Origin of the sequence: Acinetobacter sp. Gutcm_16 (assembly GCF_028649355.1) — a bacterium.
GTDB lineage: Bacteria > Pseudomonadota > Gammaproteobacteria > Pseudomonadales > Moraxellaceae > Acinetobacter > Acinetobacter johnsonii.
Genome location: NZ_JAQSUV010000036.1, coordinates 372,655 through 430,325, shown reverse-complemented (window position 1 = coordinate 430,325; position 57,671 = coordinate 372,655). Strand labels below are relative to the sequence as shown.

Annotated in this window: 54 protein-coding genes (2 of these 54 only partly in view); 26 read left to right on the top strand and 28 right to left on the bottom strand. The window is 44.0% G+C overall.

The features are described 5' to 3' along the window. Together PTT44_RS15595 and PTT44_RS15590 are read left to right on the top strand one after the other, a co-directional pair. A protein-coding gene (locus PTT44_RS15595; RefSeq protein ID WP_273795696.1) for an SdrD B-like domain-containing protein crosses the window boundary here: on the top strand, positions 1-1,538 show its 3' portion. It extends 4,477 nt beyond the left edge of the window; the window shows 1,538 of its 6,015 coding nt (coding positions 4,478-6,015); its start codon lies beyond the left edge, outside the window; the stop codon is at positions 1,536-1,538. After that, complete coding sequence (locus tag PTT44_RS15590) at positions 1,538-2,089, top strand: hypothetical protein (RefSeq protein ID WP_168158779.1); 552 nt, start codon at positions 1,538-1,540, stop codon at positions 2,087-2,089. Before PTT44_RS15595 ends, PTT44_RS15590 begins: the two co-directional genes overlap by 1 nt. An 86-nt stretch (positions 2,090-2,175) precedes the next feature. On the opposite strand, the gene rsmB is transcribed toward PTT44_RS15590, so the two are convergent. Continuing rightward, positions 2,176-3,480 carry a 16S rRNA (cytosine(967)-C(5))-methyltransferase RsmB gene (gene rsmB / locus PTT44_RS15585; RefSeq protein WP_078425151.1) on the bottom strand — a complete coding sequence of 435 codons (1,305 nt, stop codon included), beginning with the start codon at positions 3,478-3,480 and terminating at the stop codon, positions 2,176-2,178. Continuing rightward, positions 3,480-4,439 carry a methionyl-tRNA formyltransferase gene (gene fmt / locus PTT44_RS15580; RefSeq protein ID WP_168158778.1) on the bottom strand — a complete coding sequence of 320 codons (960 nt, stop codon included), beginning with the start codon at positions 4,437-4,439 and terminating at the stop codon, positions 3,480-3,482. Before fmt ends, rsmB begins: the two co-directional genes overlap by 1 nt. A gap of 470 nt (positions 4,440-4,909) precedes the next feature. On the opposite strand from fmt, the gene ilvD (PTT44_RS15575) reads away from it, so the two are divergent. From ilvD (PTT44_RS15575) to PTT44_RS15555, 5 genes are all read left to right on the top strand, one after another. Then, entirely contained in the window at positions 4,910-6,739 is a 1,830-nt protein-coding gene (gene ilvD / locus PTT44_RS15575) for a dihydroxy-acid dehydratase (RefSeq protein ID WP_168158777.1), read from the top strand. 437 nt (positions 6,740-7,176) lie between these two features. Continuing rightward, entirely contained in the window at positions 7,177-8,862 is a 1,686-nt protein-coding gene (ilvD, locus tag PTT44_RS15570; protein WP_168158776.1) for a dihydroxy-acid dehydratase, read from the top strand. A 71-nt stretch (positions 8,863-8,933) separates the two neighbouring features. Continuing rightward, positions 8,934-10,232 carry a hypothetical protein gene (locus PTT44_RS15565; protein WP_168158775.1) on the top strand — a complete coding sequence of 433 codons (1,299 nt, stop codon included), beginning with the start codon at positions 8,934-8,936 and terminating at the stop codon, positions 10,230-10,232. Positions 10,233-10,362: 130 nt separating this feature from the next. Next, entirely contained in the window at positions 10,363-12,465 is a 2,103-nt protein-coding gene (locus tag PTT44_RS15560) for a TonB-dependent siderophore receptor (RefSeq protein WP_273795695.1), read from the top strand. Positions 12,466-12,625: 160 nt separating this feature from the next. Then, complete coding sequence (locus PTT44_RS15555; protein WP_062031789.1) at positions 12,626-13,363, top strand: sulfite exporter TauE/SafE family protein; 738 nt, start codon at positions 12,626-12,628, stop codon at positions 13,361-13,363. On the opposite strand, the gene PTT44_RS15550 is transcribed toward PTT44_RS15555, so the two are convergent. The 4 genes from PTT44_RS15550 to PTT44_RS15535 all read right to left on the bottom strand — a co-directional run bounded on the left by PTT44_RS15550 (position 13,360) and on the right by PTT44_RS15535 (position 19,533). Then, positions 13,360-14,265, bottom strand: coding sequence for a LysR family transcriptional regulator (locus tag PTT44_RS15550; protein ID WP_168158773.1), 906 nt, complete (start codon positions 14,263-14,265; stop codon positions 13,360-13,362). The genes PTT44_RS15555 and PTT44_RS15550 overlap by 4 nt on opposite strands. A 149-nt stretch (positions 14,266-14,414) precedes the next feature. Next, a complete protein-coding gene (locus PTT44_RS15545; RefSeq protein WP_058951473.1) occupies positions 14,415-15,716 on the bottom strand; it encodes a solute carrier family 23 protein in 1,302 nt (433 codons plus the stop codon). Positions 15,717-16,017: 301 nt separating this feature from the next. Next, entirely contained in the window at positions 16,018-18,702 is a 2,685-nt protein-coding gene (gene ppc, locus PTT44_RS15540) for a phosphoenolpyruvate carboxylase (RefSeq protein ID WP_087011987.1), read from the bottom strand. A gap of 204 nt (positions 18,703-18,906) precedes the next feature. Further along, the gene (locus PTT44_RS15535; RefSeq protein WP_168158798.1) at positions 18,907-19,533 is read right to left on the bottom strand and encodes a TetR/AcrR family transcriptional regulator; all 627 of its coding nucleotides are present in this window, start codon (positions 19,531-19,533) and stop codon (positions 18,907-18,909) included. A 150-nt stretch (positions 19,534-19,683) separates the two neighbouring features. Here PTT44_RS15535 and PTT44_RS15530 point away from each other — a divergent pair, with 150 nt between their 5' ends. From PTT44_RS15530 to dnaJ, 4 genes are all read left to right on the top strand, one after another. Next, a complete protein-coding gene (locus PTT44_RS15530) occupies positions 19,684-20,784 on the top strand; it encodes an efflux RND transporter periplasmic adaptor subunit (RefSeq protein ID WP_168158772.1) in 1,101 nt (366 codons plus the stop codon). 2 nt (positions 20,785-20,786) lie between these two features. Next, positions 20,787-23,924: an efflux RND transporter permease subunit gene (locus tag PTT44_RS15525; RefSeq protein WP_168158771.1), complete on the top strand. Its 3,138-nt coding sequence runs from the start codon at positions 20,787-20,789 to the stop codon at positions 23,922-23,924. Positions 23,925-24,055: 131 nt separating this feature from the next. After that, complete coding sequence (locus PTT44_RS15520; protein WP_004691852.1) at positions 24,056-24,433, top strand: hypothetical protein; 378 nt, start codon at positions 24,056-24,058, stop codon at positions 24,431-24,433. 104 nt (positions 24,434-24,537) lie between these two features. After that, positions 24,538-25,656 (top strand): molecular chaperone DnaJ, encoded by a 1,119-nt coding sequence (dnaJ, locus tag PTT44_RS15515; RefSeq protein WP_004978425.1) that lies wholly within the window; start codon positions 24,538-24,540, stop codon positions 25,654-25,656. Between the two features lie 64 nt (positions 25,657-25,720). Here dnaJ and PTT44_RS15510 read toward each other — a convergent pair whose 3' ends face one another. Further along, positions 25,721-25,960, bottom strand: a complete 240-nt coding sequence (locus PTT44_RS15510; protein WP_168158770.1) for a hypothetical protein — start codon at positions 25,958-25,960, stop codon at positions 25,721-25,723. A 197-nt stretch (positions 25,961-26,157) separates the two neighbouring features. Between PTT44_RS15510 and dapB the strand changes: the two genes are divergently transcribed. Both dapB and PTT44_RS15500 read left to right on the top strand, forming a co-directional pair. Further along, the gene (dapB, locus tag PTT44_RS15505; RefSeq protein WP_062031806.1) at positions 26,158-26,979 is read left to right on the top strand and encodes a 4-hydroxy-tetrahydrodipicolinate reductase; all 822 of its coding nucleotides are present in this window, start codon (positions 26,158-26,160) and stop codon (positions 26,977-26,979) included. A gap of 59 nt (positions 26,980-27,038) precedes the next feature. Next, positions 27,039-27,686, top strand: coding sequence for an START domain-containing protein (locus PTT44_RS15500; protein ID WP_078425141.1), 648 nt, complete (start codon positions 27,039-27,041; stop codon positions 27,684-27,686). Between the two features lie 49 nt (positions 27,687-27,735). Here PTT44_RS15500 and PTT44_RS15495 read toward each other — a convergent pair whose 3' ends face one another. Beyond that, positions 27,736-28,137 (bottom strand): hypothetical protein, encoded by a 402-nt coding sequence (locus PTT44_RS15495; protein ID WP_168158769.1) that lies wholly within the window; start codon positions 28,135-28,137, stop codon positions 27,736-27,738. A 99-nt stretch (positions 28,138-28,236) separates the two neighbouring features. Here PTT44_RS15495 and PTT44_RS15490 point away from each other — a divergent pair, with 99 nt between their 5' ends. Further along, on the top strand, positions 28,237-29,688 hold the full coding sequence (locus PTT44_RS15490; RefSeq protein ID WP_159128678.1) for an aminotransferase-like domain-containing protein: 1,452 nt from the start codon (positions 28,237-28,239) through the stop codon (positions 29,686-29,688). 28 nt (positions 29,689-29,716) lie between these two features. On the opposite strand, the gene ahr is transcribed toward PTT44_RS15490, so the two are convergent. From ahr to PTT44_RS15450, 8 genes are all read right to left on the bottom strand, one after another. Further along, a complete protein-coding gene (gene ahr, locus PTT44_RS15485) occupies positions 29,717-30,739 on the bottom strand; it encodes an NADPH-dependent aldehyde reductase Ahr (protein ID WP_168158768.1) in 1,023 nt (340 codons plus the stop codon). A 36-nt stretch (positions 30,740-30,775) separates the two neighbouring features. Then, positions 30,776-31,330: a DNA-3-methyladenine glycosylase I gene (locus tag PTT44_RS15480; protein WP_168158767.1), complete on the bottom strand. Its 555-nt coding sequence runs from the start codon at positions 31,328-31,330 to the stop codon at positions 30,776-30,778. A gap of 19 nt (positions 31,331-31,349) precedes the next feature. Beyond that, positions 31,350-31,595 (bottom strand): hypothetical protein, encoded by a 246-nt coding sequence (locus PTT44_RS15475; RefSeq protein WP_004691836.1) that lies wholly within the window; start codon positions 31,593-31,595, stop codon positions 31,350-31,352. A 15-nt stretch (positions 31,596-31,610) separates the two neighbouring features. Next, a complete protein-coding gene (locus PTT44_RS15470) occupies positions 31,611-32,153 on the bottom strand; it encodes a M23 family metallopeptidase (protein ID WP_171527528.1) in 543 nt (180 codons plus the stop codon). Positions 32,154-32,237: 84 nt separating this feature from the next. Beyond that, on the bottom strand, positions 32,238-33,272 hold the full coding sequence (gene mutY, locus PTT44_RS15465; protein ID WP_168158765.1) for an A/G-specific adenine glycosylase: 1,035 nt from the start codon (positions 33,270-33,272) through the stop codon (positions 32,238-32,240). Between the two features lie 108 nt (positions 33,273-33,380). Next, positions 33,381-33,743, bottom strand: coding sequence for an HIT family protein (locus PTT44_RS15460; protein ID WP_004691832.1), 363 nt, complete (start codon positions 33,741-33,743; stop codon positions 33,381-33,383). Positions 33,744-33,817: 74 nt separating this feature from the next. After that, complete coding sequence (locus PTT44_RS15455) at positions 33,818-34,558, bottom strand: dienelactone hydrolase family protein (RefSeq protein WP_168158764.1); 741 nt, start codon at positions 34,556-34,558, stop codon at positions 33,818-33,820. Positions 34,559-34,724: 166 nt separating this feature from the next. After that, a complete protein-coding gene (locus PTT44_RS15450; RefSeq protein ID WP_004647174.1) occupies positions 34,725-34,883 on the bottom strand; it encodes a DUF1328 domain-containing protein in 159 nt (52 codons plus the stop codon). 202 nt (positions 34,884-35,085) lie between these two features. Between PTT44_RS15450 and PTT44_RS15445 the strand changes: the two genes are divergently transcribed. Further along, entirely contained in the window at positions 35,086-35,538 is a 453-nt protein-coding gene (locus PTT44_RS15445) for a YcgN family cysteine cluster protein (protein ID WP_039890724.1), read from the top strand. A gap of 99 nt (positions 35,539-35,637) precedes the next feature. Continuing rightward, positions 35,638-36,915 carry a replication-associated recombination protein A gene (locus PTT44_RS15440; protein ID WP_168158763.1) on the top strand — a complete coding sequence of 426 codons (1,278 nt, stop codon included), beginning with the start codon at positions 35,638-35,640 and terminating at the stop codon, positions 36,913-36,915. Positions 36,916-37,013: 98 nt separating this feature from the next. On the opposite strand, the gene PTT44_RS15435 is transcribed toward PTT44_RS15440, so the two are convergent. Beyond that, complete coding sequence (locus tag PTT44_RS15435) at positions 37,014-37,634, bottom strand: LysE family translocator (protein WP_171527521.1); 621 nt, start codon at positions 37,632-37,634, stop codon at positions 37,014-37,016. Positions 37,635-37,720: 86 nt separating this feature from the next. Between PTT44_RS15435 and PTT44_RS15430 the strand changes: the two genes are divergently transcribed. Beyond that, on the top strand, positions 37,721-38,188 hold the full coding sequence (locus tag PTT44_RS15430) for an Lrp/AsnC family transcriptional regulator (RefSeq protein ID WP_252726122.1): 468 nt from the start codon (positions 37,721-37,723) through the stop codon (positions 38,186-38,188). 159 nt (positions 38,189-38,347) lie between these two features. On the opposite strand, the gene PTT44_RS15425 is transcribed toward PTT44_RS15430, so the two are convergent. From PTT44_RS15425 to dapA, 8 genes are all read right to left on the bottom strand, one after another. Then, a complete protein-coding gene (locus PTT44_RS15425; protein ID WP_125273780.1) occupies positions 38,348-39,124 on the bottom strand; it encodes an ABC transporter ATP-binding protein in 777 nt (258 codons plus the stop codon). An 8-nt stretch (positions 39,125-39,132) separates the two neighbouring features. Continuing rightward, a complete protein-coding gene (locus tag PTT44_RS15420; RefSeq protein ID WP_168158762.1) occupies positions 39,133-39,846 on the bottom strand; it encodes an ABC transporter permease in 714 nt (237 codons plus the stop codon). After that, positions 39,843-40,532, bottom strand: coding sequence for an ABC transporter permease (locus tag PTT44_RS15415; protein WP_234950965.1), 690 nt, complete (start codon positions 40,530-40,532; stop codon positions 39,843-39,845). The genes PTT44_RS15420 and PTT44_RS15415 overlap by 4 nt, the downstream gene beginning before the upstream one ends. A gap of 84 nt (positions 40,533-40,616) precedes the next feature. Further along, positions 40,617-41,402 carry an ABC transporter substrate-binding protein gene (locus PTT44_RS15410; RefSeq protein WP_004691819.1) on the bottom strand — a complete coding sequence of 262 codons (786 nt, stop codon included), beginning with the start codon at positions 41,400-41,402 and terminating at the stop codon, positions 40,617-40,619. Between the two features lie 444 nt (positions 41,403-41,846). After that, complete coding sequence (locus tag PTT44_RS15405; protein ID WP_168158760.1) at positions 41,847-42,503, bottom strand: YrbL family protein; 657 nt, start codon at positions 42,501-42,503, stop codon at positions 41,847-41,849. Positions 42,504-42,744: 241 nt separating this feature from the next. Further along, positions 42,745-43,464, bottom strand: a complete 720-nt coding sequence (gene purC, locus PTT44_RS15400) for a phosphoribosylaminoimidazolesuccinocarboxamide synthase (protein WP_004691818.1) — start codon at positions 43,462-43,464, stop codon at positions 42,745-42,747. 36 nt (positions 43,465-43,500) lie between these two features. Further along, positions 43,501-44,109: a lipoprotein-34 precursor (NlpB) gene (locus PTT44_RS15395; RefSeq protein ID WP_168158759.1), complete on the bottom strand. Its 609-nt coding sequence runs from the start codon at positions 44,107-44,109 to the stop codon at positions 43,501-43,503. Positions 44,110-44,122: 13 nt separating this feature from the next. Continuing rightward, positions 44,123-45,022 carry a 4-hydroxy-tetrahydrodipicolinate synthase gene (gene dapA / locus PTT44_RS15390; protein WP_039890664.1) on the bottom strand — a complete coding sequence of 300 codons (900 nt, stop codon included), beginning with the start codon at positions 45,020-45,022 and terminating at the stop codon, positions 44,123-44,125. A 594-nt stretch (positions 45,023-45,616) separates the two neighbouring features. Between dapA and pncA the strand changes: the two genes are divergently transcribed. The 3 genes from pncA (at position 45,617) to ppk1 (ending at position 49,509) form a co-directional block, all read left to right on the top strand. Next, positions 45,617-46,255, top strand: a complete 639-nt coding sequence (pncA, locus tag PTT44_RS15385; RefSeq protein ID WP_131230872.1) for a bifunctional nicotinamidase/pyrazinamidase — start codon at positions 45,617-45,619, stop codon at positions 46,253-46,255. Between the two features lie 70 nt (positions 46,256-46,325). Beyond that, positions 46,326-47,300, top strand: a complete 975-nt coding sequence (locus PTT44_RS15380) for a bile acid:sodium symporter family protein (protein ID WP_168158758.1) — start codon at positions 46,326-46,328, stop codon at positions 47,298-47,300. Positions 47,301-47,445: 145 nt separating this feature from the next. Next, entirely contained in the window at positions 47,446-49,509 is a 2,064-nt protein-coding gene (gene ppk1, locus PTT44_RS15375) for a polyphosphate kinase 1 (protein WP_168158757.1), read from the top strand. A gap of 54 nt (positions 49,510-49,563) precedes the next feature. On the opposite strand, the gene PTT44_RS15370 is transcribed toward ppk1, so the two are convergent. Then, positions 49,564-50,817 (bottom strand): hypothetical protein, encoded by a 1,254-nt coding sequence (locus PTT44_RS15370; protein WP_078425126.1) that lies wholly within the window; start codon positions 50,815-50,817, stop codon positions 49,564-49,566. 77 nt (positions 50,818-50,894) lie between these two features. Here PTT44_RS15370 and serB point away from each other — a divergent pair, with 77 nt between their 5' ends. The 3 genes from serB (at position 50,895) to PTT44_RS15355 (ending at position 53,491) form a co-directional block, all read left to right on the top strand. Next, a complete protein-coding gene (serB, locus tag PTT44_RS15365) occupies positions 50,895-52,115 on the top strand; it encodes a phosphoserine phosphatase SerB (protein ID WP_131230867.1) in 1,221 nt (406 codons plus the stop codon). Positions 52,116-52,525: 410 nt separating this feature from the next. Continuing rightward, entirely contained in the window at positions 52,526-52,861 is a 336-nt protein-coding gene (aciT, locus tag PTT44_RS15360; protein ID WP_004691806.1) for a ciprofloxacin tolerance protein AciT, read from the top strand. A gap of 150 nt (positions 52,862-53,011) precedes the next feature. Beyond that, positions 53,012-53,491, top strand: a complete 480-nt coding sequence (locus PTT44_RS15355) for an SCP2 sterol-binding domain-containing protein (RefSeq protein WP_004691804.1) — start codon at positions 53,012-53,014, stop codon at positions 53,489-53,491. Between the two features lie 105 nt (positions 53,492-53,596). Here the strand turns inward: PTT44_RS15355 and dtd are convergent, their stop codons facing one another. Next, the gene (gene dtd, locus PTT44_RS15350; protein WP_168158756.1) at positions 53,597-54,037 is read right to left on the bottom strand and encodes a D-aminoacyl-tRNA deacylase; all 441 of its coding nucleotides are present in this window, start codon (positions 54,035-54,037) and stop codon (positions 53,597-53,599) included. Between the two features lie 300 nt (positions 54,038-54,337). On the opposite strand from dtd, the gene pncB reads away from it, so the two are divergent. From pncB to asd, 3 genes are all read left to right on the top strand, one after another. After that, the gene (gene pncB / locus PTT44_RS15345; protein WP_159128665.1) at positions 54,338-55,549 is read left to right on the top strand and encodes a nicotinate phosphoribosyltransferase; all 1,212 of its coding nucleotides are present in this window, start codon (positions 54,338-54,340) and stop codon (positions 55,547-55,549) included. Between the two features lie 163 nt (positions 55,550-55,712). Further along, positions 55,713-56,561, top strand: coding sequence for a sulfurtransferase (locus tag PTT44_RS15340; protein WP_168158755.1), 849 nt, complete (start codon positions 55,713-55,715; stop codon positions 56,559-56,561). Further along, complete coding sequence (gene asd, locus PTT44_RS15335) at positions 56,558-57,409, top strand: archaetidylserine decarboxylase (protein ID WP_168158754.1); 852 nt, start codon at positions 56,558-56,560, stop codon at positions 57,407-57,409. Before PTT44_RS15340 ends, asd begins: the two co-directional genes overlap by 4 nt. A gap of 96 nt (positions 57,410-57,505) precedes the next feature. On the opposite strand, the gene phoR is transcribed toward asd, so the two are convergent. Beyond that, positions 57,506-57,671, bottom strand: partial view of a phosphate regulon sensor histidine kinase PhoR gene (phoR, locus tag PTT44_RS15330; protein WP_004691795.1) — the 3' portion only. The gene runs 1,193 nt beyond the window's last position; 166 of the gene's 1,359 nt are visible here — the last part of the coding sequence; its start codon lies beyond the right edge, outside the window; the stop codon is at positions 57,506-57,508.

Sequence of the window (57,671 nt, the reverse complement as noted above, 5' to 3'; positions counted from 1 at the left end):
ACACATCTGGTGATGGCACAGCGGCACGCGTTGAATTGGAATACAAAAATGACAAGGTCGATTTACGTGCTTACCATCAACAAGCAGATGAAGGTTTCCGTAATGCGGCGTCTTCAATCAGTTCAGGGCGCAAAGAAAGTGCAGTCAAACTCAATGCACGTTTAGATCAGTTTGGTATTTTACGTGTTGAAGCGGTAAGAACTGAAGATAGCGTGAATGAAGGTGTTCGCCATGGCGTGAGCGCTTCGATTGAGAAAGCGATTAACCGTATTGTAAGTTTAGAGCTGGGTGCACGTTATTATAATGAGTCAGCCAATGCAGCCAGTGCTTCAACCCAAAGTGTTGAAACGCCATATGACGGCACCACTGTGCGCGCCAAATTAAAAACAGCACTCCCTTTTGATGGTTCAAGTGCTTTCCTAGAATATGAGCAAGACATCGCGGATAGTGACCGCCGTGTATTTGCTGTGGGCGGTGATGCACAAGTTTATAAAAATATTCATGCCTATGCGCGCCATGAGTTCATTTCAAGTATAGGCGGATTATACGAACTCAATGACACGCAAAAACGTAATACCACCGTTTTTGGTTTAGACAGTGAATATATGCGTGATGGCTCTGTGTTTAGTGAATATCGTGTACGTGATGGTATGAGCGCACGTGAAGCTGAAGCCGCGATGGGTGTGCGTAATCGTTGGCAGCTTAAAGAAGGTCTATTCTTTAATACCAGTTTTGAAAAAGTAAAAGTCTTTGAAGGTGAAAATAAAGATTCACTAGAGTCCACTGCGGCGACTTTGGGCTTTGAACACCTTTCCAATCCACGCTGGAAAAATGTGGCACGTATAGAAGGGCGCTGGTCTAATCAAAGTGATAGCTATTTAAATACTTTAGGTACAGCATACAAGTATTCAGACGAAGTGACTTTATTGGCTAAAAATGTTTTGAATATTACCGACAATAAGTCTGCAGATTCTGGCGATCGCGTGATTGACCGTGTTCAGGTCGGTGCTGCATATCGTGATTTGGCAACCAATCGTTTTGACTCATTGAGCAAAATTGAATATCGCTACGAGAAAAATGAAACAACGCTGAATGATCCATATGAGCGCAATGTTTATATCATGTCTCATCATATGAATTATCATCCAACACGTTCGGTGCATGTATCTGGGCAATATGCGGTTAAATATTTGGATGAAACTTATGATCTACTGCAAACCAGTGGTATGACTCAAATGCTCAACAGTCGTTTTATGTACGACATTAATGAGCGTTGGGATGCAGGAGTGAATGCTGGCGTGATGTGGAACAGTGTTTCGGATGGAACCAAGTTGATGGCAGGGGTTGAAGTGGGTTATCTACTAGCGTCGAACCTTTGGGTTTCAGGTGGATATAACTTTGTGGGCTATCAAGATAAAGATCTGATCGATAGTGATACAACGATGGATGGTGCATATTTCCGTTTCCGCTTTAAATTTGACGAAAACCTATTTAACAAAAATAAGCCTTCAGTCAATAAAGCCTTGGAGCCTAAATAATGTTGAAACACTATGCTAAACATGTATTGTGGCTTCTGGCTTTGGGTACGGTGGTGGCGCATGCTGCAGAGGTCCCTGTCAGCTCAAGTTATCCAGTTTCGCAGCAACATGTGCATGAGCAATTGCACACTGCATTTGGGCAAGCGACGGACGTACGAGACAAGTACCAGTTAGAAAAAGCACGAACATGGCTGAGTTATGCTGACCATGAATATAGTGAAAAAGCGAAGCGTCAAAATATTGATCTGATCTATCAGCAGGTTTTAGAGATTGTATATGCAGATCAGCGTGCAACGTTAAGTGTAGAAACAGCAATGCTAGCGTTTTCCCAACTGATGCGCCGTGATTTATGGACGCGTGCCGCAACCCTAAAAACACAGACTGGGTTTCAATGTGCCTATAAAGAACTTGCACAAGCTGAAGTGAATTTGGTTTGGGCAGCTGCTGAGTACCGTGAATTAGGTTGGCATCATTCGCGTGAGATTTTTGCTTCAGCAGAACGTTTGATGGATCAAGCCACTTATTTATCTGAAAACTGTGGCACACTTTAACTTAACGCAGTTCGCTTTTTAGAAAAATTGCAGCAACTGCAATCAGTACACACATGAAAAAAGGAGCCTTTCAGCTCCTTTTATTTTTAAATCTTTTCAATGCGACAATAATAAAAACCATCGCCACGCCCTACTTGTGGGAGTAGTTGGCGACCATAAATCTGCTCAATACCCCAATCGGCATCAATTTTAATTTCTTTCGCATCCGTATGTTCAGCAAAGAAGTCGACCATTTGCTGTTCATTTTCGGCTTTCAAAATCGAGCAGGTGATGTATAACAATGTGCCGCCCACTTTGAGCTGTTGCCACATATTTTCAAGAATCTGCTTTTGCAGCTGTACCGTTTTGGCAATATCCCCTGACTGACGCAGTAAACGGATATCGGGATGGCGACGGATCACCCCAATGGCAGAGCAAGGTGCATCCAGTACGATACAATCTGCAAGCTCAGGCGATGTCCATTTCACCGCATCTGCCGAGATAATGTCGACATACTTTTCATTTAAAGCCAAACGCTCTAAGTTTTCAGAGACACGTTTTAAGCGCTTTTCATCTTGGTCGAGTGCAATCAGTTTTTTCGGCTGATACATCTCTAAAATATGCGCTGTCTTGCCGCCAGGTGCTGCACAAGCATCAATTACAAATTTGCCATTCAAGTCGGGTAACAAAGTTGCACAGAGTTGGGCATGTTCATCTTGGACTGAAAAGCCACCCACCTCAAAACCCGGCAGGCTTGGGATATGAAGACTGTCATCCAGCACAATGCCAACATTTGAAAGTTCACAGGCATGGGCTTCAATGCCTTCATCTTCTAAAATTTCAAGATATTCGTCGCGGCTGACTTGTAAGGTGTTTACGCGCAAGGTTAAGGGTGCAACTTGTTTCAGCTCATAGCTAATTTCAGCCAGTTGCTCGCCCCAGTCTTTTTTCAAACGTTTTGATAACCAACTTGGCAGATTCGAGGCTTGTTCCAAAACATCGTAGAATTGTTCTGTTTCACGTGTTGCACGGCGTAAAATGGCATTCACCACACCACTTAAGCTTTCCATCCCCAATTGTTTGGCTGCTTCTACCGTTTCAGAAATCGCGGCATGCGCTGCAACGCGGGTACATAGCAATTGGTATAAACCTACATATAAACAGGTTTCAACGACTTGGTTTTCCAGTGGCTTAGTCAACAACGGTAAAGTCACTTGTTTAAGTGCATGCCATTGACGTAAGCAGCCAAGAACTAATTCATGGTACAAGGCACGGTCTTTGTCAGACACAATCGCCATGTGTTGCTGAAGCACCGATGCCAGTGATTGACCATTTTGGACAGCCAATAACGTTTTAACAACCTGAGCACGTAAGTTTAGAGTCTTACCTGAGGCGTGGGGAGATTGTTTCATTATAAAATTTGTCCAATATTCAGTTTTTGGGTTTGTAAAATTTGTACGGCATTTAGGGGTTTACCACCCGGCCATTGCAGAGAGCTTAAACACACCGCGTGTTCATCGCCACAAGCCACATGAACACCGTGTTTATCAATGGCTAAAATGGTGCCTGCAGCTTGAGCTTGGGCATTTTCTTGAGACAACATCGAACCCCAAACGCGCAGATTATTGCTTTCATCCAGTGCGATAAATGCGACAGGCCATGGGTTAAATGCACGAATATTACGGTCGATTTGTACCGCTGTTGAAGTCCAATCAATTTTCGCTTCAGCCTTAGAGAGTTTGTGTGCATAGACTGTCAAAGCTTCATCTTGCACTTCGCGGTTGTCTAAATAGTGCTGCAATGTGCTTTCAGAGGCTAACACTTTGACCGTCGCTTCGGCCCCTTGTTGTGCCAATTTGTCATGCAAGCTTGCAGAGGTATCTGTAGCTTCAATCGGGCAGTAGGTTTTATACATCATATCGCCCGTATCCAAACCTGCGGCCATTTTCATAATGGTGACCCCAGTTTCGGTATCTCCAGTAGAAATTGCGCGTTGAATAGGCGCTGCACCCCGCCAGCGCGGCAACAGTGAACCGTGAATGTTTAAACAGCCATATTTAGGCGTATCCAAAACCACTTGCGGCAAAATCAGGCCATAAGCAGCCACCACCATCACATCTGCATTTAAGGCCTTGAGTTCAGCTTGAGCAGCCAGACCTTCTTCGGTTGAAGACTTAAAATGCAGTGGTTGATAGACAGGAATATCATGTGCTAAAGCCAACTGCTTCACGGCTGAAGCGGTAAGTTTCTGCCCACGACCTGCTTTACGGTCAGGTTGCGTATAGACGGCTACAATTTCATGTTCTGTTTTTAGGAGAGCGTCTAATGCCACAGCCGCAAATTCGGGCGTGCCTGCAAAGATGATTTTCAAGAAATACTCGGAAAAAAGGAGAAGATTAAAACAATTATAGCAAAACTCGAGCAGCTACAGATTTATCCTGCATAAAAAGCCGATAGAGTAGTTCTAACTGAATGATGTACGAGAGTTTTATTCAAAAAATAGCACAAGGATCCTTGATAGCATATCGCTCAAAATTTGTATTTCATATAAATAAAACTCATGCAAAATTTAAAAATTATTCATAGAAGTTTTGTATTGCAAGGCGATTGAACGGGTTATAGTAGTTTCCATATGCAATTGAATGTCAGCTCATCGGTTAAAATGTAGCGCGCAAACATACTGCCTTCGATAATTTAGGTCGAGATGCCTAAAAACGAGATTTACGCAGAATGCGAATATGCTATGTTTAAATTTTTGACAGTTTGACACTCTCAGAACTCAGATTTAGCCAGAGTGAATGTGGACATTCATCTCAAGCACAACTATGTTGGAAAAGTACAATGCCTGACTATCGTTCAAAAACATCAACACACGGAAGAAACATGGCGGGTGCGCGTGGCTTATGGCGCGCAACGGGGATGAAAGACGAAGACTTTGGTAAGCCGATTATTGCGGTAGTCAACTCATTCACTCAATTTGTACCGGGTCACGTTCATTTAAAAGACTTAGGTCAACTTGTGGCACGTCAAATTGAGAAAGCAGGTGGCGTAGCTAAAGAATTTAATACCATTGCGGTCGATGATGGGATCGCGATGGGCCACGATGGCATGCTGTATTCATTGCCTTCACGTGACTTGATTGCGGACTCGGTGGAATACATGGTCAATGCGCACTGTGCTGATGCGATGGTCTGTATTTCAAACTGTGACAAAATTACCCCGGGCATGTTGATGGCGTCTATGCGTCTAAACATTCCTGTAGTTTTTGTCTCTGGTGGGCCGATGGAAGCGGGTAAAGTGAAAATCCGTGGCAATGAACACGCGATTGACTTGGTTGATGCCATGATCGTCGCAGCAGATGACAGCTTCACTGATGAAGAAGTGGCGGAATACGAACGTTCAGCTTGTCCAACCTGTGGTTCATGTTCAGGCATGTTTACTGCAAACTCAATGAACTGTTTAACCGAAGCTTTGGGACTATCGCTTCCGGGCAATGGTTCAACCTTAGCGACCCATGCGAATCGTAAAAAATTATTCGAAAAAGCAGGTCAGTTGATCGTTGAAATTACCAAACGCCATTACGAACAAAACGATTACAGCTTGTTGCCACGTTCAATTGCCACCAAAGCAGCATTTGAAAATGCCATGACGCTTGATATTTCAATGGGCGGTTCAACCAATACCGTTTTACACTTGTTGGCAGCGGCGCATGAAGCGGAAGTTGACTTTACCATGACCGACATTGACCGTTTGTCACGTAAAGTGCCTGTGCTGTGTAAAGTTGCACCTGCAAAGCAAGATGTGCACATGGAAGATGTACACCGTGCGGGTGGTATCATGTCGATCTTGGGTGAATTGGATCGTGCAGGTTTATTGGATACGTCTGTACCCACTGTGCATGAAAAAACCTTAAAAGACGCTTTAGATAAATGGGACATCATCCGTACTGAAGATGAAGAAGTGTATCAATTCTTCCGCTCAGCACCGGGCGGTGTACCGACGCAAACTGCATTTTCACAAGACCGTTACTACTCTCGTTTAGATGGTGACCGTGACAATGGCGTGATTCGTAATGCTGCGCATGCCTTCTCTCAAGATGGTGGTTTGGCTGTCCTGTACGGTAACATTGCACTTGAAGGTTGTATTGTGAAAACTGCGGGTGTGGATGATTCCATCTTGAAATTCAACGGCACGGCACGTGTGTTTGAAAGCCAAGATGCTGCGGTAGAAGCGATTCTAGGTGGCAAAATCACTGCTGGTGATGTAGTCGTCATTCGTTACGAAGGTCCGCGTGGTGGTCCGGGTATGCAAGAAATGTTGTATCCAACCAGTTATTTAAAATCGAAAGGCCTTGGTAAAGACTGTGCTTTACTCACCGATGGTCGTTTCTCGGGCGGTTCATCAGGTCTGTCTATTGGTCACGTGTCTCCTGAAGCGGCTGAAGGCGGTGCGATTGGTTTGGTTGAAGATGGTGACCGTATCGAAATCGATATTCCAAACCGTAGCATTCACTTAGCCGTGGATGAAGCAACCATGGCTGCGCGCCGTGAAGTGCAAGAAGCCAAAGGCTGGCAACCTGCTGAACAGCGTCCACGTAAAGTCTCTAAAGCTTTAAAAGCCTATGCGATGCATACCACCAGTGCATCTAAAGGTGCGGTACGTGAAATTTAAGCTGTAGTCTTTGACTGATTAAAAAAAGCACTCCATTTGGGGTGCTTTTTATTTAAAAGTCATTGGTTCAGCACAATGGAGTCTTAAATAGGTTTCTCAAATTGCAGTTGATAACCTTCGGTTAGACCTACTTTTGTTTCGGCAAAAGTAGGCAAAACCATTGGTCGTCCGCAAAACCTATTTATTTTCTGCATCTAAAAGAATGCCTTGAAAAAAACCGCCCATTGAATCGGCTACGCAGGTTGCGGACGACATTTCCGTGTATCAGACAACCTGATGGATTCAAGATCAATATGTTAAGACCGTGAAGAGCTTGATGGGGATTGACTCAAAAGTGTCATTGTACTTTTATGTGTAGTCTGCTTTCTATACAATAAAAACAGAAAAAATTGCCAAGACTGTAGAGCAATACGCAGCCATCGCTAAGGACAAATACAATGAGTAAAGACAATATCCGCGAACATTCAGCTCCTGTTTATGAAGGCATTGAAAATGCACCCGCACGTTCCATGATGCGTGCCACAGGCTTTAAAGATTCAGACTTTACTCGTCCCTTTGTCGGTATTGCTTCGACGTGGGCCAATGTTACGCCGTGTAATATGCATATTAATGAACTGGCACGTGAGGCCGAAAAAGGGGTCAATCAAGCAGGTGGTAAAGGTATTATTTTTAATACCATCACCATTTCAGATGGTATTTCTAACGGCACTGAAGGCATGAAGTATTCATTGCTGAGCCGTGAAATTATTGCAGACTCGATAGAAGCCGTAGTGGGCTGTCAGGCCTATGATGGGGTGATTGCGATTGGTGGCTGTGACAAAAACATGCCGGGTTGCATCATGGGCTTAGCCCGTTTAAACCGTCCGGGTTTGTTTGTTTATGGCGGTACCATTAAGCCGGGCGCAGGGCATACCGACATGATTTCAGTCTTTGAAGCTGTGGGGCAGCACGCCAAAGGTGAAATCAGTGCCATTCAAGTCAAACAGATTGAAGAAGTGGCGCTGCCAGGGCCGGGTTCATGTGGCGGCATGTACACTGCAAACTCGATGGCTTCTGCGATTGAAGCCTTGGGCATGAGTTTGCCGGGCTCCTCTGCACAAGAAGCGGTTTCGGATGACAAGCGGATCGACTGTCAAAATGCAGGTGAAGCGGTGATGAATTTGCTGCGCTTAGACCTGAAACCACGCGATATTATGACCAAAGCCGCATTTGAAAACTCAATTAAAGTGCTGATTGCTTTGGGTGGTTCGACCAATGGGGTGCTGCACTTACTGGCGATGGCACATACCGCTGGGGTTGAACTGAGTTTGGATGATTTCGTCCGTATCGGGCAAGATATTCCCGTGGTGGCAGATGTGCGTCCATCTGGCAAATATTTGATGTCTGAGCTGATTGCGATTGGGGGCATTCAACCGCTGATGAAGCGAATGCTCAATGCTGGCATGCTGGATGGTTCATGTTTAACGGTCACTGGAAAGACCTTGGCGGAAAATTTGGCTGAGGTTGAAGACTATCCAGAAGGTCAGCAGATTATTTTACCGTTCGACGCGCCAATTAAAAAAGACTCTCACTTGGTGGTGCTCAAGGGTAATCTTTCTCCAACAGGTGCTGTGGCTAAAATTACTGGCAAAGAAGGTTTGTATTTCGAAGGGCCTGCGCGTGTCTTTGAAGGTGAAATTGGCGCAATGCGTGGCATTTTGGATGGTGAAGTTCAAGCGGGTGAGGTGGTGGTGATTCGTGGTGAAGGACCTAAAGGTGGTCCGGGCATGCCAGAAATGTTGAAACCGACCTCAGCGATTATTGGTAAAGGTCTCGGTAAATCTGTGGCACTGATCACCGATGGTCGTTTCTCAGGAGGCAGTCATGGTTTTGTCATTGGTCATGTCACCCCAGAAGCCTATGAAGGGGGGCCAATTGGTTTAGTGCAAAATGGCGATAAAATCTCGATTAATGCAGAAACTCGCGAAATGACGTGGCATGTTTCGGCAGAAGAGATCGCAGCACGTCAAGCCGCGTGGGTGAAACCACAGCCGAATTATCGTTATGGGGCTTTGGCCAAGTTTGCAAAACTGACCACAGGTGCGGAAAAAGGCGCGGTAACTGATCTAAATTTAGATGTCTAATTGATCATTTTGCTGTGAATTGATATAAACCCTTGTAGTACTTTCAAGGGTTTAATTTAGAGGCTTTGCTCATGTCACTGTTGCGTCGATGGTTCGATCCGATTCGATCGCGTTGGTTTTATCAAAAACCGATTCGTCAAACGGTCGTATCTACAGAACAAGGCTTGAGTATTCATTTACGCCTCGACGATGTATATAGCTATTTAGCGGTTCAGCAGTTACCACAAATTGAAGAAATTTTAGCGGACGAACTGAAACCATTGAAGGTGGTCATTTCAAGTCAGGCTGCTGCCCCCCCGAATCAAATGTCGGCTTTGGAGTGGCAAACTTATTGTTTAAATGATGCCAAAATTCTGTCGCGTCAGCACCGTTTTAGCTTTCATGAAACGCCAGAACAACCCAGTCCTGAGGCGTTGAGCCAAGCAGAAACCATCTTGCGGCATACGCCGCTGCGTGGGCAGGACTTTTTGTATTTGCTTGAAGATGTGTTTCACATGCTGTGGCAAAAACAAGAGGGTAAGCTGCGCACCTTATATGCGATGGCCAGCCGTCACCATCAAGAGCAACACTTTCCAGAACGTATTTTTAATGATGATGCGGTACTGGCCAGTTACTTCCAGCTCGGTGACCGTCAGTATCATGCCGTCGATGATCTGCTGCGTTTAACGCGCCGTTTAAAACAACAAAAATTATTTACCGATAACCCAATTTTCTTGATCAATCATATTGATTGGCGTGAGCATTTGATTAGTGATGCTGAAGAGTTAAATGAAATTCAGGCACTCGATCCAGAGTTAGACCTATACGTTGCGTTAGAAGATCCAATTTCATGGTTGTTATTGGCTTATATTAAAGAAGAACTGGCCGATTATTATAATATTCAGCTCAATGTCTACCCCCTCAGCTATCACGGTCGAGACGGGTTTGATTGGAGTTTGGCAACGCGTTTATCCAAACGGACAGAAATCAAATTCACACCGTTTTGCCGTCCGACGCAAGCAGCCACTTTGGCGATGGCACAGTTATTTTATAGCGTGCCTGAAGAGCAGCGCGTTGATGCCATGTATCGGATTTTGAAAGCCGTTTGGACCCAAGGCAAAGATTTATCCTTTAAATCGCATTTTGATCAACTGATGCAAGAATTGGAAATCACAGCATTGATCACCGAAGATGTGGAAGCTAAGCTTCAAGAAAATGACATGCTCTGTGAAATGAAGTCCCAGCCTGATTTCCCCGTGATTGAACTGCGTGTGGATGGGCAGAGCTATGTCTTTAATAGTCTGTATCGCGTCTGGATGATTGAAAGTATTTTTAGTAATGTGCTAGAAGATCAATATAAAACCGACCCTATGGATGAAAGCGAAGGCTGAGTCATTGAAGTGCTTATTCATAATGTTAATGAGGTTTAACAATTAAATTCATTATTAAATTTTATTAATAAATAGGCTTCCAAATGAAAATGATTATAATTGGCATTCTTTCTGTCTGTTGATTGATGTTATGCGTTTTCATATTTCTTCTTTGAGCTTATCCATTCTGGCCGTGATGACTACAGCAGCATTTGCTCAGGGCGAGACACAGGAAACAGCATCATCCCAAGTTTTACCGACTTTGCAATTTGAAGCCCAAGATGCAGATGAAAAAGCGGCATATGCAGCAAAAACTGCATCAGCTGTTTTGCGTTCAGATGCACCGCTGTTTGAAACTGCGCAATCGATCAGCGTGATTAGTGAAAAACAACTGGAACAGAAACAAGCGAAAACACTGTCTGAAGCCTTGCAGGGTGTGGCGGGGGTCACCGCAGGACAGTATGGTCGCCGTGGTTGGGATGACTTTATTATTCGTGGGCAGGTTTCCAGTGCACAGACCTATGTCGATGGCTTGCGTATTCAAACTTCTGATAATGCCCTACGTTCAGAGGACATCAGTGGTTTACAGTCGATTGAAGTGGTGAAAGGGCCGACATCGACTGGTTTTGGCTTTGCCTTACCGGGCGGCTTAGTTAACTTAACCACCAAACGTCCTCAAGCTGAAACTTTTTCTCGGGGCAGTGTGAGCTATGGCAGCAATGCCTTTGTGGATGGCACATTTGATATCAACTATGCGCCAAATGATAGCGAAAAAGGAGCGTTTCGTGTGGTGGGTCACGCCTCTGACCAAGATGATCCAACTGATTATGTTTATTATAAAAATTATTATCTTGCACCGTCTTATAATTTTGACTTAGGTGAAAAAGACGAACTGTCTGTGATTGCCAGCTATCAGTATCGGGATTTTATTCGCCAGCAGGGGATTCCCTATAGCAATGGCGCTTATAAAAACTATTCACAGACCTTATTTTTTGGTGCGCCGAATCTAAGTAATACGGTCGATGTTTTGCGCTTAGGGTCGAACTATGCGCATTATTTTGATAATGGCTGGACCTTTAAACAAAATTTTGCGGTCACCAAAACCGATGCAGATAACAATCCGGTATTGGCAGGAAGTAATAACACATTACCGACCATCAAACGGACGGTGGAAAGACAGATTAAAGATGATGTGAATTTTGCGCTGGATCATAATTTGTCGCGTCATTTTGATTGGGGCAAAACCCAATATGATTTGATGGTTGGTTTGGACATGATGCATGAGCGCAGTGACTATGAGCGCCGTCGTCGCAATTTGTCGCCATTTGATGCGGATAATCCGATCTACACCCCGATAGAAAAAGCGACAGCAACGATTGCTCACCAAATTACAGATACCCAATATATGGGTGTGTATCTACGTAATAATTTTAAAATTGATGATCATTGGATCTTGGGCTTATCGGGTCGTCATGACTGGACACAGGTCGAAGTCGATGACCTTTTCAATGATACGACGCTGAAAAACTCGGACAATGCTTTCACGGGTAATGCGTCCTTGATGTATCAAATCAATGATAAGTTTGCTCCCTATGTGAGTTATGCAACCTCATTCTTTCCTGTGAGCGACACTGGCGCTGGCGGAAAACTATTGGATCCTGAAGAGGGAGAGCAGTTTGAGGTTGGGGTTAAGTTTCAGGGGTTGAATCAACGGTTGCAAGGCTATGTGGCTTATTATGATTTAACCCGTCAGAACGTGACTGAGTCGGATTCTACCCTCGGTTATTCTGTGCAAATCGGTGAGCAAAAAACCAAAGGTTTTGAAACGGAATTATCCGCTGCATTGACGGATCAATGGAACCTGACTGCAACCTATAGTTATATTCCTACCGCGGAAACGACAGAAAGTACGACCACAAGTGATATTGGTAAGCGGATTAACCATGTGCCTAAAAATGCAGCCTCTTTATCAACCCAATACTTCTTTGCTGATGAGCAACTGGGCTGGAATATTGGTGCCAGTGCGAATTATCAAGGCGAGCGTACAGCACAACGTGGGACTTCTTATGTACCGCTATCGAGCTATACGTTGTACGACGTCAGTGCTGGCTATGAAGCTAAAAATTGGGGCGCAAAGTTCAGTGTAAAAAACCTGTTTGATAAAGAGTATTTAGTCGGCACCACGCCAAATGCGCAATTGGTCAATTGGGGCGATCCACGTACTTTCCGCTTCAGCTTAAATTTTAAATACTAAGCGAAACCACGCTACATCATACCTGATTCAATAAAAGTTGAGTCCAGACCATTCTTTCCAGTAAGCCTCAATCAAAGATTGAGGCTTACTTCTAAAAACAGTGATATGAGCCCAGATTTAAATTTTATAGCATGGCGCTAAGTGTTTAGAGAGAAGCGTCATGCTTGCTTTTGTTATTTTTGTTTTTGCTGTCGCAGGCATGATTAAGGGTACCATTGGTCTGGGTTTGCCCGCTGTGTCGATGGGACTTTTATCTTTGGTAATTAGCCCATTTCAAGCGGCAACTTTGCTGATTATCCCTTCCATGGTCACAAACTTCTGGCAATTGTTTGCAGAAGGGCGTGTACTGCGACTGGTACAACGCTTTTGGCCGTTGCTGGTGGGCATGATCATTGGTTCAGTTTGGAGTGTTTTTCCTACGCTCGGACATGGCGAATTTCAAAGTGAAGCGCTGTTGGGCGGGATGCTGGCCATTTACGGTCTATATGGTTTGTTTGCCAAAAACATGCCCAACTTAGCCCCGTATGAAAAATATTTATCACCGATCATGGGCTATTTAGGCGGTGCTTTGACGGTGGCGACAGGGGTGGTGGTGATTCCCGTGGTGCCATATTTGCAGTCCTTGCATTTGAAACGGGATGATTTGGTACAGTCGCTCGGCCTTGCCTTTACCGTTTCAACTTTGTGTTTGGCCGTGTATTTACATCTAAATCCTGTTGAAGACACTCCAATTGACTATCAACTGTCGTTGATCGCTCTACTGCCTGCATTGCTCGGAATGTGGTTGGGCACCAAAATTCGCTATCGCATCCCTGAGCAAGCCTTTCGTAAGGTGTTCTTTGTGGGCCTAGTCTTATTTGGCAGTTATATGGTTTTACATCAATTGGGCTGGCTTTAATGCGCAATGGGTTGGTCATGTTGGCTCAAGAGGAATTGACTAAAGCGTTGATAATCTGTGGGGAGCTGATCAAAACACCGTGCTGCTAATAGCAACTTGCGGTTGGCCCATTTGCCTAAGAGTTCAATTTGCTGAAAATCATACTGTGCTTTTAAACGCAGGGCTGCCCGTTTGGGAATAATCGCAATGCCGACGCCATTGGCAACGACTTGGGCAATCGCGGCAAAGTTCGGCACCCGTAGACGATAGTGGATGTCACAGCCTAAGCGTTTGGCTTGCGCTTCTATTGACTGTTGTAAGGAGTGATATTGCATGAGGCCCACAAACGGATGTTGCAGTAATTCTCCCAGTTCTAGTTGTGCCGCAGTGGCAAGTGGATGCTGGCTTGGGCAGATCAGTACCAACGGGTCTTCAGCAAACTCTTGAGTTTCAAGCTGTCCCGCATCAAAAAAACCAGAGATCAGTCCTAACTGCGCCGTGCCTGTACTGAGGGCCTGAATGATGTCATTGGTTTCGGCTTCTTTTAATTCAATATGGAGCTTCGGATTTTCCATTAAATACTGCGGCAATAAATGCGGTAAGTACTCACTCTGTGCCGATGAGTTGCACCACAATATAATGTTACTCGTTGTACTGTGGGCAAAGGGCAGCATAGCCTGTTGTAATTGTTGCTGTTGTTGCAGCAAGTGCTGTGCATGTTCCGCAAAGGTTTGTCCAGCAAGGGTCGCTTTTACCCCAGTTGCATGGCGGGTAAATAAACTGACTTCAAAATGGTGTTCTAATTTTTTAATTCGCTCACTGGCGGCCTGTAAAGAAATGGCGGAGCGTTCTGCACCCTTGGTCAGACTGCCTGTACTCAGGATATTGATAAACAATTGCAGATCAAAAAAATCAAGGCGCATGGCAGGGTCAAAGCGGAAAATGTTGCTTTATCTTAGTCCTTTTTGCGTTTTGAGACATCCCTTTAGGTGTAATAGGAGTCAGAGCATTAGACCAAAAAAAGCAGCCCGAAGGCTGCGATCAACAATGGATAATCAAAATATCAGATAGATTAATCTTTTTGCCCTAAGCTGAAGAACCAGTTTAAGAACAATGCTGCAAACGTAGCAGTACCAATACCACCCAAGTTAAAGTTGCCAATTTGTAAGGCAAAATCACCTGTACCTAAAATGATGGTGACTGCAGCGACCATCAGGTTTTTGTTCTGTGAAAAATCGACTTTGTTTTCAATCCAGATTTTTGCACCTGCGATGGTAATCAAACCAAACACCACAATCGACGCACCAGTTAAAATCGCGGTCGGAATGGTATGGATGATGGCACCAAACTTCGGAGATAGACCTAAGAAAATGGCAAACACACCTGCAATGGCAAAAATGATAGTCGAGTAAACTCGTGTGACTGCCATGACCCCAATGTTTTCACCATAGGTGGTCATGCCTGGAGCGCCGACACCACCGGCTAACGTCGTTGCGACACCATCGGCAACAAATGCTTTACCAATGTGTGGATCTAGGTTTTCACCAGTCATCGCACTCACGGCTTTGATGTGACCGAGGTTCTCTGCCACCAAAATTAATGCGATCGGTGCAATGATCATCATGGCATTGGCATTAAATTCAGGTGCATGAAAAGTCGGTAAACCAAACCAAGCGGCTTGTTGAATCGGGGCAAAATTAATCGCTGTGCCATAGCCCATAACATTGGTCACGATGAAATAGACCAAGTAAGACAGTAACAAACCAATTAATAATAAGAGACGCTGCAATAAACCACGGGTAAAGACTGCAATCGAGCCCATACATAATACGGTAACCAGTGCCATCCACATATTAAAGGAATTGCCTGCAACGCCTTTGACCGTCACTGGCGCAAGGTTGAGACCAATAATCATCACCACAGCACCTGTCACCACAGGCGGCATCAGTTTTTCAATCCACTTGGTGCCCGTTGCCATGACCATAAAACCAAACAAGGTATAGAGCACGCCGCAGGCAATAATACCGCCGCCCGCCATAGCTAAATTTGGATTGAGTGCGCCTGTGCCCGATGCGGTATAGCCCGTTGCTGCAATCACGACCCCAATAAAGGCAAAACTTGAACCTAAATAGCTCGGAACACGTCCACCCGTCATAATAAAGAACAAGATGGTACAAATCCCGGACATTAAAATAGCAAGGTTGGGATCGAAGCCCATCAAGAAAGGTGCAAGAACCGTTGCTCCAAACATGGCAAAGGCATGCTGCACACCTAAAATTGCACTTTGTGAAGCAGGGAGGTATTCACTTGTACCAACAGGACGTGCATCGATATTGCCTTCGTACGGGCGCCATTTGGGAAACCAATTGGACATTTTTTGAGCACTCTAAAGATAAATTGTGCACATCATACTCTTGTTTTTTAGAAGATTTAATCAGTGATACAAAAAATTGTTCAAACTAATCTTATGACTTTTCAGAACTTTTTACCGCATGGTAAAACTTTATATTTTTAAAAATAATGATAAATCAAGGTTTAATTGGTAAATTTAGCCAATCGCACATTCATAAATATTTATGATTGGATTGATAAAAAAAATTATAAAAGGTTTGACCATGCGTTCAATAAAAAAGCACATCATGCTGATGTGCTTTAAATGGAGCGGGCTTAAAACTTTACCCCGTGTTACGAAGACCCGCTGCAATGCCTGCGATACTTACCATAAGTGCATGATCTACAGGTGTATTTGTTTCCTGACGCTCTTCTAGGTAACGGCGGCGACGTTTCATTAACTCTGCTTGGAGTAAATGCAGGGGCAATAAATACGGTTTGCGCACTCTCATCGACTGATCTAAAACTTCGTTACTGCTGAGGAGTTTAGACTCACCTTTAAGCGCTAACAGGGTTTGCACCGCATACTTTAAGCGCTGACGCAGATGTTCACCGAGCACTTTCAAGTCTTCATCATCGGTCAGATGCGACTCATAATACAGCGCCACATGAGCATCAGATTTCGAAAGCACCATTTCCAACATATCAATCAGGGTTTGGAAATACGGCCATGCCACCAGCATTTCATCTAAGGTAGCCTTATGTCCTTGATCAATCACTTGGTTAATTGCCGCACCAGTACCCAACCAAGCGGGTAGCATCAAACGAATCTGTGTCCACGCAAATACCCAAGGAATAGCACGTAAGGATTCAATGCCGCCAGTGACTTTACGTTTTGCTGGACGTGAGCCAAGCGGTAACATTTGCAGTTCAAGCTCTGGCGTGACGGTACGTAAATATTTGACGAAGTGCGGGTTTTCTCGCACAGTCTGACGATACACTTGTACCGACAAATCGGTCATGCTGTGCATCAACTCGCGCCACTCAGGTTTTGGGACGGGCGGTGGAAGTAAAGTGGCTTCTAAAGTGGCAGCGGTATAAATCTCTAAGTTTTGCAGCGCAATGCCTTCTAAGCCAAACTTGAAGCGAATCATTTCACCTTGTTCAGTAACTCGAATTGCACCTGAAATCGAACCGGGTGGCTGTGAAAACAGGGCTTGTTGCGTTGGCGCACCGCCACGGCTGATGGAACCGCCACGACCATGAAATAGTGTGAGTTGTATGCCATGCGTTTTTGCAATCGCGGTTAATTCTTCTTGCGCACGGTACTGTGCCCAATTGGCTGACATAAAGCCTGCGTCTTTTGCCGAGTCCGAATAGCCAATCATGACTTCATGTTTGCCCTGAATATGCTGTTTATACCAATGCATATTGAATAGGGTATTCATGGTGGCTGCGGCGCCATCTAAGTCTTTCAATGTTTCAAACAATGGCACCACACGTAGTGGATGTTGGATGCCTGCTTCTTTTTGCAAAAGCAGTACCGCCAGCACATCACTAGGATATTCAGCCATCGAAATAATGTAGGCACCTAAACTTTCTTGAGGCTGCGCTGCCAAAGTACGCATGGTGGCAAACACTTCTTGCACTTCAGGTTGTTCAATTAAACTTTGCGCAGGTTCATTTAAATGCTTGGGCAACAGCGGACGTTTGCTTTGTAGCTCTTGCAATAAGAAGTTTTGACGCGCTTGTTCGGTCCACGTTTCAAAATTACCCAGACCCAAATATTCAGTAATCGCGGAAATCGCTTGGCGATGACGGCCCGATTCTTGACGAATATCCAGTTTCAGCAGCTCAATCCCGAAACAGTTCACCCGATGGATAAAGTCCAGCAATTTGCCATTGGCAATTTCAGGCAGATTGCTGGCAATCAAAGAGCGATAACACAGCAGTAAAGGCTGTAACAGTTCCTCTTTGGCTTTAATCACCAAGCTGTCATCGGCATCGGCACCGCGCAGTTTTTCTGCGAGCCAATGGCGCGTAGCTTTTAGCCGTTCGCGGGTATCGCGTAAATATTCGCGGTAGGGTTCAGGATGGTCTTGACCCAAGGCTTGACGCAGTTCATCGCTACAGCTTTGAATCGACAGTTCCCAACGCAAATCTTCAATGTCACGTAAGTAAAGATCAGCCGCTTTCCAACGCGATAGCCACAGGACTTCTTGAGTGATGTTGTGTGTCACATTCGGGTTGCCGTCACGGTCACCACCCATCCATGAAGCGAAACGTACAGGTGCCACATGTAAAGGCAGACGTTGGCCACAGTGTTCAATCACCATGTCATCTAGTTCACGCATGAATTTCGGAACGGCATTCCATAAGGTTTGCTCAATGGTGGTGAAGCCCCATTTTGCTTCATCGACTGGGGTTGGGCGGTGTTGACGAATTTCATCGGTCTGCCACGCCGAACAGATCAGTTGTTTTAAGTCTTCAAGGACTGTTTGGCGTTCACGAGGGGTCAGTTTTTGCTGATCCATTTTAAATAAGGCATCGTTGATACCATCATATTTTTGGATCAGGGTACGGCGGCTAACTTCAGTGGGATGAGCGGTCAGAACCAGTTCAATATTTAAATCACAGATTTGCTGGAACAGCGTATCGGTTGAAATGTCGTTATTTTTAAATTTAGCAAAGAGGTGGTCGAGCGGATTTGGAGAGGGTGCGGTCTCATCAAATTCACTTTGACGACGGCTACGGACCACATGGTATTGCTCTGCAATATTGGCAAAGTTCAAAAAGTGGGTAAAAGCACGCGTCAGCGGCAGAATTTCATCATCTTCAAGGCTGAAAAATAGTTGTTCCAGCTGCTTTTCGGCTTCAACTTGACCATCCCGCGCCCCTTTGGATAAGGCCCGAATTTGCTCGACCTGATTAAACAAATCTTGTCCTGCATGCTCCTTGAGGGTTTCACCCAATAGGTTGCCGAGTAATCGGACATCTTCACGTAGTGGAGCATCAATTTGTTGAATCATGATTATTATTCCCTCGTTGTTCTTAATTTGACTATACCCCGATTCGATGACAATCCAAGTAGGGGCAGACAAAAGTAGGGGATTAATTGCTGAATTTAGAATCAAATGAGCAACTTAGGGCAAGCGATTGTTTTAAAATAAAATGGGTTTTAATTCCAAGTATTTGAATTAATTGTCAAAAATATAAATTTAATTAACCGAATTTTAAGGTTTGTGTAAGGGGTATTTTAATAAAAAAATCGCAATAGCCTCTTGAATCAATTGCTCGCGTTGTTCGGCATTTGGCACTTCATTCATTCCCAACAACATTTCTTGGTGACGATATCCAAACAGCAGAGACATTAATAAGGTGATGACCTCGTTGACCTGTTCAAACTGAAGCACGCCTAAGGTTTGGGCTTGGTCAAAGAACTGTTCCCAAATCGCCCGCATTTTGAGGTGAGAGGCTTTATAGAAGTTCTCTAGCAATGGGTTTTGTTCAGCGGCCAGCTGTAATAGTAGGTGCTCCAGCTTGATGGCCTCAGGCAGGTTAATAATATGCATTGATAACGCACAGATCTGTTCGAGCATGGGCACAAAGTCTTCGGCACGTTGCAATTGAAATGAACGACCCAGCATCAGCTTTTCGCAGGTTTCCTCAATTGCACAACTGAACAGATTGGCTTTGTCCTGAAAATGGTTATACACCGTGAGTTTGGTGACGTGCGCTTCCTTGGCAATATGGTCCATGCTGGAGCCGTGGTAGCCATGTTGTAAAAACAACTGACGTGCCACCTCCAAAATACGTTGCCGTTTTTCTAAATCCTTGGGACGTCCTGCTGAAGCTTGCACACATTTTCCTAAAAAAAAGTTCAAAAAGTCATTTACATCTGAGCATATCTTTAATTAGTGTACTATGCAGTATATTAATTAAAAAATAACCAAGTTAAGTCTGGATATTGTGCCTGATTAATTGGTGGTTATGGAAGAAGAGCAGACTTCATGAGCAAAATTCAGACCCTTGTGGCAAGTATGATGGTGGTGTGTAGTATCACCTTGTGGGGATGTAGCAAAGACACGACTGAACCAGAGTCGGTACCTTTGGTAATGGTGAGCCAACCGAATACCACGCATCTAGAACAAAAAAGCTATGCAGGCGAAGTGCAAGCCCGCCAACAAACGGCACTGTCTTTTCGTGTTGGGGGACAAGTCACGGAACGTCTGGTCGATGTGGGTGACCAAGTCAAAATCGGACAAGTTTTAGCACGCTTAGATGTACAGGATGCCCAGTTGCAACTAAATGCAGCCAAAGCACAGTTAGAGAGTGCACAAGCGGCTGAAAAAAATGCGCAGGATGAACTCAAACGCTTTAAGCAATTATTACCGAGTAATGCAGTGAGTCGTTCACAGTACGACAGCGTTGAAAATCAATACAAAGCCGCACTATCGAGCTTGAAACAAGCACAAGCCAATTACAACGTTACGCAAAACCAAACCAGTTATAACCAACTGATCGCCAATAAAAACGGTGTGATTACCGAGCGTAATATTGAAATTGGACAGGTGATTTCAGCAGGACAACCGGCTTTTCAACTGGCCATTTCAGGTGATCGTGAAGTGGTAATTGGTGTGCCTGAACAAGCCATTGCTCAGATTAAAGTTGGGCAAGACGCAATCGTCACCTTGTGGTCCAAACCTGATGAGCGTTTTGCTGCCTACGTCCGCGAAATTTCGCCTGCCGCAGATCAGTCACGTACTTTTAGTGTCAAAGTGGCTTTGCGTGAAGGACAAAATACGATTCAACTGGGACAGAGTGCTCGGGTGTTTTTCAGCTCAACTGAAAGCAATGTGTTGAGTGTACCGTTAGCCAGTGTTTCTGCTGCGGGTAAAAATGCCTATGTCTGGGTGGTGAATGCTGACAACAGTATTCGTAAAGTGCCTGTCAGTGTGGGGGAGTATGGTCGAGACAGCGTTACCATTCGTTCAGGTTTACAGCCAAAGGACTATGTCGTGGTGGGTGGGGTACATTTACTGCGTGAAAAACAAAAAATTCAACCGATTAGCCGTGACAATAAAACGGTCAAGATTGCGATAGGGAGTTAAGTATGAACTATAACCTGTCGGAATGGGCCTTAAAAAATAAGGGCTTGGTCCTTTATTTAATGTTGTTATTGGGCATCGTGGGTGTGGTGTCTTATTCCAAACTTGCACAAAGCGAAGACCCACCTTTTACCTTTAAAGTGATGGTGGTACAGACCTATTGGCCGGGTGCAACGGCGCGCGAGGTGTCTGAACAAGTGACCGACCGTATTGAAAAAGAGCTGATGACCACGGGTAAGTATGAGCGCATTATGGCCTACTCCAGACCCGGCGAGTCGATGGTGACTTTTGTGGCACGAGATGCCATGCGCTCCAGTGAGATACCGGATGTGTGGTATGACGTACGCAAGAAGGTTGGAGACATCAAACATCAGCTGCCCAATGGGGTACAAGGACCATTCTTTAATGATGAGTTTGGTGATACTTTCGGCAACATTTATGTGCTGACCGGTAAAGACTTTGATTATGCGCTGATGAAAGAATATGCCGACCGTCTACAGTTACAACTGCAACGCGTCAAAGATGTCGCCAAGGTCAATTTGGTCGGACTGCAAGATCAAAAGATTTGGATTGAAATTTCCAACACCAAGTCGGCACAGTTAGGCATTCCTGTGACAGCGGTGCAACAAGCCCTGCAACAGCAAAATACCATGGCCAGTGCAGGCTTTTTTGAAACAGAATCGGATCGTATTCAACTCCGAGTCACAGGGCAAATTAAGAGCGTTGAAGAACTGCAACGTATGCCTTTATTGGTCAATGGGAAAACCATCCAGCTGAGCGATGTGGCTGATGTCTATCGTGGCTTTAGTGAACCCGCTCAACCCCGTATGCGCTTTATGGGGGAAAATGGCATTGGCATTGCGGTATCGATGCGTAAAGGTGGCGACATCTTGGCTTTGGGTAAAAACTTAGAAACTGAGTTTTCCACGCTGCAAAAAACCTTACCTTTAGGTATGGAGCTGAAGAAAGTTTCAGACCAGCCTGTGGCGGTGAAGCGTAGTGTCAACGAGTTCATGAAAGTTTTGGCTGAAGCGGTGATTATTGTACTGTTGGTCAGCTTCTTCTCGCTGGGTTTCCGTACTGGACTGGTGGTGGCATTCTCTATTCCACTGGTTTTGGCCATGACCTTTGCAGGTATGAATATTTTTGATGTCGGTCTCCATAAAATTTCCTTGGGTGCCCTGATTTTAGCGCTGGGACTCTTGGTCGATGACGCTATTATTGCTGTGGAAATGATGGCGATCAAAATGGAGCAAGGCTACAGTCGACTACAAGCAGCAGGGCATGCGTGGCGAACGACGGCCTTCCCAATGTTGACGGGAACTTTGATTACCGCTGCGGGCTTTTTACCGATTGCCACGGCAGCGTCCAGCACAGGCGAATACACTCGCTCTATTTTCCAAGTGGTGACCATTGCCTTAATTGTGTCGTGGTTTGCAGCGGTGCTTTTTGTACCCTATTTGGGTGACAAACTCCTGCCCGATTTTAATAAAGAGCTGATTCAAAAAGCGCCTTGGTATAGTCGTTTGTGGGCACGTTTGCGCAAACAGCCAGAACCTCAGCCGATGGTGCATCATGCAGGTGAGCATCACGATCCTTATCAAACCAAGTTCTATCAAGGTTTTCGCCGTTGGGTCGATCTGTGTGTGACCTATCGCAAAACGGTCATTGCGACAACAGTGGCTATTTTTGTGCTCTCGGTGTTGATGTTTAAGTTAGTACCACAGCAGTTTTTCCCGCCTTCAAATCGTGCCGAAATTTTGGTCGACTTAAAACTTGAAGAAGGTGCATCTTTAACGGCAACTGAAAATGCGGTGAAAAAAGTTGAACAGTTCCTGTCGAAGCAAGAAGGCATAGATAATTATGTGGCATATGTGGGCACAGGCTCGCCACGTTTTTATTTACCGCTCGATCAGCAGCTACCACAAGCCAGCTTTGCTCAGTTTGTGGTCTTGGCTTCTTCACTGGATGATCGCAATGAAATTCGTAAATCCTTAGATACCCAAATCCGCCAGTTATTGCCCGATGTGCGTACTCGCGTCTCTTTACTTGAAAATGGTCCCCCTGTCGGTTATCCACTTCAATATCGCGTGTCGGGTGAAGACTTAACTCAAGTGCGTGCTTGGGCGGATAAAGTCGCGGCGATGCTAAGTGCTAACCCCAACACCACCAATGTGCATTTGGACTGGGGTGAACCAAGCAAGATGATCAATTTAGAGATTGATCAAGACCGTGCCCGCCAAATGGGGGTGTCGAGTTTAGATTTGGCCAATTTTTTGAACAGCTCAATTTCGGGTGCCACCATTAACCAATACCGTGAAAAACGAGAACTGATTGAAATCCGTTTACGTGGCGATCAAGCCGAGCGGGTTGAAGTAGCATCACTGGCAAGCCTTGCCGTTCCAACTTCAAATGGCGGAACAGTACCGTTGGCACAAATTGCCAAAATTGATTATAGCTTTGAAGAAGGTTTGATTTGGCATCGTAACCGCCTACCGACCATTACGGTACGCGCAGATATTCGGACCAAGTTACAGCCTGCCACCGTGGTGGATGAAATGGCTGAGCAGATGAATCAGCTGCGTGCGGAACTGCCGAATGGCTATTTGGTTGAAGTCGGCGGTACAGTGGAAGAGTCTGCACGTGGGGGTAAATCGGTTGCAGCAGGCATGCCTTTATTCTTGGCCGTGGTCATGACTTTGCTGATGATTCAACTGCGCAGTATGTCTCGTGCTACGATTGTCTTGCTCACCGCGCCTTTAGGTTTGATTGGCGTGGTGTTGTTCCTACTACTGTTCAATAAACCTTTTGGCTTTGTTGCGATGTTGGGCACCATTGCCTTGTCGGGCATGATCATGCGTAACTCGCTGATCTTGATTGATCAGATTGAGCAAGATATTCAAGCGGGGCATGAATCATGGGATGCGATCATCGATGCGACGGTGCGACGTTGTCGTCCAATTGTGCTGACGGCATTGGCAGCAGTTCTGGCGATGATCCCATTGTCTAGAAGTATTTTCTTTGGACCTATGGCCGTTGCGATCATGGGCGGACTAATTGTGGCGACGCTATTAACCCTGTTCTTTTTACCGGCCTTGTACGCACAGTGGTTTAAAGTAAAAAAAATTAGCCATAAGCTGTAAATTTATGCCAATATCAGGTGCGAAACGTTGAAAATTTCAATATAGTAGCACCTGAAATTTATGGCATTTTTATAAAGCAGTTTTTTGCTACACATTAAAAAATAAACGATGTGGCAAATGGGGTTAAACGCATGATGCAAGACAATGTAACCAAGTATCGCCGCTCTATCGCGATTTCTTATGTCTTCATGTTTTTGGCTTTGTTTACTGTGATTAGCGGCGCATTTTCCTACTGGTATGCCCGAAAAGTCACGCAAATTGATCATGCCGAAGTGTGGTTACAAGCGCAAGCACTTTGGGTCATGCGCAATATTGTGATTTATAGCATTTTGGCGTTATTTGCAGCGTTGTGGTTTATTCCTCTTATTTTCTTCACTTGGGACAGTGCATTGTGGGTGACTGGATGCACGGTTGCAGGTGTGGTTTTTAGCTGTATTGCATTTCTCTTCCTTCTAAATGCATGGTTTAAAGGCCTGTCTAAATTTTTGAAAAATAAAGCAGTTTTCTAATTCTACTGATTTTTTTTCAAACACCCCCTTGTAAAACTTGGTTTGAACCCAATTTCAGACCACAGTTGAGTATTAAATAAATTCCGTGAGGAGCATCGCCAGACATGGCTAAACGTGATTATTATGAGGTTTTAGGTGTTGCTAAAACCGCTAGTGATGATGAAATTAAAAAAGCCTACCGTAAGTTGGCGATGAAATATCATCCGGACCGCAACCCTGACAATGCTGAAGCTGAAGAGAAGTTTAAAGAAGCTGCTGAAGCTTATGAAATTTTATCGGATAGCGAAAAGCGTAGCATGTATGACCGTATGGGGCATCAAGCCTTTGAAGGTGGTATGGGCGGCGGAGGCGGCTTCGGTGGTGGTTTCAGCGCAGAAGACATTTTCAGTCAATTCGGTGACATTTTCGGTGGCGCTTTTGGTGGCGGCGGTGGTCGTGGTCAACAGCGTGCACGTCGTGGTTCTGACTTACGTTATGTAATGGAACTGACATTGGAAGAAGCAGTAAGAGGGGTGAAAAAAACCATTACCTTTACTGCACCAGCACCGTGTGAAACCTGTGACGGTAAAGGCTCTAAAAACCCGAATGATGTTGAAACCTGTAAAACTTGTCATGGTGCAGGTCAGGTTCGCATGCAGCAAGGTTTCTTCTCTGTACAGCAGACCTGTAGCACCTGTCGCGGTCAGGGCAAAATTATTAAGAACCCATGTAATACCTGTCATGGTTCAGGCGTTAAAGACCGTCAACAAACCTTAGAAGTGACGATTCCTGCGGGCGTCGACAATGGTGACCGCGTTCGTTTAACGGGTAAAGGTGAAGCGATTCGTGATGGTCAGTCAGGCGATTTGTACGTAGAAGTGGTGGTGCGTGAGCACGAAATCTTCCAACGTGATGGTGCAGACCTATATATGGATGTCCCTGTGAGCATTGCCGATGCTGCTTTGGGTAAAGAAATTGAAATCCCGACACTCGAAGGTCGTGTGAGTTTGAAAATTCCTGAAGGCACACAAACGGGTAAAATGTTCCGTTTACGTGGCAAAGGGGTTAAACCTGTACGTACCAGTATGCAAGGTGACTTACTCTGCCGTATCGTGATTGAAACACCAGTCAACTTAACAGCACGTCAACGTGAACTGTTGAAAGAGTTGCAAGAAACTTTAGATGGAGATGATCACAAATCATCACCAAAGAAAAAGTCTTTCTTTGACCGACTGTTTGATTAATTGAATACGGTACGTCTGAATTGGTGTTGAAAAGAGCGGGAATATTTTCCCGCTTTTTTTTATGTTATTGTGCTTCTGCTGGCAGCTCAGGTTGATCGATCTCTTCAACCGACACCATTTCTTCAGCCATAGGTGCAGCAGTTGGTACTTGTTGCTCGGCCTGTGCTTTGGGATGTGTGCTAGTAGTGATCTTGACCTGTGACAAACTTTCTAAGGTGTCGCCTGCTTGAACAGCGGGTTCAGCCTGAACCTGTGCCCAACTGCCCCCAAACGCCATCGCTAGAAAAAGTACCTTTGCTTTCATTCTACTTTCCTCATTTTAAAGTTGTTTTTAAACGCGAACCTAGTCTGCGTAAGATTGATTGCAAATTTGTGAAAAGCTTGAGAAATCATGTTTGAAAATAAAGCGATTTTTTCGATGAAAATGGCCAACAAACCTTAGTCTGGGCAATCAGTTTTGCTATAGTAAGAGCAATTTTGAAGCTAGATTAGGAATATGTTATGTCAGCAGCTCCACGCATTGGTGTCTTAGGTGCCGGCGGTCGTATGGGTCGCATCCTTATTCAAGCGGTACACGAAGCAGGCTATCAACTGGCTGCGGCAGTGGAACGCCCCGAAAGCTCACTGGTTGGTACAGATGCAGGTGAGCTTGCAGGTATTGGCAGCCTCGGCGTGAAGGTGGTGGGTAGTCTGGAAGCGGTAGTGAAAGATTGTGATGTGATCATTGATTTCACTGCACCAGTAGCGACTGTTCAGCATTTAAAAATTTGTCGTGAAGCTGGGGTGGCCATTGTCATTGGTACCACGGGCATGAATGACGAACAAAAAGCCTATTTGGATGACTCTGCCACTCAAACACCTGTGGTCTATGCAGCCAACTATTCTGTGGGGGTCAACGTTTCGATTAAACTGTTGGAATTGGCTTCTAAAGTCTTTGGCGACACAGTGGATATTGAAGTGATTGAAGCGCATCACCGTCATAAAGTCGATGCACCATCAGGCACCGCATTGATGATGGGTGAGGCGATTGCGGGTGCTTTAGGTCGTGACTTGAAAACCGATGCAGTGTATTGCCGTGAAGGTCATACAGGACCCCGTGAGCGTCAAAGTATTGGTTTCCAAACCATCCGTGGCGGTGATATTGTCGGTGAACATACGGCTATGTTTATTGCCGATGGTGAGCGTGTTGAAATTACTCATAAAGCGACCAACCGTATGAACTTTGCTTCGGGTGCGGTACGTGCTGCGGCTTGGGTGGTAGGACGTGAAGCACGTAAATATGACATGAAAGATGTACTGGGTTTTAACGACATTCAAGTTTAAAAACCTGCTTCATTCGACATAAAAACAAGATAAAAAACTAAAATAAGACGAAGAATAGAATGAAAAAAGTCATATATATGGCTTGTGTTGTTGCCGTGATGACGACAGCACAGGCCAAACCTATGGATCAAGCCAAACTCAGTATTCATAAAAATAATATTAAAGTTTGGACCTATCAAAATGCGCAAAATCCGGTCTTTTTATATAAGGCTGAAACCACGTTTGATGTGCCGATTGAAAAAGCAGTGTCATTGATCTTAGATGTTGACCATGCGGTGAAATGGGTGCCGTATATGGGCAGTGTGAAAGTCTTGTCGCGCGATGATAAAAAAGGCGAGTTTCAGCTGTATATGGTGCTGGATTTTCCTTTTCCTTTAAAAGACCGCGACTTGGTGGTGCAGGGGAAAATGACCAAGGACAGTCAGGGCATTATTAGCATTAAAAATAAAGCGATTGATAAAAACATCCTTAAAAATCCAGATTATGTGCGCCTAAATCATTATGAGGGCGATTGGACCTTTCAGAAACTGGGATCAAATAAAGTCAAGGTTTCGACCTCAGGTTATGCTAACCCTGAGGGGTCGATACCACTGAAGTTTGTGAATATGTTTGTCCAACAACAACCCTATCAAATGCTGCAAAAAATGAAAAATCAATTGCTGGAACAAGAAGACACTCCTGCCCATTTACCAGCTGCCTTACGTTAATTTTAAAGACGAAGAAGCCTGCAATGCAGGCTTTTTTATGTTTTAAAACTTAAGGCTGTTGATAAGCGTTCAGCAGCTCTAAGGTTGAAGCCTTAGGCAGGTCTAACTGAATTAAACTGAGCATGGCATGTCCTTCACCAGCGAGCGAGATCTTGAAGTTTTCAGCACTGCTTTGGTCACATTGGAACTGTAAATTTTTCTGGTGGGGCAAGTTCATCTGCATTTCACGTTCATTGTTCAACCGATATTGATAGGTTCGTTGGGTCGAGGTTTCAGTCAAGCTCGGCGCTAAACTTAAAAACTGATAATCAGTTAAATTTTGCGTTTTCAGAAACCCTTCAATCAGGGCTTTACAAATAAAATGCTGCTGTTGTACCTGCTGTGAAACATGTGGCGGTTGGCAAGCCGATAAGCTCAATAAGCAAAAGAGAGATATGATTATTTTTTTCATAAAAGTGCCTATTTATGGTTGTGAACGAATGACAGAAGCATAATTCTGTTGGCATAATGGATACAGATACATAAAAGTTAAAAAAATAGGTACAGATGAATGGCATTTCAGTATCAAAGCTTGGCTGCACAGTTGCTTGAAAAAATTCAAAATGCTGAATTACCCGCAGGGCAAAAGCTGTTGTCGTTACGCCAATTTGCCAACTTACAAAAGGTCAGCTTGAATACGGCCAAGAGCTGTTATGAACTACTCGAGTCGCAGGGGTATATTCATGTGAAAAATAAGTCTGGCTATTTTGTCAGTTATCAAAAAAATACCAGCCCATCTATTCCTGTACCGCAGCATCCTGATTTTCAGTCTCAAGCCCGTGATATTTCTAACTTAGAGCTACAGTTGGAAATTCAACAGTCTTCCATTAATAGCCGTCTCATCCATTTGGGAGCGATTCAGCTTTCGCCAAAACATGTGCCTGTAGAAGCACTCCGCCGCTCCATTCAACGTGCTTTAAAACACAGTCAACCTGAAGATTTTTTATATAGCGATAAGCAAGGTCATATTCGCTTGCGGCAGGCCTTGTCTGAGCATTGGGCTGAAGATGGTTTCTATATTTCGCAGGATGATATCTACATCAGCAATGGCTGTATGCCTGCGTTGTCGGTGATGATCCAACACCTCAGCAAGGAAGGCGACAGCGTAATTGTACCGACCCCAAATTTTAATGGTCAGTTGCAAATGCTGGCGGGGTTAAAGCGAAAAATTATTGAAATTCCAGCCGATACTCAAGGCTTTGATCTTGAACGTTTAGAGCAGGTCATGCAAAGTTCAGGCGCAAAAGCGTGCTTACTCACGGCCAATTATCAAAATCCCTTGGGGTTTTGCTTAAGCAATGCAGAAAAAGAAAAAATTGCACAACTGGCGGCGCGCTATCAATGTTATGTAATTGAGGATGATATTTATGGTGAATGTAGTTTCAGCTCGAGTCGTCCGCTGCCGATTAAGTATTGGGATCAGCACGGTTATGTGATTTTCTGTGGTTCGGTTTCCAAATCACTTTCAACTGCGTATCGGGTAGGTTGGTTCTGTATTCCGCAGCGCTTAGCGCATTTGAAGGCTACGTTATTGATGCAAAATATCACAGTGAATACACCCTTGCAGTTGGCCCTGGCCGATCTCATTTATAGTCGTGCTTATCGGGAGCATTTACAGCAGTTAAAGCCGATTTTGAAACAGCAAGTTGAGCAATACCGACACATGATTCAGCATGCCTTTATCGGAGTTGAGTTACGTATCAACCAGCCCTTAGGCGGCTATGCACTGTGGTTACAGCTGCCCGAGTGTATCGATGGTTTAGATATGTACTATTTTGCTCAGCAGCATGGTATTAATATTGTGCCAGGCGAAGTCTTTGGTGAAGGGCAGCGTTATAAAAACTGTATCCGCCTCAATGCAGGTCATGAAATTTCAACAGATATTCGCGCGGCAGTCACCTTGTTGGCCGATTGGGTGAAAGCGCAACTCAGTAGTTCGACGTTGGTCAAACAAGCGGTATAAAAAGCGCCTGTTTTGAGGCGCTTATGGATTAAAAATCGGCTTTGAGAACGATACGATAACGGGCTTTTCCAGAATGTAACCGTTCCAGTGCTTCATTCAACTGCGACATAGGATACAGTTCAATTTGTGGCGCAATGTTTTTACGTGCAGCGAATTTGAGTAGCTGACGTAATGCAGCAGGGGAGCCAGTGGGTGAACCCGTGATAGACTTTGCTCCACCGATTAGGCTACCTGCATTTAACTTGATGGGCTCTAGAGGCAAGCCTAGCAGATGGATCGTGCCATTTGGTGCCAGTGTACTGATATAGGCAGGCCAATTGAGCGAGACATTCACGGTGCTGAGGATGAGATCAAATTTGCCCCGCTGGGTTTTAAGCGCATCCACATCACGGCTATTCACCACATGATCTGCACCCATGGCCTTGAGTTCTTCCGTTTTGTCGAGGTTCGAGGTGAATGCCGTGATTTCACAGCCCCATCCTCGAAGTAGCTTAATGGCCATATGCCCTAAACCACCGATGCCAATCACGCCAACATGGTGAATGGCTTGAATTTGGTGTTTTAAAATCGGATCAAAAACGGTAATACCGCCACACAATAAAGGACCTGCGGATTCAGGATCCAGCTCTTCAGGTAAAGGAATAATCCACTGCCAACCTGCGCGAACTTTGTCGGCAAAGCCACCTGCATGACCGACGATGGTTGCTGTCGGTCCTCCTGTACAGAGCACTTGTTGGCCCGAAACACAGGGGTCACAGTGTTGGCAGCTTTCTGCCGTCCAGCCTATACCGACGCGCTGTCCAAGTTTAAGTCCTTTGGCTTCTGAGCCTAAGCGACTGATGGTGCCAATAATTTCATGACCAGCGACAACGGGATAGACCGAGGAGTTCCATTCATTATTAATGACCGAAACATCGGAATGGCACAATCCACAATATTCGACTTGGACTTCGACTTGATGTGGTTGCAGTTCACCCGCATCGAATTGATAGGGTTGTAACGCTGCGCCTGCTTGCATTGCCGCATAGGCACGAATGGTATTATCCGTCATATTCTATATCCTTATTTTCCTGTTTTTTATGTACTTTTACTTAAAATGACAGCTGTTTTCATGGTCATTGACCATACCGACCGCTTGCATAAAGGCATAGCAGGTGGTGGGTCCGACAAATTTAAAGCCCTGTTTTTTCAGGGTTTTAGACATATTTTGGCTTTGAGGTGTCTGTGCAGGCGCTGTACGGTAGTCAGGGACATCATTGTTGACGGCGTGTTGTTCGACAAAGTTCCAGAGCCACGCAACGGGGTTAATGCCTTGTTGTTTCAGGGCTTGCCATGCAATCGCATTGTCACGAATGGCGGTCAGCTTCCCGATATGACGAATTAAGCCGATATCTTGGACTTTTTCGGCTAAGTCTGTATCACTTAAAGCCGCAATCTGTTCAATGGAATATTGAAAAAACTGGCGGTGATAATGTTCACGCTTTTTCAAAACGGTAATCCATGACAGCCCCGCTTGTTGACCTTCGAGGCAGAGCATCGCAAATAACTGCTTTTCATCATGTAGTGGTTTACCCCACTCATGATCATGGTAGTCGATGTAAAGTGGGTCTGAGGAGCACCATCCGCAGCGTTGAGTGGTCATGAACATGCTCCTGATCTTTTTATAGGGTAAAAGGTGCCCATTGGTCGTGTTGATTGTCCCAATAAAATAATTGGGCGTGTTCGAGGTCGGAAAAGTTAATCCAAACATCTTTTCCTGTTTTTTCAGCAAATCCAGTACTGATTAAAAGCGCATCTTCGGTAATTTCCATGATCCAACCTTGGTGGTTTTGCCCAGCCAAGATGATTTTTTGTTGATTGCCTGATTCAGCAAATTCGACCAGACGGTTGATCAACGCTTCTGACATGAAAAATTCCTAAAGTTAACGTAAATAAGGATAGGGATTTACTGCACCACGGCCTTTACCTTGTAAATAAAGTCCATAATGCAAATGTGGGGCTGTGTGCCGTGCATTGCCTGTATTGCCCACATAGCCAATCAGGTCGCCTTTTTTGACATAGTCGCCGACACTTAAGCCACGTTTATGGTCATCAAGATGAGCGTAGTAATGCCAAGTGCCTGCTGGCCCCATAATCCAAACCACTTTACCACCCAAATTGTTATTGCGTAAGTCTGCAACGAGACCTTCTGTGGCAGAAAAAACTTTTGTTCCACGTGGAGCCAGAATGTCGATGCCTTCATGCGTCCGTCCGCTACTGCGGGACGCTCCCCAAGTATCTGTGAGTCCCTGACGTTTAATGCCTTGAACGGGTACAGGCAGCTGTTTAGCTAAACGCATGTTTTTCAGCTGTTGAACCTGTGAGGCAGGTAACTGGCTTCCACTTGGTGCAGGCGGCGTGGTACGGCAAGCTGCGAGTAACAGAATCACAAAACTTAAACTGGCAAGCGCAGAAAGGCGGGGCAAACAATTACGCACGAACAATCCTTTATTATTTCAGTGATCTAATTTTAAAGTCTCAGGGTGAACCCAATCGATCACCCAACTATGTCACAGTTGAATTGCTGAGATCAATTTTTTCATCGCAGTTGGGATGCCCATTTCTGTGACGTTTTGTATGTCTAGCCATGTGCTGGCCAATTCTATACTTAAATGTTCGAGCTGATCGGCATCGATCTCAAAGCAAAGTGCTTCCAGTTGCCAAGTGAAATGGGTGAAACTATGCGAAATTTCAGTGCGTTGCGAGACTTGTTTCAGTCCTAGACTTTGGCACAGTTGCGAGAGTTCATCACGATTTTCAAAAATAGGTAAACACCATAAACCGCCCCACAGTCCACTATTGGGACGCTGTTGCCACAGCCATTGATTGTGATGGCGCAGCACCAAAATTTGGGCAGACTTCACAGGTACAGCTTTCTTGGGTTTTTTAAAAGGCAGTTCAGTTTCTAGCCCTTGTGCATGGGCCTTACAGTGTTGCTGCATTGGGCAGTATAAACACAGCGGTTTTTTAGGGGTACAGACGGTTGCCCCCAAATCCATGATGGCTTGGGTATAGTCGTGGTTACGTTCAGTTGGACAGAGTTCAGTGGCCAGTTGCCACATGCTGCGTTCATGCACAGGTTTGCTTAGATCATCCTCAATGGCAAAAAAACGCGCGAGCACGCGTTTTACATTGCCATCCATAATGACACCGTACTGACGTAAACCCAAAGACATCAGCGCCCCTGCGGTAGATGGACCAATGCCTGGCAGTTCAATCCAGTCCTCTAAAGTTTGAGGAAAGTGCCCCTGACGTGCCACAACCCCTGCGGCTTTATGTAGATTACGTGCACGGGCATAGTAGCCCAGACCTGCCCAGTAGGGTGCGACCTCATCCCATGATGCTGTCCCTAAAGCTGCAACCGTTGGGAAGTGTTCGATAAAACGCTCGAAGTATTGCAGCACGGTTTTGACTTGGGTCTGTTGCAGCATAATTTCAGACACCCAGACTTTGTAGGGATCATCGGCTACTTGCCATGGCAGGTCATGTCGACCATGAACATCGAACCAAGTTAGTAACGCATCTGAAAAAGAGAAAGGAGACATCTGAGGCACAAGCAAAAAATTCGGCTTAGTATAACTGAATGTCTTTTCTGAGCCTGATTTTTTGCGCATAAAAAATGGCGCTTATGCGCCATTTAAAACCATAAAAACTTAGTCTTTCGTCATGCCCCAACGTGCATCGAGTTTGAGCTCTTGGTCTTTGTAGCGTGGAATAATGTGAATATGTAAGTGTTCAGACACATTCCCAAATATTTCACCGTCATTAAAACCAATATGAAAGCCTGAAGGTTGATGACGCAATTGGAGTTCATTGCGTGCCAGTTCCAGTAAAGACATTAAACTTTTACGTTCTTTGTCGGTAATGTCAAAAAATGAGCTCACATGACGTAGAGGGATAATGACACAGTGACCTTTAGACAATGCATTGGGTTCGGGCAAAATTACCCCAAAGTCATTTTTATCAAGCACGTCATATTCATCAAAATTACAATATTGGCAGTGGGTCTCAGTCATTGTTATCTCCTCTAAAATCTAATTATGTATCCTGTTGGATCTGAAAAATCAAATATTTGATTTTTCAGCTCTAGTTAAGCACTGAGATTGCGTTCTAGCAAGTCATACATTGCATCTAGCCCTTGTCTTTCTGCTTCTGGGTTATAGCCCAAGTCTACGCCATTGGCTTTGGCACGCTCATCGGCCAATGGGTTGCTAAAACCGTGCTTCGCATCTTCAAAAATGATGACTTCATGGTCCACTTTTGCAGCATGCATTTCTTCACGGAAGCTGGCAACATCATCCAAAGTGACCATGCTGTCTAACTCACCATGTAAAACTAAAATTTCACCCTGAATTTGACCTTCGACCGCGGGGGCTTTCGGTGCCAATGTCGCGTGGAAAGTCGCCACTGCTTTAAGCGGTGCACCTGAGCGAGCTAAGTCTAAAACCACTTTACCGCCATAACAAAAACCAATCGCCGCCAGTTGAGTGGACTTCACTTCAGGCTGGGCTGCAAGCGTATCTAAACCTGCTTGCGCACGGTTGACGATGGTGTCTGCATCGGCAAAAGTTTGCATCATCCATTCATAGGCTTGTTTCGCATCTGTGGTGACATTTTTGTCGCCGTATATATCAATCGCCAGTGCGGCATAACCGTGTTCAGCCAGTTCGCGAGCACGTTGTTCAGTATATTCATTTCGGCCCCACCATTCGGGTGCAACGATGATACCTGCATGCGGTGTTTGAGAGCTTGGTGCTGCAAAATAACCGACTAAGCGTTGTCCATCGGCGGCGTTATATTGAATTTCTCGAGTTTGAATACTGATTGTCATGCTCAAATCCTGATAGATGATCTGTTCTGATTAAAGCATAAAAACTTTTACAAGGATTTGAAAAATATTCCGATGTACATGAGAAATGTGAGAAATTATTTTTAAAGGCACATATAAAAAAAGAAGGATCTGAATCCTTCTTTTTTGTCGTTAAGAGTGGTGTGCTTTAGACTTTGCCACGGGATAAAAATCCGACAATCGCAAGAATCACAGCAATCACCAATAAAATAATCGCAAAGTCTTTGGATAAACCTGCTACGCCGCCAAAACCAAGTAAACTTGCAATCAGTGCAATCACTGCGAAGATAATCGCCCAACGAAACATAATTTTTCTCCATAGATGTTCTTATTTATTACTCTATTAGTATAGAAACAAGGTTCGAACACACTGTGTTGCTTTTGTTTAAAAAGTGTTCTGTTTGTATTTTAAGTTTATGAATATGATGTAAATATTGACACTTTAGATAGCTCTGAAAGCCATGTGACTATAGGTTATAATAGTGCATTCAGTTTTATTGGCAGTGGTTATGTCCAACGAATTAAGACCAGAGTTTTGGAAGCATTATGCGCTCACTGAGCTACGTTCAGCAGAGTGGGAAGCGTTGTGTGATGGTTGTGGTCTATGCTGTCTGGTGAAACTTGAAGATGAAGAAAGCCAAGAAGTCGCCTATACCAAAGTGGCCTGTAAACTGCTGGACTGTCAAACGGCCAGTTGTCGGGATTATCCGAACCGAAAGCAGCATGTGCCCGATTGTATCCAGCTCACGCCCGAACTTTTAGACACGATTCATTGGTTACCACCGAGCTGTGCTTACCGTCGTCTGCATGAAGGTAAAAATTTGCCCAGATGGCACTATCTGAACACGGGCTCACGTCAAAGTATTCTGAAAGCGAAAAAGTCTGCGGCAGGACGCTGTATTTCTGAAGAAGAGATTCAGGATGATGACATCGAAGACTATATTGTGCGTTGGGTTCGCTAGTCGATAAAAGCACCATCAAATTGCATGAAAAGCTTGTGTCATTCGCCTGAATTTGCCATAACATAAGCATTCGATGAACGCATGATAAGTCCTAGCCCTATGTCCGATAGCAATATTCCACTGCCTGAACGTTTACGCCCGCGTGATTTATCTGAAATTATTGGGCAGGATCACTTATTGGGTGAGCAGGCACCGCTCCGCCAAATGATCGATCAAGGGCATTTGCCATCGATCATTTTTTGGGGGCCGCCAGGCGTGGGGAAAACCACGATTGCTTTACTGTTGGCACAAGCGATCGACCGACCTTTTGTCAGCTTATCTGCACTTAATACGGGGGTCAAAGAGCTCCGTGAGATCATTGCTGATGGCGGAGATTTAATGCCACCTGTGGTGTTTATTGATGAAATTCATCGCTTTAACAAATCGCAGCAAGATGCCCTACTGAATGCTGTGGAGAAAGGCAAAATTACCCTCATTGGTGCCACCACCGAAAATCCTTCTTTTGAAGTCAACAGTGCATTGTTGTCGCGTTGTCAGGTCTATACCTTAAATGCGCTCGATGCCGATGCGATTCAAACTTTATTACTGCAAGCGATTAAGAACGATCCGTTTTTAAAAGAGCGTTACATTCAGATTGAAGAATTTGAAGCACTGGTGCAGTTTGCCGCAGGTGATGCCCGCAAAGCCTTGAATTTAATTGAACTGATTGCAGGCACCTTCGAACCTGACGTTGAAAATATCGTGACCAATGCAATAGTGGTCAAAGTTGCACAGCAAAATATCGCCCGTTATGACAAATCGGGTGAGCAGCATTATGATTTGGTATCGGCTTTTATTAAGTCGATTCGAGGGAGTGATCCTGATGCTACTTTGTATTGGATGGCACGTATGCTCAAAGGCGGTGAAGATCCTGTTTTTATTGCCCGTCGGATGTTGATTGCAGCCTCTGAGGACATTGGTAACTCAAACCCCAATGCACTGCTGCTTGCTGGAGAATGCTTCCGTTCTGTTCAAGCGGTGGGTATGCCAGAGTGTCGAATTATTCTTGGGCAGTGTGCGGTGTATTTGGCGACCAGTGCCAAAAGTAACAGTACTTATCTTGCGATCAACAAAGCGTTGGATTTGGCCGAGAAAACAGCGAATTTACCTGTGCCGCTGCATTTAAGAAATGCACCGACCAAGTTGATGAAAGAGCAGGGCTATGGCGTCGACTACTTATATCCGCACAACTATCCAGAGCATTTTGTGATGCAAGAATATTTACCCCCTGAGCTCAAAGGCGCCAAGCTGTATGAGTCGGCACGCAATAAGCGTGAGGTTGAAGGTGAGCGTTTACAGCAGCGCCGTTGGCAACAAGAACAGCAACAGCAGCAGTAGTAAAAAAGCCTGATGCACAAATCAGGCTTTTTTGTTTTTGGGGCTTAGGATTTAGTCACATTCATTGAGCAGTTTTTTCTTTAAGCACTGTAGCGTTTTTATGTTCCGATGTGCGTATTCATCAATTTTAATGCCGCAGGTAGCACCGCGGCTAATAAGGTGATTGCCATCGTGATGTTAAAGCTCAAGGCAAAGCGCGGTTTCATCAGATATTTGCGTAAAAAAAGACCACCGACAGCCCAAACCCCGACACATGGAATGGAAACCACCATTAAAATCAGGGCCGCATAAATAATATCACTGACATGATGGTTTAAAGCAAAATAAGTGGCAATGGTGCTGATGGAGATCATCCACGCTTTGGGATTGACCCACTGAAAAAGAGCCCCTTGTAGAAAACCCATCGATGGTTTTTGTTCTAATTCGATGTTGAGTGGCCCACTGGACGCAATTTTCCATGCGAGCCACAGCATATAAGCCGTGCCGATTAAACTTAAAATAAATTGGAGCTGGGGCAGGGCCAGAAACACTTGATTTAACCCGATGCCGATGGCGAAGAGTTGCACAGCCACACCAAAGGCAATGCCTAAAACCAGAGGTAGGGTTTTACTGATGCCAAATCGTGCACCAGACAGCATGACCAGTGCATTATTGGGCCCAGGCGTGCAGGTCATTACGACACAGAACAGCAGATAAGAGACAAACAATGAAGCGTTCATAAAGGGGGTGGAGTAATCAAATAAGTATCATTTTATTGTTGATCTATCATAATTTGGTTGTATATTGATCGTTAATACTGAGTTTTATGCAACAAATGATTGAATTAGATCGATTAGACCGAAAAATATTGTGTGAGCTTGAGCGCGATGCACATTTAACCAATATTAAACTGGCAGAACGCGTGGGTTTGTCACCTTCGGCCTGTTTACGACGCGTGCAAGAGTTAGAAAGAATTGGTGTGATCCGAGGCTATAAAGCGGTGATTGACCGTTCGCTTTTGGGTATCGGCTTAACGGTTTATGTGACCATTGGGCTGTCTTGTCACTCAAAAGAAAGCTTGAGTCAGTTTGAGGATGTGATCACTGCAACGGATGAAGTCACAGAGTGTCATACCATTACAGGATCGGTCGAGTATTTACTCAGGGTTGAAGTGGCAGACATCAAGTCTTATAAAAAGTTTCATACTGATGTTTTGGGAACGATTCCTTCCATTAGCTCGATCAACAGTTTTTTGGTGATGGATACCACTAAAAATCGATATACCAATCTATAAAAGCTTAGGTGGAAAGGTAAAAAAACCGAGCGAAATGGCTCGGTTTTTTATCTGAATGCATATAGTTTCGCGGGATCAGATCAAACAAGGCGCTTTATCTTTTCAACTAAGTATTGAATGTTGAATCATTGCTGCATCAAGCTCTTGAAGACTATTCAATTATTTAAAGTTACCCTCTAAAAACTGTTGCAGGCGTTCACTTTTGGGGTGAATCAAAACTTCTTTTGGATCACCTTGTTCTTCAATTTTGCCTTGATCTAAGAAAATGACATGATTGGACACATGGCGTGCGAAACCCATTTCATGGGTGACTACAATCATGGTTCGGCCTTCTTCAGCCAAACTTTGCATCACTTTCAACACCTCACCCACCAGTTCAGGATCTAGAGCACTGGTTGGCTCATCAAACAACATCACTTCCGGCTCCATCGCTAAGGCACGGGCAATTGCGACACGCTGTTGCTGTCCTCCTGACAAAAAAGACGGATATTTTTTTTCGACACTTTCTGCGAGCCCAACTTTTCTTAAATATTTTCGTGCACGCTCTTCCGCCTCACTCCGCTTTAGCCCCAAGACATGAATGGGTCCTTCAATAATATTTTCTAATACCGTCATATGTGACCATAAATTGAAATGTTGAAAGACCATCATCAGTTGGGTGCGCATTTTTTGCAGTTGTTTGGGATTTGTCGCTTTGAGATCGCCATTTTTATCTAAAGTGGTCTCTAACTGTTCGCCATTGAGTTGAATGCTGCCTTGGCTCGGTTGCTCTAGAAAATTGATACAACGAAGAAAGGTACTTTTACCTGAACCCGAGGAACCAATAATACTAATCACATCACCTGCATGTGCCTCTAGTGAAACCCCTTTTAAGACTTCATGATCGCCAAAACTTTTACAAAGATCTCGAATCACCAGTTTTGCTGAATTTTCCATTGTTTCTCCTAATGATTCGATGGTTTTAAAAACGCCAACCAGCGTTGTTCCAATTTACGAAAGATCCAAATGAGGATAAATGCCAGACAGGCATATAGCACAGCGGCAATGCCAAAGGCATCAAACGTGGCATAAGTGGCAGCATTGACATCTCGTGCAATTTTGAGAATATCAGGCACGGTTGCAGTGAAGGCAATGGTGGTTGCATGCAGCATCAAAATGACTTCATTACCATAAAACGGCAATGCTCGACGTAGCATCGACGGAATAATAATGCGGGTATAGCGTTTCCAAGGCGACATTCCAAAGGCTTTTGCTGCCTCAATTTCGCCGTAGGGAATCGAACGTATCGCCCCTGCAAAAATTTCAGTGGTATAAGCTGCTGTATTGAGTGCAAACGCTAAAATGGTGCAATTAAGCCCTTCTCTAAAAAACTCATCGAGCCGTTCATGGGCATGGACAAATTCGAGACTATAAATCCCAGTATAAATAATCAGTAGCTGCACATATAAGGGAGTACCACGGAAAATATAGGTAAAAAGCCAAACAGGTCCACGTACAAAAGCATGCTCAGAAACTCGAGCAATTGACAAAGGCACAGCCAGAACAAAACCAATCGCAATCGATAAGACCAGTAGCCATGCGGTCATGGCGACCCCAGTCATTTGAAAACCATCGGTCCACAGATAGGACTGCCAGTATTGTTGAATAATTTCAATCATAGTTGTCCCTTTTTCACACCAGCAGAATAACGACGTTCCAGCCACATGAGAATCAAATTCGAAAGGGTGGTGATGGCCAGATAAATGACGGCTGCAACAATACTGAAATAGAACACTTGCATGCTGCTTCGACCTGCATCTTGGGTAATTTTGACGATGTCGGTCAAACCAATTAAGGACACCAAGGCAGTGGCTTTGATAAGGACTTGCCAGTTATTGCCAATTCCTGGTAAGGCAAAACGCATCATTTGTGGAAAGAGGACACGCCTGAAGACTTGAAATGGGGTCATGCCATAGGCATATGCAGCTTCAAGTTGACCTTTGGGGACGGCTTGAAATGCGCCACGGAAGGTTTCCGTAAAATAGGCCCCATAAATAAAGGCTAAAGTAATCACCCCTGCCACAAAGGGATTGATGTCAATTTGCTCCATATGGATCGATTCGGTAATCGAGTTCAATCCAAGTTGCAGGCTATAGAACAACAACAACATGATCACTAGATCAGGAACACTACGAATGAGGGTGGTATAGAGAGTTGCAACGTGACGTAAGATTTGAATACGAGAGAGTTTGGCACTTGCCCCAAACAATCCAATAATGATCGAAAGTAGCAGTGATAACAAAGCAAGCTGTATGGTCATCCAAGTGCCACTGAGTAATACGGGACCATAGCCAGACAGAAACATACTCAGTTTCTCCGAGTAAAAATATACAATTTTATAAATCAGCAATATATATAGGGTGTCGGTATTTAACCGACACCCTATAGATTAATAAATGCTGAAGGAGAAGTATTTTTTCTCGAGTTTCTTATAGGTGCCGTCGGCAATAATTTCAGCTAACGCTTTATCAATATTCTTTTTCAGATCGACATCTTCTTTACGTAAGCCGATTGCAGCACCTACACCGAGTGTTTTTGCATCGACCACATTATTGCCTGCAAAAGCAAAGCCTTTGCCTTTCGCCGATTTTAGGAAACCAGCATCGACCATAATCGCATCTTGTAATGTTGCATCTAGACGTCCCGAAACCATGTCTTGGTAAAGCACGTCTTGGTTTGGATAAGGAACTACATTCACACCTTTAGGCGCCCAATAGGCTTTTGCATAGCCTTCTTGAATCGTACCTTGTTGTACACCCACACGTTTGCCTTTTAGGGATGCAGGCGTAGGGAGTAAAGGAGAGCCTTTCTTTGCAACCATGCGGGTAGGCGTGTTGTAAATTTTATTACTAAACGCGATTTGTTTTGCGCGATCCGTAGTGACCGTCATTGAAGACAGAATACCGTCGAACTTTTTCGCTTTGAGCGCAGGAATCATCCCATCAAAGGAGTTTTCTACCCACACGCATTTGGCTTTTAATTTGGCACAAATGGCATTGCCCAAGTCGATGTCAAAACCGACCAGCTTATTGTCTGGTGTTTTATATTCAAAAGGTGCATACGCGGATTCTGTGCCAAAACGAATGGTTTTCCATTCTTTTGCTTGGACAGTACTGCTTAGTGCTACGGCTACGAATGTAGTGGAAAGTAGTAATTTTTTTTGCCAGTTTTTCATTTTAAATATAGCCATCCGTAAAAAATCAAATCTAAGAAATAAGACGAAGATAGAACTTACCCTACTGAGTACTTTTGAATAAAAGCAACATCTATACCAGTTTTCTGCTCTTAGGGGATTAATAGATCTTGTCGCCATGAGAGATGAGGAAATAAGGGTATTTTTTCGGTTGGAATAATTTTTATCTGAGAACGTCCTGTTCATATGTTTTTATCATATTAAAAAATGAAGTTGAGACATAGCTGAAATATACCTGAAGTCTTGTGCGCTATGACGTACAGGATTGTTGAATTTTTAACAGTGGCTCATTGTTTTACAAGACTATTTTTCAGTGTTGAATAGCTCACAAATAAACTGAAGTACTGCAATAGCTGTGGAGCTGAAAACAAAAAAACCGAGCGTTTAAGCTCGGTTTTTTGAGTGATGCAACTTAAAGGAGTGGTATTAGCTTAGAGGAAGAAGCTCATCTCTAAAGTTCAGCATTTGCTGCATCTGGGCGCGAATTTTTCGCTCAGTTTTTCGTACATTATGTGCATTAATTCTTTTGCTCATGGCTCGAATTGGAATAAATAATTTCTCACCCATACCATCGACCAAGACAAATTCGGGCTTATTATTTCGCCGCTCTGTATACATAATCCCTGCGATGTTGACCTCACCGAAGATAATGTGTAAGTCGCAGCAAAGCTGAAAAAAGTCATCTAGAGCTTTGGCGTGTTTTTCCTCAAATTGATGTGATTTGCATAACTCAAATAAAGTCATGCCTTCACCACTTGGGCAGACAATTTTTTCAGTCACAAAACCCAAGCCTACAGAAGTTTTCACAAAACCATAAGGCATTTCGACAGGAAAGTTAAAGATATTATTTTTATAATGATTTTTACATAGCTGTAGATATTGCAATAATTCACGGCGGAATTGGCGATAAACGCCTTGCGACATTCTACGTTTAAGTTTGCCATGTCCTTTCCAGCCACCATCTTCATCCACTCGATTTGGATTCATGACTTTGATGATTTTGTTTTCATCCTCAGGATGCTGAAACACCATTTTTGAACAGCCTTGTCCGATACATTGCAGTTCATCTAATTGATAAATCATAGGGCCTTCTATCAGGAGATATACAAGAAAAGCATCATTAGAAATGTGACATTTCATGTGATTGAAATGACTATTTTACAAAAAAATAAATAAAATTTCATGAAACTTTAATATTTATGTTGTATGGGGGGATTAAAAAAGAACTTATAGGCTTGTATTGCAGTTATAACAAGGCATTGATCTAAAATGTGAAACATAAAAAAACCGAGCGATTAAGCTCGGTTTTTGAATCTGTAACAGATTAGATATCAGAAAGGTCGATACCTAAACGTGCAGCAACTTCTTCATAAGCTTCAACCACACCGCCTAAACCTTGGCGGAAACGGTCTTTGTCGAGCTTTTTCTTGGTTTCTTTGTCCCATAGACGACAACCGTCTGGAGAGAACTCATCACCAAGAACAATTCGGTCGTGGAATACACCAAACTCAAGTTTGAAGTCCACAAGTAGCATGCCACCTTGGTCAAATAAGTTTTTAAGCACTTCGTTTACTTGGTAAGTGAGGACTTTCATTTGCTCAAGTTGCTCGGCAGTTGCCCAACCTAAAGCAATTGCTTGAGACTCATTGACCATTGGGTCACCAAGCGCATCATCTTTGAAAAATAATTCAAAAGTCGGCGGGGTTAATTCCTTACCTTCTTCTACACCTAAGCGACGGCATAAAGAACCTGCTGCATAATTACGAATTACACATTCAACAGGGATCATGCTGAGTTTTTTCACTAGAACTTCAGTTGGAGAAAGAAGTTTTTCAAAGTGAGTCTCAATGCCAGCCGCAGCCAATTTATCCATGATAAAGGCGTTAAAACGGTTGTTCACCTTACCTTTACGATCTAGTTGTTCGATCTTTTCACCATTGAATGCCGAAGCATCATCACGAAAGACTAAAATCAGGTGGTCTGCACTGTCTGTTTCATAGACAGATTTCGCTTTACCAGTATAGAGCAAGGTTTGTTTTAACATGAGGGAACCTTTTTCAAAAAAAAATGCCTAGTACGACTAGGCTGGCCAATTTTGGTAAATCTGGGTTAACAATTCTGTGGCTTTTTCAGGCGCTGCAAAACTGTTATCGGCATTGAACACAGCGAGGTTATTGCTGCTGCCGACCGCGGTTAGTCTTAACACATAGACCTGTTGATCGATTTTAATGGTTGCTTCATAACCATTTTTGCTTTGACCAACAATTTGATGGTTGAGGCTGCTGAGGGTGGCAAGCGTATATTGCCAAATTGTAGCAGAATTTCCCTCAATTTTGAGCAGCGGATTCTTATTTCCGTCAATAATCAATTGAGGGCGGCTCACAGCTGTATCAACTGTTTCCGTTGATTCTGCATTCGACATGACTTGAGCAGCTTGAGGGCGCGGCATTGCAAAACGGTTTCCGCGCTTGTTTTCAAGTATAGGTGCGTGTTCAAGAGCGAGTGCTTCAACCGTTGGAGCTGGATACAACGGCGTTGCAGGTCGAACCATAGAGCCTTCAGGGTACTTAAGAGGTTCTAAGGTTGCTGTTTCTTTATAGTCCAAACTACCGTTATTGACTGCAAGGGAACTACAACCCGCTAAACTGACAACTGAAAGTGCGAGAGTAAGACCTAAACGTAACTGCATATTGATGTGCTCTTTATTTAATGACACCCGCTGTTGTGAGTGCTTCACGGAGCGGTGTGCGATATTGTTCTGCAAGTGGTGTTAATGGTAAACGAATACCCGTTTCGATTAACTCCATTTCATGAAGTGCCCATTTCACAGGAATTGGGTTTGATTCGCAAAATAGAATTTCGTGTAAATTTGCAACTTGGGTATTTAGGTTTTCAGCTTGTTCAGCTTCGCCTGCCAGTGCTGCCGCACAAACATCGCTCATTTCTTTTGGGGCAACGTTCGCAGTCACAGAAATATTACCTTTTGCTCCCGACAGAATCAGTTGATAAGCCGTTGCATCATCACCTGAATAGACGGTCATCGCTTTGCCAGCAAGGCCTTCGAGCAGTGCTTGGCCACGAGGGACATCACCTGTGGCATCTTTAATGCCCACAATTTGAGGAATATCGGCCAAACGAATGACCGTTTCATTCGCCATATCGACACCTGTACGACCAGGTACGTTATACAGAATTTGAGGAAGATCAACAGCTTCAGCAATAGCTTTATAGTGTTGATATAAGCCTTCTTGAGTCGGTTTATTATAATAAGGGGTAACCAGAAGAGCAGCATCTGCACCGAGTTCTTTGGCTTCTTTCGTCAACTCGATGGCTTCACGCGTTGAATTCGCGCCAGTCCCCGCAATAATAGGGATGCGTTTGTTCGCGACACGAATGATTTCTTTAATCACTTGTGTATGCTCTTTCATGCTTAGAGTAGACGCTTCACCCGTTGTACCGACAGCAACAATGCTATTTGTGCCTTGTGCGATGTGCCACTCAACGAGCTTCTCTAGACCCTTCCAATCTACGCTGCCATCTTCAAACATAGGGGTGACGATTGCGACAATTGAGCCTTGGATGGTCTGTGCTTGCTGAGTCATTTTAAAAAAATATCCTATTTGTCCATCCAGTTAGGCCAGAAAAACATAAGATTGGATGGGTGCGTATTTTAATTTATAGCATTTTCAAAGCGCTGATGCATTGAATAATGCTTATGCAAATTATGAACGAACACAACATGAAGAACAATATGCTTTAGTCAAAGTGTATAAAAACTTTATCTTTCACTACAAAAATACAGCTTGTTTAAATGGTGTACAAAGAAATGCTTTTCATTTTGTATCTGAAAAGGGCGTTTTGCATAACCTATGGCCGCGGATTGAGGTATTTAAAGAAAGAATCTCTTCATTTCAATTGAGGCTTAGAACCCGATCAAACTGAATTGGGATGCAAGGTCAGGATTGAAGTGCTTTTAACGCTTACACGATTTCTCTAAACAGCGATGACATCGTCCTTTTAACGTTATAGATCAATGTCCAACATTTTATTCTATATTTTATTTTTGCTTCAATTTGCCGCCATACCCATTGCACTCAAGGCTGTGGTCATTTAATTTTGACCCGCGAGGATGAATACTGTTTTATAAATTAAGCTATGCTTGGCCTTCGAGCGCAGAACAAAAAGGACAGAGAAGAATGCAGAAGAATATGGCATTGATTGTGGTGGATGTACAAAATGGTTTTACGCCTGGTGGAAATTTGGCGGTAGCAGGATCAGATCAAATTATTCCTAAAATTAATCAGTTGGCTGATTATTTTGACACTATTATACTCACCCAAGATTGGCATCCCGAAAATCACATTTCTTTTGCAGACAATCACCCCGATCAACAAGCCTTTCAAACCATTGAATTGGACTATGGCACACAAGTACTCTGGCCACGTCACTGTGTACAAGGCACACAAGATGCTGAACTGCATCCTGATCTCGACCTTGCCAAAGCGCAGTTGATCATTCGTAAAGGATGTCATACTCACATTGATAGTTATTCTGCTTTTTTAGAAGCGGATCACAAAACCCAGACGGGACTCGCAGGCTATTTAAGAGAGCGTGGGATTGATACTGTGTTTATTGTTGGGATTGCAACTGACTTTTGTGTGGCATGGACAGCAATGGATGCCTGTAAACTTGGTTTTCAAACCTATGTGATTGCCGATGCCACCAAAGGCATTGATTTACATGGTTCTTTACAACATGCATGGCAAGAGATGCTGGCCCATGGTGTGAAACGTCTGTATTGCAAAGATATTGTGCAACAATATGCCGTGAACTGATGCGCTGAACCAATCGGCTCACCTCAATCACTAATATCGACATTATAAAAACATGCAGTAGGGAAGGGTCATGGGCACTTTTTTAAAATTTACCGCTTGGATTCAAAAAACCTTTGCCCTGTGGGTGGTGTTATTTGCAGGCATTGCGCTCCTAAGCCCTGAAACTTTTGTCTGGATGAAGGCTTATATCACGTGGATGTTAGGGCTGATCATGTTTGGTATGGGCATGACCATGACACTGGAAGATTTTAAAGGGGTGATGCAAAGTCCTAAAGCGGTTGCAATTGGGGTAGCGGCTCAGTTTGTGGTGATGCCAAGCGTGGCTTATCTGCTGTGCTTATTATTTCGCTTGCCGACTGAAATTGCGATCGGGGTGATTTTGGTGGGTTGCTGTCCGGGTGGCACAGCATCTAATGTGATTACTTATATGGCGAAAGGCAATACGGCTTTGTCTGTCGCATGTACCACGGTATCGACCTTATTGGCGCCTGTGTTGACTCCCGCGATTTTCTATCTGTTGGCCAGCCAATGGATTGAAATTAATGCATGGTCGATGCTGAGTTCAATTTTGCAGGTGGTGCTGTTCCCGATTATTTTAGGGCTGGTGGTACGTGCCGTGCTGAAACACAAAGTTGAAAGCTATATTTCGGTGATGCCCTTAATTTCTGTAGTGGCGATTGTGCTGATTGTGGCGGCTATTATTGGCGGCTCAAAAGCACAAATTTTAGAATCAGGCTTATTGATTTTAGCTGTGGTGGCGCTACATAACGCGATTGGTTATTTGCTTGGCTTTACAGCTGCACGAATGTTTCACTTGCCACATGCTGACTGTAAAGCGGTTTCGATTGAGGTTGGTATGCAAAACTCAGGACTAGGCGTGGCTTTGGCTGCTGTGCATTTTGCTGCTTCGCCAATTACGGCGGTACCCAGTGCGATCTTTAGTTTGTGGCATAACATTTCAGGGCCAATTTTAGCCAGTTATTGGGCCGCCAAAGCAGACGCCACTGCCAAGGAAAAAGGTGAAAAGGAACATATGTCGGTTTGAATACTATACGCTGTTGCAGCTTTAAGCATAAAGTCAGGATGAATTTTCTATTTGGCATGAGGTTGTAACTAAACTGTCATAAAGACTACCTAACATCCCTGCCAAACACTTCATAACAGACTGTTGCAAACAGCATTGAGAGGGTATGGATAATTTTCAGCATTCATCGGCGACGTATTTTAACCGAGAGCTATCGTTATTTGAGTTTCATCAGCGGGTTTTAGCACAAGCATTAGATCCGAGTTTGCCAGTGCTGGAGCGCTTAACTTTTTTAATTATTTTTTCACGTAATTTAGATGAGTTTTTTGAAATTCGTATTGCGGGCTTGATGAAACAACGCGATATGAATGTGATAGCACGGACCCCTGATGCTGTTCCCACTGAAGTGATATTAGAAGACTTGTCCCAATCCATTCATCGTGCCGTCAAAAAACAGTTTGAAGTTTTAAATCATTCGATTTTGCCTGAGTTACAAGCACAGGGCATTCAGTTCATCCAGTTCCAAGATATTTTAGAAAAACATAAAGCATGGATTGCAGAATATTTTGCCAAAGAAATTCAACCCGTTTTGACCCCCATCAGCTTAGATCCGTCACACCCTTTTCCTCGCCTCGTGAATAAAAGTCTGAATTTCATTGTGAGTTTACAAGGTAAAGATGCTTTTGGACGAAGTATTGAGATGGCGATTGTCCCTGCACCGCGCTCATTACCGCGTTTAATTCAGATGCCGAAAAACGTGGCAGGCAATATCGACACGCAGATTTTTTTAACCGCAATGATTCAGCAGCACATCAGTGATCTATTTCCGGGGATGAAAGCCACGGGTTGTTATGCTTTTCGTGTGACACGTAATGCTGATCTGATTTTGTCGGAAGATGTTGATGATTTGGCGGTGGCACTTAAAGATGAGCTGTCTTCACGCCGTTTTGGTCGCGCGGTGCGTTTAGAAATCGAAGATGACTGCCCCGAAGCGGTGATTGATTATTTGCTCAAGGAGTTTGATTTAACTGAGCAGGAGCTTTATCGCATTGATGGGCCAATCAATCTTTCACGCCTCAGTACCAGTTGTGACCGACCTGAATTAAAGCATCCAGTTTTTATCCCAGTCATTCCCAAAGTTTTGCGTAAGCAAAAAAGTACCTTTGATACCTTAAAAGTACAGGATGTGTTGTTGCATCATCCTTTTGATTCTTTTCAGCCTGTGATTGGTTTATTAAAAGAAGCAGCGAAAGACCCAAATGTGCTGGCGATTAAACAAACGCTCTACCGCAGTGGGCCTGACTCTGAAATTGTACAGGTCTTGGCAGAAGCAGCACGAAATGGCAAGGAAGTCACAGCCGTGATTGAGTTACGGGCGCGTTTTGATGAAGAGTCGAACATTACCGTGGCCAATATTTTGCAAGAAGCTGGGGCGGTGGTGGTGTATGGCATTGTCGGTTATAAAACCCATGCCAAAATGATTTTGATTGTACGCCGTGAAAATGCCCAGTTGATCCGCTATGCCCATCTGGGCACAGGCAATTATCATGCGGGCAATGCCCGTATGTATACCGATTATGGCCTGATGACTACACAACCTGATATTTGTGAAGATGTACACCGTATGTTCCAAGAGCTGACGGGAATGGGCAAAATGGCCAAATTGAAGGCGTTGTTACATGCGCCTTTTACGTTACACAGTGAACTGTTAAAACTGATTGAGCAAGAAATTCAGTTTGCACAAGCCGGTCAAAAGGCGCGTATCATCATTAAAGTCAATGCCTTAACGGAACCTCAGTTAATTGCTGCACTGTATCGTGCGTCTCAAGCGGGGGTACAGGTCGATCTGATTATCCGTTCGATCTGCTGTTTGATTCCACAGGTCCAAGGCATGTCTGAGAATATCCGAGTGCGTTCGATTGTGGGCCGTTTTTTGGAACATACCCGCGTGTATTGTTTTGAGCATGGCGGTGAGAAAAAGCTGTACTGTGCCAGCGCAGACTGGATGGGGCGTAATTTATTTTCGAGGGTGGAAACCTGCTTTCCAATATTAGATCGCGCTTTGAAAAAGCAGATTTATAAAGACGGATTAATCAGTTACTTAAATGATTGTTTGAATGCTTGGGAGCTACAAGCTGATGGTCATTGGCTTAAAGTGGCCTGTACCGATCCAGAGCAAAGGTATAGTGCGCAGCAACATTTGATTGCGCAGAAACAACTTAAAATTTAACAGTTGTCATAAAAAAGCCTGACATGCGTCAGGCTTTTTTATGATTGAACCTAATTAAGAGGCTTTAGATTGTTTTGCTTTTAAAATTTCCGTTCTTAAGCTTTGCGCCAACTCTGCAGACTCCGCACCCATGCCATTGACCATAAAGGCATGACGGGTCAAGACATTGGTTGGATTAGGTAAATTTACCAATTGGTAACTTTCAGAGATGTCTTTCAATAATTCGTTACTTAAATGTACGGCACTTTCTTTGGCAGACAACTGTTGGACCAAACGCTCAGCAGCTTGATTCGCAGACAGTTGCATTGCATCGACTGCAGTTGAAATGCCACAACGTGTTTGCAAAACAAAGCGCTTTTCTTCGCGGTAACGTTTATACAAAACCTCAGAAAGCAGTTGGAATACACTGCTGACCATCATTAAACATGGCACTGCATTCGGTGTGTCTGTCGACATGCTGAGGGTGGCACCATGCTCATTAAAGGATTGAACTGTAGTGATGTCCGAGCTGTTGAGTTTGTAGTGTTTTAAACAAAGTTCTGTGCTTTTATTGAGGAAAATCTGACACAAATTAAAGTATGGAATAGACACGGTTGTATTCACCGAGTCCATCAACTGTTTCGGATCATAAAATTGAATATTGAGCGCAACCGAATGATTATCCACGATCACGGGTTTCTGCTCTTTAGGCTTCGCACTGGTTTTGATTTGTTGTTGTGCTTGGGCAATCGCGACCGCCGTATGGTGTTTTTCCTGTTCAAGCGTTTGGGTTAAAACTTGAATTTCGTGTTTTAAGCGGGATTCATTATTAATCCGTGCCAAATATTCGGTACGACTTGGGCGTGCAATGGCACGGTAAGCCAACCACAGTAAACCATGAATCGCTAAGGACAATAAAATCGCTAACCACTGAGTACGTAAAATCTCACCCATACTTGGTTTAATGAGCGTGATTTCAATGCTACCCACTTTCTTTTCATTTTGCAGAGCATCACGGACAAATACTTCACCATCACGTGTTCGAACTTGGCCACCTGTCGCTAGGACTTGATTATTGGCATCCAAAATACGAATGGAAGCTACGCTTGGGTTGGTCGCATAGCGATCGACCAAAAGCGCAAGAGAAACCGTGTTGGCAGGCTCCAGCTCTGCAAGACTGTCTGTGACCAATTGAGAGGTCATCAGTTGGCCTTGGTTGGCACGGTTTTCATTCAGTTGATGAGTCGTTGCCAATACCAATAAAAAGGTATGTAAAGCAAAACTTACAATTAATAGGCTAGCAAATAGCCCTTGTCTAGGCGCATTCAACGTAAACTTCCAAAGAAAATATATTCAATTTCGATTATGATTCTAACAATAGTCGTAGCTCAGACCCGAGTCAATTCATGCGAGAAATCATTCTTATTTCATTTTTAGGACCAGACCAGCCGAATCAGTTCACTCGATTAATGCAGGTATTGTCCACTCATTCATTACAAATTTTAGATGTCGGACAAGCAGTTATTCATAACCAATTGACCTTAGGTATTGTTATTTCTTCAGACGACCAAACCGCAACAGCTTTGGCGATGAAGGAAATTCTAATTTTAGCACATGATATTGGTTTAACTGTACGTTTTAAACCAATCACTACAACTGAATATGACCAGTGGGTGAGTGAAGGTGGGCGGACGCGTTATATCGTCACGGCTTTGGCGCCAGAGCTTGAGGCGTCTCACTTACAAGCAGTTACAAATATTGTGTCTAACCAAGGTTTCAACATCGAAACTGTGACCCGTTTGTCAGGTCGTCCAGTCTTAAATGGCGAAGTCGATGGGCCGAAACGCGCCTGTGTTCAATTCGGTTTAAGTGGTCAAATGCTGGATGCCGCAGCCATGCGTGCAGCTTGTTTACGTTTGTCACATGAACTGAATGTCGATGTAGCGGTACAAGAAGACAATGCCTACCGTCGTAACCGCCGTTTGGTGTGTTTTGACATGGACTCGACTTTAATCGAGCAAGAAGTGATTGATGAGTTGGCGATTGAAGCGGGTGTCGGCGCACAAGTCGCTGAAATCACCGAACGTGCAATGCAGGGTGAGCTAGATTTCCAGCAAAGCTTCCGTGCACGTGTCGCACTGCTCAAAGGGATGGATGCCTCTGTCCTACCTAAAATTGCAGAACGTCTGACCGTTACAGAAGGTGCTGAACGCTTAATTTCAACTTTAAAAGCGTTGGGCTACCGCACGGCTATCTTGTCGGGTGGTTTTCAGTACTTTGCAGAGTATCTACAAGCCAAACTTGGTATTGACGAAGTTCATGCCAATGTCCTAGACGTTGACAATGGGTTGGTGACGGGCGAAGTTAAAGGTCACATTGTCGATGGTGCACGTAAGGCATTATTATTACGTGAGTTAGCCGATAAGATGGGCATTTCTCTTGAGCAGGCGATTGCAGTAGGAGATGGTGCGAACGATTTACCGATGTTGTCGATTGCTGGCCTAGGTGTAGCTTTCCGTGCGAAACCGCTGGTGAGACAAAACGCTAATCAAGCCATTTCAAGTGTCGGCTTAGATGGGGTGTTGTATTTATTGGGTGTGCACGATAAAGACTTAAATCGTGCTTAAAGCATCTCTGTGTTATTAAAAACGCAGCCTTTGAGCTGCGTTTTTTTGTTGCAAATTTAAGCGAAAAATGATGAGCGGTCAGTGAAAAATGTCGATAAAAACAACGATCAACAGAATTGGAAAAAATATTTTTAAGTGCTGAAAATACGGGTTTTATTTTGTAATGACACGCCAAGACTGAGCGCGTCTTTGTTTTGGAAAAGTTCAAATCTAAAAAAATGTAATGACAATATAATATGGCGACAAGGTATGTCGCATTCTAAAAATACAAGCCTTTTTTTCTTTTCAAAACTGCTCATAATGCATGCATAGAGTTTGAAAGCTACACAATCCATTAATTTTAAACGGTATCGGGGATGAGTTCAGCACAGTGTATCAGTCGCCTGAATTTATCTTAGACGGAGGTTTTTATGGTAACAGCGAATTTAGCAACCATCGTTGGCTTAAGTTTAGTCGCCGCTGCGTTAATTGCTGTTTTCTTTTCGCCTTATCGTCGCTGGTTGAGTTTTATGGTGGCGGGTATGGTGTTTTGGGGAATATTGGAAGTCATTCGCCTAGGTGTGCAAGCAGTGTTTGAAATGCCGATCACTTATAGCTACTTAACTGCTTTAACTTCAGCGATGCTTATTGTAACGATGTTGCTTCTACGTGAAGACCGTCGCGCAGAACGTGCTCTGGCGCAGCGCCGTTGTATTGAACATACACCTGTATATGAAGATGACCAACAGCAGTGTTCTAGCCGCTAAGTCATAACCTCATACCGTAAAAGAAGATGCCTAGAGCATCTTTTTTACGTTCTTACATGATTGTTATACAAAGCCTAGCGGTAAAAATGGCAACTTGTGGTAGCATTGAAAACAGTCAATTTATCAACAATTACAATAGGCTTTCATGTCATGAAACTATCTTCAATTCCTGTGGTTAAACTTCCATTGGTTGATGTCAGCACGGATCCGCTGGATTTAATGGTTACTGGTTTGGCACTTCGTATGAAACAGCTGGCGCGTACCAGTCCAAAATTTATTGAATTAGTTCATGAACGTCAGTTCCGTATTCAAATTGGTACTGATCTGGGTATGGCACGCCAAATTATTGTGAACAATGGTCAGATTGATACCGTTTCAGGTGATGCCGAAAAAGCAGATTTTATTTTACAGTTTGCGGACAGTGAGCAGGGTGTGAAAACTTTAATCAAAGGCGACCCAACCGCATTTATGACGGGCATGCAAAACGGCAGCATTAAAATGGAAGGTGATTTTGGTCTATTGGTTTGGTTCAACCAAGTTGCAAAATTGGTTCCACCAAAGTTACCAAAGCCTGTGAAAGCAAAAATTAAAGCTGCTCGCGCATTTTTGAAAGAAAAAACGGGTAAGTAAAAAGATTTTTTCAACTTCTCGATTTCTGCTCCTTTATAAAAGGGAGATTGAGAGCGATGAAATCGAAAAAGCCCTCTATCGAGGGCTTTTTTATGCATGGTGTTTTTATTCGACTTCTAAATTGAAAGTCACGGGTCCATCATTGACCAAATGTACTTTCATGTCGGCAGCAAAAATACCTGTTTGCACATGCTCAAACTGGGTCTTGGCATATTCAACCAGTTGTTCGTATAAGGCTTGGGCATCATTTGGTGGCATGGCTGGTCCAAAGTCAGGGCGTAAACCTTTTTGGGTTTGCGCCATCAAAGTAAATTGAGAAACCAGAAGAATCCCACCACCGGCTTGGCTGACATTCCAGCCCATTTTGCCTTGTTCGTCGTCAAAAAAACGATACTTTAAAATTTTATCGATCATTTTTTTGCCTTTGTCTAAAGTGTCTTCTTTCCCAAGACCTAAGAAAACCAAGATACCGTGTTGAATTTCACCTGTGGTTTCACCATCGACCACCACTTTGGCTTCGAGAACGCGTTGTAATAAGGCCCGCATGACTGATTCTATCTACCATTTGATTGTGCAGACTGAAATTGTAGCAAACCTAGTGCAGCACAGGAGAAACATCGATTGAAAAAACAAGGTCGTTGCGTTGATATTTACAGCAATGTTTGAGGAAAAGAGCATAGGCCAAGAGCGATGACAATAAAGACATCAACACTTGGATTCCGAATCAAGAGAAACAAGGATCTACCGAGTAATTGGTCGAATAGCAAGGCCGAATTACTAAAACATGGCTATGCAGTTTAAAAAAATGTGCTTTAATGCAATAAGTTGCTAAAAACCGAAAATGATATGTCTGCCATCATCCAATCCTTATTAGATACTGATCTGTACAAATTTACGATGCTACAGGTGGTCCTGCATAAGTTTCCCCAAGCGCATAGTGTGTACCAGTTCCGTTGTCGTAATTTGGATGACACGGTCTATCCTTTGGTCGACATTCTCGAGGATTTAAATCACCAATTAGATTTGCTCTGCCAATTACGTTTTCAAGACGATGAACTGCAATACCTGCGCGGTTTGCGCTTTATCAAAAGTGATTTTGTCGATTATTTAGAGTTGTTTCAGCTCAAACGCCGTTTTATAGTGGCCAGTATCGATCACCAAGGCCGTTTAGACATTCGAATTGAGGGGCCGATGGTTCAAGCTATGATGTTTGAAATCTTTGTGCTTGCCATCGTCAATGAGTTGTATTTCCGCCGTATTCGAAGCGAAGAGGTCATGGCTGAGGGTGAACGTCGACTACAGGCCAAAGTGGCTTTATTAAAACACTATGAAACATCGCAAACGCCAAATGATCCCCCATTTTTAGTCTCTGATTTTGGCACGCGGCGCCGCTATAGTTTGGCATGGCAAAAACATGTGATTGAAGTGTTTAATCAAGCTGCACCGCATATTTTCCGTGGCACCAGCAATGTCTTAATTGCAAAGCAATTGGGTCTGACCCCGATTGGGACCATGGCGCATGAATTCCTACAAGCATTCCAAGCGCTGGATGTACGTTTACGTAATTTCCAAAAATCAGCACTGGAAACTTGGGTACAAGAGTACCGTGGTGATTTAGGTATTGCTTTGACGGATGTAGTCGGAATGGATGCATTCCTGCGTGATTTTGACTTGTACTTTGCCAAACTGTTCGATGGTTTACGTCATGACAGTGGCGACCCTTATGAATGGGGTGATAAAGCCTATGCTCACTATAAAAAGCTGAAAATTGATAGTAAAACCAAAATGCTCACGTTTAGTGATGGACTGAATTTAGAGAAAGCGTGGGATCTGCACAACTATTTCAAAGATCGCTTCCAAGTCAGCTTCGGGATTGGCACCAATTTGACCAATGATATGGGACAAACTCCTTTAAATATTGTGCTTAAATTGGTCGAGTGTAATGGCCAGTCGGTTGCGAAAATTTCAGACAGTCCAGGTAAAACCATGACAGATAACGATACTTTTTTGGCGTATTTACGTCAGGTTTTTGAGATTGCTGAAGCAGAAGCCAATTAATCCAGAATATATGCAATGCCAGAATCCGTTCTGGCATTGTTGTATTAAAAAACTGGTGAATAGTGATATCTATAATTCTGCTAAAAGAATGCAAAAAATCAGAATAATTGTAAAAATGAGTTGTGCTAAGATCAAAGCATGATCTGAAAACATACGAAATAATATGACACATTCTGCCTTTGATTTTGGCTTGTTGATAGACGCAGAGCAGTTGGTTCCGCATTTAGGTAATGACAAATTACGCATCGTAGATTTAAGTCGTGCTTCAGTCTATGACCAATTGCATATTCCTCATGCTTTGCATTTAAAGCCGAGATTTTTGGTGCGCCAAGACGAACAAGCCACCGGTCTACTTCCCGATGTAGACGGTTTACAAGAGCTGATTCGTTATCTGAATATTTCACCCGAGCATCATGTGGTGGTCTACGATGATGAAGGTGGTGCTTGGGCAGGACGTTTGATTTGGAATTTACACTGCTTAGGTTTTGAAAATACCAGTCTGCTGAATGGTGGAATTCATGCATGGCTTGCAGCAGGATTTCCAACCACTTCGGACGTGGAACAGTTTGAACCTGTCAGTGCTTTGGTGCAGGTCGATCAAGCCAAAATACAGCAGTATCGAATTGAATATGCTGAGTTATTAGAGAAGGTTCAAAGCAGTCAGGTTCAACTCTGGGACTGCCGAACAGAAGATGAATATACGGGCCTGCGTCTTGCAGCGCGACGCGGCGGTCACATTCCAAATGCACTACATTTTGAATGGAGTACTGCCCTTAACCGTGAAAATCATTTAAGATTGCACCCTTTAGAACGCACGCAGCAACGCTTAGAGCAATTGGGTTTTAACTTAAATGAACCTGTGGTGGTGTATTGTCAGTCACATCACCGTTCAGGACTGGCTTATATTTTAGGTCGTTTATTGGGTTGGAATATTCAGGCGTATGACGGTGCGTGGAGTGAATGGGGCAACCGCCTCGACAGTCCTATCATTACCGGAGAGATGCCGTCTTGAGCCTCACATCACGCTTAAAAAAACAAATTTTCATTCAAGCTCAACGTGTTGTACCCCAACATCAGTTATCACGTGTCGTGGGCAGAGTCGCAGCCAGCGAAAATCCGATTGTGAAAAATGCGGTCATCACTGCGTTTAAAGCGCAGTACGGCATTGATATGTCGATTGCTGAGCAGAGCAATGCACTGAAATTCAAGTCCTTTAATGAGTTCTTTACCCGTGCATTAAAAGAGGGTGTACGTGATATTGATACCAATGCGACCAGTATTGTATCGCCTGCGGACGGTGCGATTTCACAGTTGGGTCCCATTGTGGAAGGTGATATTTTCCAAGCCAAAGGACAAAAATTCACCGTTGATAATTTAATTGCAGATCCACAGTTGGCTGAACCGTTTAAAAATGGTCAGTTTGCAACGGTGTATTTATCGCCTAAAGATTATCACCGTGTGCATATGCCATTTTCAGGCACATTAACGGAAACCTTATATGTGCCGGGTGAATTGTTCTCGGTCAATCAAACCACTGCTGAAAACATTCCAGGCCTGTTTGCCCGCAATGAACGTATGGTTTGTTTATTTGATACAGAAATCGGCCGTATGGCCGTGGTCCTCGTTGGTGCCATGATTGTGGCGGGGATTGAAACTGTTGCGACAGGAAAAGTGAAGCCTACCGGCCGTTTAGAGCTAAATCAGCATGACTTGTTCTTGGACAAAGGCGCTGAACTGGGTCGCTTTTACTTAGGCTCAACTGCTGTGGTACTGTTTGAAAAAGACAAAATGACGTGGGATGCAACCTTTAAAGCCAACTCGACTGTGGTGATGGGTGAAGCGATGGGACATACAGTTTAATCGTTTCAGCTCTTGGTCACCGCCCTTGTTAAACGGACGGTGAGAGACAAAAAAAGCACCGATATCGGTGCTTTTTTCATGCTTTTGAAAAAAGGCTTATTCAGGATTATAGGTGCGTTCTTTGGGAAAAATCACTTTAAAAATAGAGCCTTGATTTTCTTTAGATTCAATTTCTAAATGTGCTTGGTGCTGCATTAACACGTGTTTCACAATTGCGAGTCCTAAGCCTGTGCCACCCGTTTGTCGACTGCGCGCGCTGTCA

Excerpts from the sequence above, each read along its gene's own strand:
- PTT44_RS15590 (WP_168158779.1), top strand. The coding sequence starts at position 1,538 with ATGTTGAAACACTATGCTAAACATGTATTGTGGCTTCTGGCTTTGGGT.
- rsmB (WP_078425151.1), bottom strand. The coding sequence starts at position 3,480 with ATGAAACAATCTCCCCACGCCTCAGGTAAGACTCTAAACTTACGTGCT.
- ilvD (WP_168158777.1), top strand. The coding sequence starts at position 4,910 with ATGCCTGACTATCGTTCAAAAACATCAACACACGGAAGAAACATGGCG.
- ilvD (WP_168158776.1), top strand. The coding sequence starts at position 7,177 with ATGAGTAAAGACAATATCCGCGAACATTCAGCTCCTGTTTATGAAGGC.
- PTT44_RS15565 (WP_168158775.1), top strand. The coding sequence starts at position 8,934 with ATGTCACTGTTGCGTCGATGGTTCGATCCGATTCGATCGCGTTGGTTT.
- PTT44_RS15560 (WP_273795695.1), top strand. The coding sequence starts at position 10,363 with ATGCGTTTTCATATTTCTTCTTTGAGCTTATCCATTCTGGCCGTGATG.
- PTT44_RS15555 (WP_062031789.1), top strand. The coding sequence starts at position 12,626 with ATGCTTGCTTTTGTTATTTTTGTTTTTGCTGTCGCAGGCATGATTAAG.
- PTT44_RS15550 (WP_168158773.1), bottom strand. The coding sequence starts at position 14,265 with ATGCGCCTTGATTTTTTTGATCTGCAATTGTTTATCAATATCCTGAGT.
- PTT44_RS15545 (WP_058951473.1), bottom strand. The coding sequence starts at position 15,716 with ATGTCCAATTGGTTTCCCAAATGGCGCCCGTACGAAGGCAATATCGAT.
- ppc (WP_087011987.1), bottom strand. The coding sequence starts at position 18,702 with ATGATTCAACAAATTGATGCTCCACTACGTGAAGATGTCCGATTACTC.
- PTT44_RS15530 (WP_168158772.1), top strand. The coding sequence starts at position 19,684 with ATGAGCAAAATTCAGACCCTTGTGGCAAGTATGATGGTGGTGTGTAGT.
- PTT44_RS15525 (WP_168158771.1), top strand. The coding sequence starts at position 20,787 with ATGAACTATAACCTGTCGGAATGGGCCTTAAAAAATAAGGGCTTGGTC.
- PTT44_RS15520 (WP_004691852.1), top strand. The coding sequence starts at position 24,056 with ATGATGCAAGACAATGTAACCAAGTATCGCCGCTCTATCGCGATTTCT.
- dnaJ (WP_004978425.1), top strand. The coding sequence starts at position 24,538 with ATGGCTAAACGTGATTATTATGAGGTTTTAGGTGTTGCTAAAACCGCT.
- PTT44_RS15510 (WP_168158770.1), bottom strand. The coding sequence starts at position 25,960 with ATGAAAGCAAAGGTACTTTTTCTAGCGATGGCGTTTGGGGGCAGTTGG.
- dapB (WP_062031806.1), top strand. The coding sequence starts at position 26,158 with ATGTCAGCAGCTCCACGCATTGGTGTCTTAGGTGCCGGCGGTCGTATG.
- PTT44_RS15500 (WP_078425141.1), top strand. The coding sequence starts at position 27,039 with ATGAAAAAAGTCATATATATGGCTTGTGTTGTTGCCGTGATGACGACA.
- PTT44_RS15495 (WP_168158769.1), bottom strand. The coding sequence starts at position 28,137 with ATGAAAAAAATAATCATATCTCTCTTTTGCTTATTGAGCTTATCGGCT.
- PTT44_RS15490 (WP_159128678.1), top strand. The coding sequence starts at position 28,237 with ATGGCATTTCAGTATCAAAGCTTGGCTGCACAGTTGCTTGAAAAAATT.
- ahr (WP_168158768.1), bottom strand. The coding sequence starts at position 30,739 with ATGACGGATAATACCATTCGTGCCTATGCGGCAATGCAAGCAGGCGCA.
- PTT44_RS15480 (WP_168158767.1), bottom strand. The coding sequence starts at position 31,330 with ATGACCACTCAACGCTGCGGATGGTGCTCCTCAGACCCACTTTACATC.
- PTT44_RS15475 (WP_004691836.1), bottom strand. The coding sequence starts at position 31,595 with ATGTCAGAAGCGTTGATCAACCGTCTGGTCGAATTTGCTGAATCAGGC.
- mutY (WP_168158765.1), bottom strand. The coding sequence starts at position 33,272 with ATGTCTCCTTTCTCTTTTTCAGATGCGTTACTAACTTGGTTCGATGTT.
- PTT44_RS15460 (WP_004691832.1), bottom strand. The coding sequence starts at position 33,743 with ATGACTGAGACCCACTGCCAATATTGTAATTTTGATGAATATGACGTG.
- PTT44_RS15455 (WP_168158764.1), bottom strand. The coding sequence starts at position 34,558 with ATGACAATCAGTATTCAAACTCGAGAAATTCAATATAACGCCGCCGAT.
- PTT44_RS15450 (WP_004647174.1), bottom strand. The coding sequence starts at position 34,883 with ATGTTTCGTTGGGCGATTATCTTCGCAGTGATTGCACTGATTGCAAGT.
- PTT44_RS15445 (WP_039890724.1), top strand. The coding sequence starts at position 35,086 with ATGTCCAACGAATTAAGACCAGAGTTTTGGAAGCATTATGCGCTCACT.
- PTT44_RS15440 (WP_168158763.1), top strand. The coding sequence starts at position 35,638 with ATGTCCGATAGCAATATTCCACTGCCTGAACGTTTACGCCCGCGTGAT.
- PTT44_RS15435 (WP_171527521.1), bottom strand. The coding sequence starts at position 37,634 with ATGAACGCTTCATTGTTTGTCTCTTATCTGCTGTTCTGTGTCGTAATG.
- PTT44_RS15430 (WP_252726122.1), top strand. The coding sequence starts at position 37,721 with ATGCAACAAATGATTGAATTAGATCGATTAGACCGAAAAATATTGTGT.
- PTT44_RS15425 (WP_125273780.1), bottom strand. The coding sequence starts at position 39,124 with ATGGAAAATTCAGCAAAACTGGTGATTCGAGATCTTTGTAAAAGTTTT.
- PTT44_RS15420 (WP_168158762.1), bottom strand. The coding sequence starts at position 39,846 with ATGATTGAAATTATTCAACAATACTGGCAGTCCTATCTGTGGACCGAT.
- PTT44_RS15415 (WP_234950965.1), bottom strand. The coding sequence starts at position 40,532 with ATGTTTCTGTCTGGCTATGGTCCCGTATTACTCAGTGGCACTTGGATG.
- PTT44_RS15410 (WP_004691819.1), bottom strand. The coding sequence starts at position 41,402 with ATGAAAAACTGGCAAAAAAAATTACTACTTTCCACTACATTCGTAGCC.
- PTT44_RS15405 (WP_168158760.1), bottom strand. The coding sequence starts at position 42,503 with ATGATTTATCAATTAGATGAACTGCAATGTATCGGACAAGGCTGTTCA.
- purC (WP_004691818.1), bottom strand. The coding sequence starts at position 43,464 with ATGTTAAAACAAACCTTGCTCTATACTGGTAAAGCGAAATCTGTCTAT.
- PTT44_RS15395 (WP_168158759.1), bottom strand. The coding sequence starts at position 44,109 with ATGCAGTTACGTTTAGGTCTTACTCTCGCACTTTCAGTTGTCAGTTTA.
- dapA (WP_039890664.1), bottom strand. The coding sequence starts at position 45,022 with ATGACTCAGCAAGCACAGACCATCCAAGGCTCAATTGTCGCAATCGTC.
- pncA (WP_131230872.1), top strand. The coding sequence starts at position 45,617 with ATGCAGAAGAATATGGCATTGATTGTGGTGGATGTACAAAATGGTTTT.
- PTT44_RS15380 (WP_168158758.1), top strand. The coding sequence starts at position 46,326 with ATGGGCACTTTTTTAAAATTTACCGCTTGGATTCAAAAAACCTTTGCC.
- ppk1 (WP_168158757.1), top strand. The coding sequence starts at position 47,446 with ATGGATAATTTTCAGCATTCATCGGCGACGTATTTTAACCGAGAGCTA.
- serB (WP_131230867.1), top strand. The coding sequence starts at position 50,895 with ATGCGAGAAATCATTCTTATTTCATTTTTAGGACCAGACCAGCCGAAT.
- aciT (WP_004691806.1), top strand. The coding sequence starts at position 52,526 with ATGGTAACAGCGAATTTAGCAACCATCGTTGGCTTAAGTTTAGTCGCC.
- PTT44_RS15355 (WP_004691804.1), top strand. The coding sequence starts at position 53,012 with ATGAAACTATCTTCAATTCCTGTGGTTAAACTTCCATTGGTTGATGTC.
- dtd (WP_168158756.1), bottom strand. The coding sequence starts at position 54,037 with ATGCGGGCCTTATTACAACGCGTTCTCGAAGCCAAAGTGGTGGTCGAT.
- pncB (WP_159128665.1), top strand. The coding sequence starts at position 54,338 with ATGTCTGCCATCATCCAATCCTTATTAGATACTGATCTGTACAAATTT.
- PTT44_RS15340 (WP_168158755.1), top strand. The coding sequence starts at position 55,713 with ATGACACATTCTGCCTTTGATTTTGGCTTGTTGATAGACGCAGAGCAG.